The sequence below is a fragment of the Streptomyces sp. NPDC017940 genome, assembly GCF_044328435.1.
In the GTDB taxonomy this organism is placed as follows: domain Bacteria; phylum Actinomycetota; class Actinomycetes; order Streptomycetales; family Streptomycetaceae; genus Streptomyces.
The window spans coordinates 41,074-98,744 of the sequence record NZ_JBIRHJ010000012.1 but is presented as its reverse complement, the minus strand read 5'-3'; the positions used below and the strand labels follow the sequence as shown (position 1 = coordinate 98,744).

The following is a 57,671-nucleotide window of genomic DNA, read 5'->3' as shown; positions in this document are numbered from 1 at the left end:
CCGTACACCGCTGAACCCGCAGGACCACGACGACCTCGTGCTGCTGCTCGGCCGCGTCCACCGGCGGGCCGACGCCGCCGACTGGCTGCCGCGCGAGATACCGCTGCGCGAGAGCAAGGCCCTCGTGCTCGCCCCGCTCCTCGACGACCCGGCGACCCGGCCGCTCGTCGCACGGTACGCCGACAGCGCTACGGACGTGCTGCGCCTGCTCGTGGTGCGCTCGGGCGGCGACCCCGACCTGCTGGACCCACCCCGGCTGCGCTCGCTCCCCCGCGTGGTACGGCGCGAACTGCTCCTGCTGCTCGGCTCGTTCGGCGTCCCCCGGCTCAGCGAGGACCTCGCGCGGCACCCCGCAGCCTGGAAGCGCGCCGGGGAGGTCCTGCACCCCTTCGAAGGAGTCACCAGGGCGAATCGGTCCCGGCGGGACGGCGGCCACGCGCGCGTGGCCCTCGCCTTCGCCGTGCTGCGCGGCACCCGGCTCACCGACCCGGCGCTCACGGACGTGCTGCTCGCCGAGGCCGCGCACCACGACGCCATCCGCCTGGACGGCGACCGGCTGCGGCACGTCGGCCGGCAGAGCCGGGTCGAGGCCGCGCTCGCCGCCTGGGACACCACGACCGCCACCGCCCTGCTCCGCGACCACCCCGGCGAACTGCTGCGCCGCCTCGACGTGTTGCTGGCCCGCTCGGGCGGGACCATGGTGCCCGCAGCGATGGCCGAGGCGCTCGCGCACGCCCTGCCGCGTGCGGGCGTGGGGCCGCTGCTCGGAGCGTTCGGCCGGATGAAGGTCCGCGCGGAGCCCGGCGGTCGCCGCGTCTTCTTCCCCCGCGGCCGTGTGACCAAGGCCTTCGCCGTCGACGACCACCGTCCACCGCTGCCGCCGCGGGTGGCGTCCCGCGTGGCCGAACTCATCGAGGCGGAGGCGGTACGGAGGCTCGCCGTGGGCGTTGGTGCGGGTGCGGGTGCGGGTGCGGGTGCGGGTGCGGGTGCGGGTGCCGGTGCCGGTGCCGGTGCCGGTGGCGGTGGGCGGCCCGACAGCGCCGCCGGGAAGGTGGAGCGGGCCCGTCGCCGTCACGCGGGCGGTACGGGCGGCGGGGTCCGGGAGGACGGCGGTGCGGGGGCCGACGGGAGCCGGGGTCGAGGCGCCGGCGACGTCGGGCCGTACGGCGTCGCGGTGCTCGACGCCGGGCTCCGGGACCTGCCGGTGCCGTTCGCCGAGCGGGCCTCCGCCGCGGCGCTCGTCTCCGTGCCGCGCGGCAGTTCGCTGCCGATGCCGGGGGTCAGCGAGCGCGTACGCCTGTTCCTGCACTGGACGCAGCCCAAGGGCGTGCGGGTCGACCTCGATCTGTCCGTCGCGCTCTACGACGACGCGTGGCGGTTCGTCGGTCTGTGCGACTACACCCAGCTGGAGTACGCGGGCGGCGCCGCCCTGCACTCCGGGGACCTGACGGCGGCGCCCGCCCCGCACGGCGCCACCGAGTACCTGGACCTTGACCTGCCCCGGCTCGCCGCGGCGGGCGTGCGCTACGTCGTACCCGCTGTCCTGTCGTACAACGACGTGCCCTTCGACCGGCTGCCCGACGCCTTCGCCGGGTTCATGGCCGTGGACGGGACGAGCAGGCGACCCGCGGCCTTCGACCCGCGCACCGTCCGGCAGCGCTTCGACCTCGCGGGGGACGCCGCACTGCGCGTACCGATGATCGTGGACCTGCGCTCGCGCCGCGCCTGGTGGGCCGACCTCACGCTCGCCACGGGCGAGGGCACGCACGACGTCTGGCGCTACCGCGCGGTGCTCGGCCGTGCGGGGCACGACCTGCTCGACACCTTCGAGCCCGGCGGCCGGACCACGCTCTGGGACCTGGCGTGCTGGACGGCGGCGGCCCGCACCGACGGCGACGTCCTGGTGCGCGGGCGCGGCCACGTCCTGTGGGGCTACCGGCGCGAGCCCGGCGAACCCCGCGCCGACTTCGCCGTCCGCATCCGCGAGGCCTGGGACCCCGACGTGCTGTGCGCGGAGCCGGACCTCAGGGGCCGGAGGGTCTTCGTGGCGCTGGTGCGGGGCGAGCTGGCCGGTGCGGAACACGTGGCGTCGGGCCTGGCGTACCGCCTGTTCCCCGGCCCGTTGGACGCGGCGCCGCTGGAGCGCGTGACGGCTTCGGGCCTGGCGGGACTGCTCGTACCGGGCGACCCCGGCTCCTGATCTGGACAGGGCGTCCCGGCCCGTGATCCGAACAGGGCGTCCCCGGCCCGTGATCTGGACAGGGTGTCCCGGCTCGCGGACCGGCCACTCGACGCCTCGTCCATTGTTCCCGCGGGGTTGCCGGGGCATCCTGCCCAGGTGCCAGCCAACCGAGCCCCCTTCCGCCCCGCTCGCCGGACCCTCCTTCGCGCCCTGGGCGGAGCCGCCGCACTCGGCGGCCTCGCGGGCTGCGGGGTGCCCGCCGCCTATGTGCAGCCGGGCGACCGCGCGGCGGACGACCGCTCCGCCCGCGACCGGCGGCTCGTCTTCGCCAACTGGCCGCTGTACATCGACACCGACGACCGGAACAAGTCGCTGCGGCCCACGCTCGACGCCTTCGAGCAGCGCACCGGTATCGACGTGCGCTACACGGAGGAGATCAACGACAACGACGAGTTCTTCGGCAAGATCAGCCCGTCCCTGATGAACCACCAGGAGACGGGCCGCGACCTCGTCGTCATCAGCGACTGGATGTGCGCCCGCTTCGTCCGGCTCGGCTGGGTGCAGGAGATGGACCGCGCCCGCCAGCCCAACGTCGCCAAGTACCTCGACCCGCTGCTGCGCTCGCCCGGCTTCGACCCCGGCCGCGCCTGCACCGTCCCCTGGCAGTCGGGCATCACCGGCATCGCGTACAACAAGAAGCGGCTCGGCCGTGAGATCCGGCAGGTGTCGGAGCTGTGGGCGGACGACCTCAAGGGGCGCGTCACCCTGCTCTCCGGCCTCGACGAGGCGTTCGCGCTGCTCATGCAGGGCGACGGCGTCGACATCACCCGGTGGAGGGCCGACGACTTCCACCGCATGTGCGACCGGATCGAGAAGCTGGTCGACCGCCACCACATCCGCCGGTTCACCGGCAACGACTACATCAAGGACCTGGCCGGAGGCGACGTCCTCGCCTGCCAGGCCTACAGCGGCGACGTCATCCAGCTCAAGACCGACGACCCGGACATCGAGTTCGTCGTCCCCGAGGAGGGCGCGGAACTGTGGGCGGAGTCCCTGGTGATCCCCAATCTCGCCCGCCACAAGGCCAACGCGGAACGCCTCGTCGACCACTACTACCGGCCCGAGGTGGCCGCGGAGCTGGCCGCCTGGGTCAACTACGTGTGCCCGGTGCCCGCCGCCCGCGACATCCTCGGCTCGTCCAAGGACAAGGAACGCGCGGCGCTCGCCGAGGACCCGCTGATCTTCCCCGACGACGGGATGCGCGGACGGCTCGTGATCGCGAGGGACATCACGTCCAAGGAGCGCACGGAGTTCGCGAAGCGCTGGAACTCCATCGTCGGGTTGTGACCGCCGGGTCGCGCTCGGGGTGCGCCGCCGGAGTCACGCCGTGGACGCCCCCGCCACCGCGTCCCACGCCGCCATCGCCCGGTCCACCGTCCGGTCGAGGCACGCACGGCTCGCCCCGTCGCGGGCCTGTACCGACATGCCCTGGATGACGGTGGTGTAGAAGACCGCCATCGCCTCCGTGTCCGTACCCGCGGGGAGTTCGCCCTCGCGGACGGCCCGCTCCAGGCGGCGGGTCATCAGCTCGGTGCCCGCCCGCCGCCACGTCGCGAGGTGGTCCCGCACGGGGGCGTTCGCGGTCGAGCAGTTGGTCGCGGCAAGGACGATCATGCAGCCGCTCGGGCTGCCCTCCACGGCGTACGCGCGGGCGTTGTGGCGCAGTACCGACTCCACCGCGTCCTTGGCGGCGGGGAGTTCGGTGAGCGCGCGGGTCATCGGTGCGCCCTCCGTCGCGTTGTAGAGCTCCACGGCCTCCTTGAACAAGGCCTCCTTGCAGCCGAACGCCGCGTACAGGCTTGGTGAGGCGATGCCCATGGCGGAGGTGAGGTCCGTCATCGACGTGGCCTCGTACCCCTGCTGCCAGAAGACCTCCATGGCCCGGCGCAGCGCTGTGTCCCTGTCGAACGCCCTCGGCCGTCCGCGTCCCGCCACGCGTCTCACCTCCTTTTTCTGTGTCGACTGACAAATATAAGCCTTGACGTGTCGTTACGCGCGTGTGAGAGTTTCTGTGCCGATCGACACAGAAGTCGGCGCAAGAGCAGTGCGAAGTCAGGTACCGAGAGATGTGGGGCTGGGGATGACGGACGTCGTGGGCAAGGTCGCGCTGGTGACGGGCGGCAGCAGGGGCATCGGTGCGGCGATCGTGCGGCGCCTGGCGCGGGACGGGGCGGACGTGGCGTTCACCTATGTGAGTCCGGCGGGCAAGGCGAAGGCCGAGGAAGTCGTCGCCTATGTGGAGGCGCGGGGGCGGCGGGCGCTTGCCGTCCAGGCCGACGCGGAGGACCCGGAAGCGGTGCGCGCCGCCGTGGACCGGGCAGCCGCCGAGCTCGGCCGCCTCGACATCCTGGTCAACAACGCGGGCGTGTGGTCGCACGGGCCCTTCGAGGAGGTCACGCAGGCGGAGCTGGACCGCGTCCTCGCCATCCATGTCCGGGCCGCGTTCGTCGGTGCCCAGGCCGCGTCGGCGCACCTGCCGGAGGGCGGGCGCATCGTGAGCATCGGCAGCAACCTCGCGCTGCGGGCACCGTTCCCCGGCATCGTCCTGTACTCGATGACCAAGTCCGCCCTCAGCGGCTTCACCAGGGCCCTCGCCCGCGAGCTGGGCCCGCGCGGCATCACCGTCAACGTCGTGCACCCCGGCTCGACGGACACGGACATGAACCCGGCCGACGGCGAGGCCGCCGACCACCAGCGCGGTCTGTCCGCCATCGGCCGGTATTCGCACGCCGACGACATCGCCGCGACGGTGGCCCACCTGGCGGGGCCCGGCGGCGGGACCATCACGGGCGCGGAGTTCACGGTGGACGGCGGGGCGAACGCGTAGGGCCCGCGTGGCCGTGGCCGTGGCCGGGCCGGGGGCGGCCTGGGTCAGCGGAGCCGGTGGGGTTCCCGGGGGGGCCGGGGGGCTCGGGAACCCCGGGGGCTCCGGGACAGTTCGGCCGTGAGGGTGTCGAGGCGGTTGGTGGTGATCGAGTCCACGCCGTGGGCGAGGAGCCTGCGCATGGTGCGCCGGGTGTCGGCGGTCCACGCGGAGACCAGCAGGCCTTCGGCGTGCACCCGGTCGACGAGCTCCCGGCTCACCAGGCCGAAGCGGTAGTTCAGCCAGCGCGGGGCGATCGCGGCGAGCAGGGCGGGCCGGGGCGGGGCGAGGGTCTGCCACGTCAGGGCGATCTCGGCGTCCGGGTCCGCGGCGCGGAGCGCGAGCATCGCGGCGGGGCCCGCGCAGTAGTAGGCGCGGTCGGCGGCTCCGCAGTCGGCCACGACCCCGACGACGGTACGTGCCGTCTCGGGGGTGGCGTCCGGCAGGTCCACGAGGACGCGGTGCCCCGCGGTCTCCCCGAGGGCCTCTTCGAGCGTGGGCACCCCGCCGTCGGTCAGCCCGCGCACCTCGTCCGCGGACAGCGCGACCAGGGGCCGCCGGTGCTCCCAGAGCCGTTCCAGGCCCGCGTCGTGCAGCAGTACGGGGATGCCGTCCCGGGTCAGCCGGACGTCGATCTCCACCGCGTCCGCTCCCAGTTCGAGCGCCGCGCGCAGGGAGGGGAGGGTGTTCTCGCGGAGGCGGTAGGGGGCGCCTCGGTGGGCCACGGCAGTCACGGTGCGCATGGGGTCATTGTGGCGGGGGTGGGGTGGCGGGGCGGCCCGGTGCGGGGGAGGTTGTGGGCCGGGTGCTGCGTCGTCTGCGCCGGGCCGCAGGCTTTCGCGCTTGCGCGCTCGTCCTCAAGCGCCGGACGGGCTTGGGTGTTGGCCTGTGCCGCGTCGTCTGCGCTGGGCCGCAGGCTTTCGCGCTTGGGCGCTTGTCCTCAAGCGCCGGACGGGCTTGTATGTCGGCCCGTGCCGCGTCGTCGGCGCCGGGCCGCAGGCTTTCGCGCTTGCGCGCTCGTCCTCAAGCGCCGGACAGGCTTGTGCGTCGGCCCGTGCCGCGTCGTCCGCGCTGAGCCGCAGACCATCGCGCTGCGCGCTCGTCCTCCAACGCCGGACGGGCTTGGATGTGCGCCTCCGGGGGCCCGCCGCCGGGCCCCCGGCGGGGGTCAGGAGGTCAGCCAGGTTTCCGTGTACGTGTCGATCTCCGTCGTGATGCGGTCCTTGCCCGCCCGGTCGAGGAACGACGCCTCGACGGCGTTCTTCGCGAGGGCGGCGATGCCCCGCTCGTCCAGGCCGAGGAGGCGGGCGGCGACGGCGTACTCGGTGTTGAGGTCCGTGCCGAACATCGGCGGGTCGTCGGAGTTGACGGTGACGATGACGCCCGCGTCGACGAACTGCCTGATGGGGTGCTCGTCGAGGGTGGTGACGGCGCGGGTCGCGATGTTGGAGGTCGGGCAGACCTCCAGGGGGATGCGGTGCTCGGCGAGGTGCGCGAGGAGCTTCGGGTCCCGGGCGGAGCTGGTGCCGTGCCCGATGCGCTCGGCGCGCAGATGCGTGAGGGCGTCCCAGACCGTCTCGGGACCCGTGGTCTCACCCGCGTGCGGGACCGAGTGCAGGCCCGCGGCGATGGCCCGGTCGAAGTACGGCGCGAACTGCGGTCGCGGTACGCCGATCTCGGGGCCGCCGAGTCCGAAGGAGACCAGGCCGTCGGGGCGGATGCCGTCGGTGGTGGCGAGGCGCACGGTCTCCTCGGCCGCTTCGAGCCCCGCCTCGCCCGGGATGTCGAAGCACCAGCGCAGCGCCACGCCGAGCTCGGCCGCCGCGGCCTTGCGGGCGTCCTCGATGGCCGCCATGAAGGCGCGCTCCTCGATGCCGCGGCGGGTGGAGGAGTAGGGGGTGATGGTCAGCTCGGCATAGCGGACGTTCTGCCGGGCCAGCTCGCGGGCCACCTCGAAGGTGAGCAGCTGGACGTCGTCCGGAGTGCGGATCAGGTCCACCACGGAGAGGTAGACCTGGATGAAGTGGGCGAAGTCCGTGAACGTGAAGTAGTCCGCGAGGGCCTCGATGTCCGTGGGGACCTGGGAGTCCGGGTGCCGGGCGGCGAGGGCGGAGACGATGCGGGGGGAGGCGGAGCCGACGTGGTGGACGTGGAGTTCGGCCTTGGGCAGGCCTGCGATGAAGGCCTGCGCCTGCGCGGCGGGCGGCGGGGTCTCGGGCATGGGTTCCTCCCCGGAACATGACGTGATCGGCTGATCGGTGACCCCCTGGGGGGCCGGGGTCATCGTAGGACGCGGGGCGGACCTCCCTCGCCCCCGGCGGACCAGTCGCCCACAGAGGTGAGGGCGGACCGCCCTCGCCCCTGGCGGACCAGTCGCCCACAGGGCGGGCGGACGCTGTCCGCGGCGGCAGCGTGCTAGGGCTCAGCGCAGCCGCTCTCTGGTCTCCATCAGCGCGAACCCCAGCAGGTTCAGGCCCCGCCACGTCCCCGGGTCCTCGATGGCGGGGTCGTCCGCCGCCAGGCCCACGCCCCAGACGGGGTCGAGGGGGCTGGCCTCCACCAGGAGGCGCTCGCCGGTGCCGAGCAGATACGTGCGGAGCGCGTCGTCCGCGGTGAACTTCAGGAGCGAGCCCCCGACCACGATCCCGAACCGCTCCCGCGCCCAGAGCCTCTCGTCGAAGTCCCGCACCAGGCGCCCCGCCCGCTTCGCCTCGGCGGGGGTGCGGGCCGCGAGCACCGCGCGCTCGGCGTCCTCGTCGCCGAAGAGGCGTGCCTTCGCCGCCATCATCCAGTGCTCGGCCGTGGCGTAGGTGACACCGTCGGACGTGAAGGGGGAGGGCCACCACTGGCTGAGGCAGCTCGGTCCGAGCGTGCCGTCACGGCGCGGTGTGTGCCCCCAGAAATACAGCGGCTTCGGCCGCCGTCCCGCCTGCCGCGCGGCGAGCAGTGCCTCCACCGAGCGAATCCCCGCCGTGTCCGATGCCGAAGCAGGCGCCTTGTCGTTCATGCACGCCACCCTGGCACGCACCACTGACATTCCGTCCCTGCTTTTCCATGCCGACTCGACACCTGGTCGACAGATTCCGTCGCGTAACCAAATGGCAACTACGGAATCACTTGTTGGACTATTGGCCCTCTGTCAGGATCGGCACTCAAATCGATCTGGAACGACGCCGGTCCCCTCTGGACGGGGTGGTCGGCGGAGGAGAGCGTCATGCACACATTCCAGGCGCGGGACCGGTTCGCGGACGGCGCCCAGCACATCGCGGGACGCCTCACCCCCGGCACGTCGGGCCGCACCCACACGGTGGTCGACCCGGCCACGGGCGAAGAGGTCCTCACGTACGCCCTCGCGGGCCCCAAGGACGTGGACGCCGCCGTGGCAGCGGCCGCGCACGCCTACGACGGCTGGGCGGCGGCGGGCCCCGGCGAGCGCTCCGACGCCATGCACCGCTTCGCCGCCGAGCTGTCCGCGCGCGCCGAGGAACTGGCGCGGGCCGAGTCCCTCCAGTGCGGCAAGCCGATCAAGCTGAGCCGCGAGTTCGACGTGCCCGGGACCATCGACAACACCGCGTTCTTCGCGGGCGCGGCCCGGCATCTCCAGGGCCAGTCGGCGGGCGAGTACGACGGCGGCGACCACACCTCGTACGTCCGCAGGGAACCCATCGGCGTCGTCGGCTCCATCGCGCCCTGGAACTACCCCCTCCAGATGGCCGCCTGGAAGGTCCTGCCCGCCATCGCCGCGGGCAACACCATCGTCCTGAAGCCCTCCGAGCTGACCCCCCTCACCTCCCTCCTGTTCGCCGAGGCCGCCACCGCAGCCGGGATCCCCGACGGCGTCGTCAACGTCGTCACCGGGGCGGGCAGGGAAGCCGGTGAGCACCTCGTCGGGCACCCGGACGTCGTCATGACCTCCTTCACCGGGTCCACGGGCGTCGGCAAGCGCGTCGCCGAGATCGCCACGGCCACCGTCAAGCGGCTCCACCTTGAGCTCGGCGGCAAGGCGCCCTTCGTGGTCTTCGACGACGCCGACCTGGAGTCCGCCGTGCACGGCGCGGTCGCCGGTGCCCTCATCAACAGCGGCCAGGACTGCACGGCCGCCACGCGCGCGTACGTGCAGCGGCCGCTGTACGACGCCTTCGTGGCGGGCGTCGCCGACCTGATGGCGACGGTGCGGCTCGGCGACCCCTTCGACCCGGCGACCGACCTCGGCCCGCTCATCTCGCACGCGCACCGCGACCGCGTCGCCGGCTTCGTCGACCGGGCCCGCGGCTACGCGCGCGTACTCACCGGCGGCCGGGCGCCCGAGGGCCCCGGCGCGTACTACGAGCCCACGCTCATCGCGGGCGCCGCCCAGGACAGCGAGGTGGTGCAGGCGGAGATCTTCGGCCCGGTGCTCGTGGTGCTGCCCTTCGACTCCGACGAGGACGGCATCCGGCTCGCCAACGACACCCCCTACGGGCTCGCCGCGTCGGCGTGGACACGCGACGTGTTCCGCGCGAACCGCGCGACCCGGGAGATCAAGGCGGGCTGTGTGTGGGTCAACGACCACATCCCGATCCTCAGCGAGATGCCGCACGGCGGATACAAGGCCTCCGGTTACGGCAAGGACATGTCCGCCTACTCCTTCGAGGAGTACACGCAGATCAAGCACGTCATGTTCGACAACACCGCGGTGGCGAGGAAGGACTGGCACCGCACCGTCTTCGGGGACCGCTAGTCGGCCGATCGGCTGCGGAAGCGGGCGCCGCGCGACCGGCGGTGCCCGCCCGCTCACCCTCCCGGAAGGGCAACCAAGCGCATGGAGAGTCACGAGCCAGACAGCACCCACCCGGCCCGCGCGGCCGCCGCGCACCGGGGCCCGCACGGCGTCCGCGCCGCGCCCGGCCGCCGTGCGGTGCTGCGTACGGCGGGCGGCGGTCTGCTCGCCGCCGGCGGACTCGGGGCGCTGAGCGCCTGCGGGATCCCCGCCGCCGGAAAGGGCGCGGGCGGCATCGCCGCCGACGACCGCTCGGCCGAGGAGAAGCGCGTCACCTTCTCCAACTGGACCGAGTACATGGACGTCGACAAGAAGAAGCGGCGCCCCACCCTCGACGCGTTCACCCGGCGCACCGGCATCAAGGTCAAGTACACCGAGGACATCAACGACAACAACGAGTTCTTCGGGAAGGTCAAACCGCAGCTCGCCGCGGGCCAGGACACCGGACGCGACCTGATCTGCGTCACCGACTGGCTCGCCGCCCGCCTCATCCGCTTCGGCTGGGTGCAGAAACTGGACCCCGCCCGGCTGCCGCACGCCTACGCCAACCTGTCCGCCCAGTTCCGCTCCCCCGACTGGGACCCCGGGCGCGCCTACTCCTACCCCTGGACCGGCATCTCCGCGGTCATCGCCTACAACAAGAAGGCGACCGGCGGGGAGAGGATCACGTCGGTCTCGCAGCTCCTCGACGAGCCCGAGCTGAAGGGGCGCGTCGGCTTCCTCTCCGAGATGCGCGACACCATGGGGATGGTCCTGCTCGACCTCGGCAAGGACCCGGCGAAGTTCACCGACGACGACTTCGACGCGGCCGTCGCCCGGTTGCAGAAGGCCGTCGACAACAAGCAGATACGGCGTTTCACGGGCAACGACTACACCGCGGACCTCGACAAGGGCGACCTCGCCGCGTGCGTGGCCTGGGCCGGTGACGTCGTCCAGCTCAAGCTCGCCAACCCCGACATCGAGTTCGTCGTCCCGGAGAGCGGCTACATCACCTCCACGGACAACCTCCTGATCCCCAACAAGGCGCGCCACAAGCGCAACGCCGAGCGGCTCATCGACTACTACTACGAGCCGGGACCCGCCGCCCGCCTCGCCGCGTACATCAACTACGTGTGCCCCGTGGACGGCGTCCGGGGCGAGCTGGCGAAGCTCGACCCCGAGGCCGCCGCGAACCCGCTGATCCTGCCCGACAGGGCCATGGCCGCGCGGTCGCACGCGTTCCGTTCCCTCGCCCCCGAGGAAGAGGCCGCGTACGAGCGCAAGTTCGCCAGGCTGAGCGGCTCCTGAGCGGGTCCCTCGTCCTCGCCGTTCCCGCCGTCCCGTCCGCCACCACTTCTGGGAAGAACCTATGACCGACACCAACGGCGACGTCCGCCTGACCGGGATCAGCAAGACCTACGGCTCCTTCACCGCCGTCCACCCGCTCGACCTCACCGTGCCCCAAGGCTCGTTCTTCGCGCTGCTCGGCGCCTCCGGCTGCGGCAAGACCACCACCCTGCGCATGATCGCGGGCCTGGAGGAGCCGAGCACCGGCACCGTCCGCCTCGGCGAACAGGACGTCACCGCGCTGCCGCCCTACAAGCGGCCCGTGAACACGGTCTTCCAGTCGTACGCGCTCTTCCCGCACCTCGACATCTTCGAGAACGTCGCCTTCGGTCTGCGCCGGCGCGGCATCAAGTCGGTGAAGAAGCAGGTCGGCGAGATGCTCGACCTCGTACAGCTCGGCGAGCAGGCCAGGAAGAAGCCGCACCAGCTCTCCGGCGGCCAGCAGCAGCGCGTCGCCGTCGCCCGCGCCCTCATCAACCACCCCGAGGTGCTGCTCCTCGACGAGCCCCTCGGCGCCCTCGACCTGAAGCTGCGCCGCCAGATGCAGCTCGAACTCAAGCGCATCCAGACCGAGGTAGGCATCACCTTCGTGCACGTCACGCACGACCAGGAAGAAGCGATGACGATGGCCGACACCGTCGCCGTGATGAACGGCGGCCGCGTCGAGCAGCAGGGCGCGCCCGCCGACCTGTACGAGAACCCGCGCACCACCTTCGTCGCCAACTTCCTCGGCACCTCCAACTTCATCGAGGCCGAGGTGGCAGCGGTGCGCGGCGAGGACGTGGTCCTGACGGCGGGCTGCGGGAAGCTGACGCTGCCCAGGGCGCGCTGCACGGCGCCCGCCACCACCGGCGGCACCGTCCTGGCCGGTGTGCGCCCGGAGAAGATCTCGCTCACGCACGCCGACGAAGCGGGCGCGATCCCCGCGGGGCGCAACCGCATCGCCGGCCGCATCACCGACTCCAGCTTCATCGGCGTCTCCACCCAGTACGTCGTCGACAGCCCCGGCTGCGACGCCTTCGAGGTGTACGCGCAGAACATCGAACGCGACTCCCGGCTCGCCCCCGGCGCCGACGTCGTCCTGCACTGGAACCCCGCGCACACCTTCGGCCTCGACGCCGACCAGGACGCCGCGGCGGGCGTCGAGAAGGTCGAGGAGGACGCGTGACCGCGACCGACAGGGCACCGGCCCCCGCCGACGAGGCGGCGCCGCCCGCGGCCAGGACCCCGAGGCGCGGCCGTCTCGTCCCCTACTGGCTGCTGCTTCCCGGCATCCTCTGGCTGCTCGTGTTCTTCGCGCTGCCGCTCGTCTACCAGGCGTCGACGTCCGTGCAGACCGGCTCCCTCGAAGAGGGCTACAAGGTCACCTGGCACTTCGCCACCTACTGGGACGCGCTCGGCGACTACTGGCCGCAGTTCCTGCGCTCGGTGCTCTACGCGGGTGCCGCCACCGTCCTGTGCCTGCTGCTCGGCTACCCGCTGGCCTATCTGATCGCGTTCCGCGCGGGCCGCTGGCGCAATCTCATCCTCGTCCTCGTCATCGCGCCGTTCTTCACCAGCTTCCTCATCCGGACGCTCGCGTGGAAGACGATCCTCGCCGACGGCGGCCCGGTCGTCGGCGCCCTGAACAGCCTGCACGTCCTTGACGTCACCAGCTGGCTCGGCGCCACCGACGGGGACCGGGTCCTCGCCACCCCGCTCGCGGTGGTCTGCGGTCTGACGTACAACTTCCTGCCGTTCATGATCCTGCCGCTCTACACCTCCCTGGAGCGCGTCGACGGCAGGCTGCACGAGGCCGCGGGCGACCTGTACGCCCGTCCCTCCACCACCTTCCGCAAGGTGACGTTCCCGCTGTCCATGCCCGGCGTCGTCTCCGGCACCCTGCTCACGTTCATCCCGGCGGCGGGCGACTACGTCAACGCCGACCTGCTCGGCTCCACCGACACCCGCATGGTCGGCAACGTCATCCAGACGCAGTTCCTGCGCATCCTGGACTACCCGACGGCCGCCGCGCTCTCCTTCATCCTCATGGCCGCGATCCTGTTCATGGTGACCTTCTACATCCGCAAGTCGGGAACGGAGGATCTCGTCTGATGGCCGTTTTCTCGACACTGTTCCGCCTGCTCCGCAAGAACCTCGTCGTCCTCGCCGGGCTCGGCACGCTCGGCTACCTCCTGCTTCCCAACGTCGTCGTCACGGTCTTCTCCTTCAACAAGCCGAAGGGCCGTTTCAACTACTCCTGGCAGGAGTTCTCGACCGACGCCTGGAAGGATCCCTGCGGTGTCGCCGACATGTGCGGGTCGCTCTCGCTGAGCCTGCGGATCGCGTTCTGGGCGACGCTCGGCGCGACCGTGCTCGGCACGATGATCGCCTTCGCCCTGGTGCGCTACCGGTTCCGGGCGCGCGGCGCCGTGAACTCGCTGATCTTCCTGCCGATGGCGATGCCCGAGGTGGTCATGGCCGCATCGCTGCTCACGCTCTTCCTCAACATGGGCGCGCAGCTCGGCTTCTGGACCGTCCTGATAGCGCACATCATGTTCTGTCTGAGCTTCGTCGTGACGGCCGTCAAGGCACGCGTGATGTCCATGGACCCGCGCCTGGAACAGGCCGCCCAGGACCTCTACGCCGGGCCCGTGCAGACCTTCCTGCGCGTCACCCTGCCGATCGCCGCACCCGGCATCGCCGCGGGCGCGCTGCTCGCCTTCGCGCTCTCCTTCGACGACTTCATCATCACCAACTTCAACGCGGGCTCGACCGTGACGTTCCCCATGTTCGTCTGGGGATCCGCACAGCGGGGCACGCCCGTTCAGATCAATGTGATCGGTACGGCGATGTTCCTGATCGCTGTCCTGCTCGTGGTGACGGGAATGCTCGCCGGAAAGCGCCGCGCCAAGAAATCCCTTTGAGAAGCCGAAGGAGTTGGAAATCATGGCCCCTCGTGCCATGACCCACTGGGCCAGGTCTCTCTCCGAAGCCAAGCCGGTGCCCTACTGGCTGGACGACCCGGAGAAGCCCGCGCCCGAGCCCGCCCTCGTCGGCGACGAGTCCTGCGACCTGCTCGTCGTCGGCGGCGGCTACAGCGGCCTGTGGACCGCCCTCATCGCCAAGGAGCGCGACCCCGGCCGTGACGTCGTCCTCGTCGAGGGCCGCGAGATCGGCTGGGCCGCCTCCGGCCGCAACGGCGGCTTCTGCGCCGCCTCCCTCACGCACGGCGTCCCCAACGGCCTGGCGCGCTGGCCGAAGGAGATCGCGAAGCTGGAGGATCTCGGCGCCCGCAACCTCGACGGGATCGAGGCCGCCGTCGCCCGCTACGGCATCGACTGCGACTTCGAGCGCACCGGCGAGATCGACGTCGCCACCGAGCCGCACCAGCTCGACGAGCTCCACGAGATGTACGAGGAGATGGCCGCCCTCGGCCTCACCGGCACCGCCGAACTCCTCGACGAGGACGCCCTGCGGGCACAGGTGGACTCGCCGACGTTCCTCGGCGGCTTCCACGACCGCGACGGCGTCGCCCTGCTGCACCCGGCGAAGCTCGCCTGGGGCCTCAAGCGCGTCTGCCGCGACCTCGGCGTCCGCATCCACGAACACACCCCGGCCCTTCACCTCGCCTCGTCCGGCGCAGGGATGGCGGCCCGCACCCCGTACGGCAGGGTCTTCGCCCGCCAGGTCGCGCTCGGCACGAACGTCTTCCCGTCCCTGGTCAAGCGCGTACGCCCGTACACGATCCCGGTGTACGACTACGCCCTGATGACCGAGCCCCTGACCGCGGACCAGATGGCCGCCATCGGCTGGCGCAACCGCCAGGGCCTCGGTGACGCGGCCAACCAGTTCCACTACTTCCGGCTCTCGGCCGACAACCGCATCCTGTGGGGCGGCTACGACGCCGTCTATCCGTTCGGCGGCAAGGTGCGCGCCGAGTACGACCACCGCCCCGAGACCTACGCGAAGCTCGCAGGGCACTTCTTCACCTGCTTCCCGCAGCTGGAGGGGGTGCGCTTCACCCACGCGTGGGGCGGCGCGATCGACACCTGCTCGCGGTTCTCGGCGTTCTTCGGCACGGCGTACGGGGACAGGGTCGCGTACGCGGCGGGGTACACGGGTCTCGGTGTCGGGGCCACGCGGTTCGGGGCCGACGTGATGCTCGACCTGCTCGCGGGGGAGCGCACCGAGCGCACGGAGCTGGAGATGGTGCGCTCCAAGCCGCTGCCGTTCCCGCCGGAGCCGTTCGCCTGGGCCGGGGTGACCCTCACCAAGTGGGGCCTCGCGCGGGCCGACGAGAACGGCGGCCGGCGCAATGTGTGGCTGCGCGCGATGGACAGGATGGGACTCGGCTTCGACAGCTGATCTCGCGATGCGACTGGTCCCGGGGCGCGACGGCGCACGTTCGTCGGGCGCCGCGCCCCCCTTCACTACCGATCGGTAGCCGAACCCGCGTAATGCGGGCCGCACGGCCGCCTCTCTCTGGTGACACGCGTATCCGCGCGTACACGAGAGGGAGGTCCTGCCATGACGGGCTCGGGTGCCAAATCGGCGGTGGAGTGGCTGGTGTCGGTGGCGCCGGATCCGGACGCCTGCCGCTGGGAGTGGGAGCGCAACCCCCTGGGGGTCGCGCTGCTGCCGGCGGGCAGGCTCTGGGACGTGCTCATCCTGCCGGGCGATCTCGGCCATCCCACCCTGGACGTGCTGTCCCTCGTGGTGGACCGGCCGGGACCCGTGCTAGCCGACTCCGGTGACGCACGTCTCGGGTTCTTCGTGCCCGCGGGCACGGCCGCGCGCTGGGTGGGCACGGGGGTGCGCGGCGCGGGACAGGGCACCTGGATCGTCGTGCCCCACCCGGGGCGGACCACCGGCGGGGTGCGGTGGCTCGTGCCGCCCGACGGCTCCGGCATCCTCGTCGACCCGGCGGTGCTCGAACTGGCGATGCACGAGGCGGCGGCGTCCCTGGTGGGCGAGACGGGCGGCGGCGACACCGCCGACGACGGCACGGAGTGAGGGGGCCGCGAGGCGGGGACGGCCAGGCGCTGCCGGACCGGTGCTGCGAGGCGGGGTCGGCCAGGCGCTGCCGGACCGGTGCTGCGGGGCCAGTGCTGCCGGAAGCCTTGACAAGCGCATTGGTCTGGACCATCTTGAGCGCGTTCTGTTCGGCACCTCTCCGCCCCAATCCCCCCACCGCCGGAGGCAGTTGTGGACAGCTCACGATTCCGCGCACCCCTGCGCAGATCCCGACTCGGAGCCACCGCCGTGGCCGCGGCCCTCGCGCTGGCGGCCACCGGCCTGCTCGCAGCGCCCAGCTCCGCGGACCCGGCGCCCCGCGCGGAACCCGCCCGGGCCGCGGCCGGAGCCCTGCCCGCCCACGCCCTGGTCGGCTATCTGCACGCCAGCTTCGCCAACGGCTCCGGCTACACCCGGCTCGCGGACGTCCCGGCGAGCTGGGACGTGATCGACCTGGCCTTCGGCGAGCCCACGTCCGCCACGTCCGGCGACATCCGGTTCAGCCTCTGTCCGAAGACCGAGTGCCCCAACGTCGAGACCAAGGACGAGTTCAAGGCGGCCGTCAAGGCCAAGCAGGCCCAGGGCAAGAAGGTCCAGATCTCCATCGGCGGCCAGAACGGACAGGTGCAGCTCACCACCACCCAGGCCCGCGACAAGTTCGTCTCGTCGGTCTCCGCGATCATCGACGAGTACGGCCTGGACGGCCTCGACATCGACTTCGAGGGCCACTCCCTGTCGCTGAACGCCAACGACACCGACTTCAAGAACCCCAAGACCCCGGTGATCGTCAACCTGATCTCCGCGGTGAAGACCCTGAAGGCCAAGTACGGCCCGGGCTTCACCCTCACCATGGCCCCCGAGACGTTCTTCGTGCAGCTGGGCTACCAGCACTACGGCCCCGGCCAGTGGGGCGCGGACCCGCGCGCGGGCGCCTACCTGCCGGTCATCCACGCCCTGCGCGACGACCTCACCCTGCTGCACGTCCAGGACTACAACTCAGGGCCGATCATGGGCCTGGACAACCAGTACCACCAGATGGGCGGCGCCGACTTCCACATCGCGATGACCGACATGCTGCTCACCGGCTTCCCGGTCAAGGGCAACACCGCGAACGTGTTCCCGCCGCTGCCCCCGGAGAAGATCGCCATCGGCATGCCCGCATCCGTGAACGCCGGCAACGGCCACGTCTCCCCGAGCGAGGTCAACAAGGCACTGGACTGCCTGACCAAGGGCACCAGCTGCGGCTCCTACAAGACACACGGCAAGTGGCCCGCCCTGCGCGGCCTGATGTCCTGGTCCATCAACTGGGACCGCTTCAACAACTGGCAGTTCTCCAAGAACTTCGACAGCTACTTCGGTCGGTAGCCCGTCCGGTCCGTAGCCCCGCCCTCGACCGGAGTTGAGCGCCGCTCCGGGTCCTGGCCCCGACCGTACCGCGCCTGACAGGCCGTCAGCCCCCAGAGCAGGATGCCGCACAGACACCAGCTCGCGGCGACGTCGAGTGGCCAGTGGTAGCCGCTGCGGACCAGGCCGAGGCCCACGCCCGCGTTCACCAGGGCGCAACCGGTGACCAGGGTGCGGCGGGCCCCGGCCGACAGGAGGGGGAGCAGGAGGAGGGCGGCCGCGCCGTAGGCGACCGTGGCGGTGGCCGTGTGTCCCGAGGGGTAGTAGCCGCTGCCGTCGGCGCCGGGCGGGCCCGCGCGGTCCACGGCGAGCTTCAGCGGGATCACGAGGAGCGGTACGGCCGCCATCGCGACCACGGCCGCCAGCGGCGCGAGCCACCAGCGGAACGCACCGGCTCGCAGGGCGCGCAGGGCGGTGAACGCCACGGCCGCGGCGAGTACGGGAACGGCGACCGGCATGTTGCCCAGGTCGGCGAAGAACTCGGCGGCGGGACCGGGCAGTCGGCTGCCGGCGATGGCGCGGCCCGCCCGTTCGTCGAGGCGGCGCAGCGGGCCCTCGGCGGCCACCTGCCAAGTGCACAGCGCGAAGAGGACACCGAGGGTGAGAGGAAGCCAAGTGGTCGGCCACCTCGGGGCAGGGGGGGGTAGCTCCGAGGTGGCCGAGAGGACCGGGTTGCCGCGCGCCCCGGGGGGTTTGGGGCGGACGGCCATCCGATCGGTGAGGAGTTCCGGAGCCATCGGCTCCAGGTGTGTGCGCGAAGGCACGTCCAGGGCGGGGCTGGGGAGGCTCCGTCCCGGTGTCGCTCACGGTCCCCCGTGAGCGGGGTGTTTCTCTCATCTGTCAAAACCGTACGTCAGGAGGAAGGGGGGCCGACAGGAGGAACGACATCCCGACATGGGGCTCCCACACGTTCTTCACAGGCCCTGACCGTCACCCCAGGTCATGCCTTCCGCACAGCGTGCGGTCCACCCACGTCAGAGGGATGATCCGGGCCCGTGGTGGCGTGAAAGCGCCGGGTACGCGGATCACGTACCCGGCGGGCTCCGGCGCCGTGGGGTGCGGCGCGCACGGCTCGCGGTGCGCGAGCCGTCCGCGCCCCAGAGCTCCGCCCGAGGCTCCGCCCGAGGCTTTGCTCGGGGCTCTGCTCGGGGTTTCGCTCCGGGCTCTGCCCGGACTCCGCTCAGAGTTCCGCGAACGCGGCCTCGATGATGTCCAGGCCCTCGTTCAGGAGCTCGTCGCCGATCACCAGCGGCGGCAGGAAGCGCAGCACGTTGCCGTACGTGCCGCAGGTCAGGACGAGCAGGCCCGCAGCGTGGCAGGCCTTGGCGAGCGCGCCGGTGGCCTCGGGGTTCGGCTCCTTGGTCGCCCTGTCCTTGACCAGCTCGATCGCGATCATCGCGCCGCGGCCGCGGATGTCGCCGACGATGTCGTACTTCTCCGCCATCGCGGCCAGGCGGGCCTTCATGACGGCCTCGATGTTCTTCGCCCTGGCGTTGAGGTCCAGCTCCTTCATGGTCTCGATGGAGCCGAGCGCCGCGGCGCAGGCCACCGGGTTGCCGCCGTAGGTGCCGCCGAGGCCGCCCGCGTGCGCCGCGTCCATGATCTCGGCGCGGCCCGTGACAGCGGCGAGCGGCAGGCCGCCCGCGATGCCCTTGGCCGTCGTGATCAGGTCGGGGACGACACCCTCGTCCTCGCACGCGAACCACTGGCCGGTGCGGCAGAAACCGGACTGGATCTCGTCGGCGACGAAGACGATGCCGTTGTCCGTGGCGAACCGGGACAGGGCGGGCAGGAAGCCCTTCGCGGGCTCGATGAAGCCGCCCTCGCCGAGCACCGGCTCGATGATGATCGCGGCGACGTTCTCGGCACCGACCTGCTTGGAGATCTGGTCGATCGCCTGCGCGGCGGCCTCGGGACCCGCGTTCTCGGCGCCGGTCGGCCAGCGGTAGCCGTACGCCACCGGGACGCGGTAGACCTCCGGCGCGAACGGGCCGAAGCCGTGCTTGTACGGCATGTTCTTCGCCGTCAGGGCCATCGTGAGGTTGGTGCGGCCGTGGTAGCCGTGGTCGAAGACCACGACGGCCTGGCGCCCGGTGTACGCACGGGCGATCTTGACGGCGTTCTCGACGGCCTCGGCGCCGCTGTTGAACAGGGCCGACTTCTTGGCGTGGTCGCCGGGGGTCAGCTCCGCGAGCGCCTCGGCGACGGCCACGTAGCCCTCGTACGGCGTCACCATGAAACAGGTGTGGGTGAAGTCCCGCAGCTGGGCCGAGGCCCGCCGGACGACGGCCTCGGCGGAGGCGCCGACGCTGGTCACGGCGATGCCGGAGCCGAAGTCGATGAGGCGGTTGCCGTCCACGTCCTCGATGACGCCGCCACCGGCGCGCGCCGCGAACACGGGGAGCACGGAGCCCACGCCGCCGGCGACCGCGGCGGTACGGCGGGCTTGCAGCTCCTGCGACTTGGGCCCGGGGATGGCGGTGACGACGCGGCGCTCCTGGGGAAGGTCGGTCATGAGGGCTCCTGGGGGTGGGGTGTTGCGGACGTTCGGCTGCTTTCCTCGCAGGTTAGGGGCGGGGTGGGGGAGCGGGCATGCTCCATGGGGGAGATGTTGGGGAAGGGCGTTGTCCGTGGTGGACATAGCGCCCCTTTGGCGTGATCGGCGCGGGCCCGGCCCCCGGGCGGCGTACGGGCACTAGATTGAGCCGCGCAGCAGCGAACCAGGTAGAACATCGAGCCGCGCATCGGCGAACCGGCAAGACCCGGTGGAACCCGGTAAGCACGGCCAGGACAGGGCAGGTCAGGGGGCAAGGGCCATGACTTCCGACGGTATGTACGACGCTCGCGGTACGCACGCCACGCCGGTGCCGCGGCCGGCGTCGCCGCGCGGTGACGCGGGCGCGCGGCCCGTGCCCCTGCCGCCGCGCCCGGCCCGGGCGCCCGGCACCGCGCCCGGCACCGACGGAGAGGCGTTCCTCGCCTGGCTGCGCACCCCGCGCCCGAAGGCCGCGCCCGGCGTCTGGCGGTTCGGGCACGTGCCGCGGCCCGCGCAGGAGCCGGAGACGGTGCCGACCCGGCAGCTCCTGAGCGGTGCCGTGATCGCCTTCCTGGTCGGCTGGCTCCTGTGGTCGCTCCTGTGGAACGACTACCTCGGCGGCTGGTGGGTGGTGCCGCTCGAACTGTTCCTGCCCGACGCGTGGGTCTACACCGGCGACAGGTTCGGCAACGCCGTCGTCTGGAACACGTACTACACGGCCATCGCCCTCGGCATCATGGTCACCGTGGGCCGCCTCGGCCGCTGGGGCGAGGTCTGGCGCCGCTTCGTCGCCCCGCGCCTCAAGCGCCCCGCGCCGGCCGCGCCGCCGCCCCCGCCCGACGAGGACCCCGCGCAGTGGCCCAAGCTGCGCGCCGCGGGGGCCGGGCCCGCGGCGGACCGCCTGGTCGCCGACGCCCGCGCGGGCCTCATGCGGGACATCGACGTCGCCCGCATCGCCCGCGCCTGGCGCTCGGTGCGCTCCGGCAACAGCCCGCTCGCCGCGTTCACCGAAGCCGTCGTCCGCGACGGCGCCACCGCCTGCCCGCACCCCTCCGGCGACCGGGACCTGCCCGCGCGGGCCGCCCGCCACGACCTCGCCACCGCCCAGGTCAGGATCGGCACCACCGTGGACGATCCGCGCAACCCGTACGCCTACCGCGGCACCGGACTCGCGCTCGGCCCCGACCTCATCGGCACCTCCCTGCTCGCCGTCGGCCCCGCGGGCTCCGGCAAGACCGGCACCGTGGTGTGGCCGCTCGCCGAGTCGCTGTGCCTCCAGGCCCTCGCGGGGCGGGCCGCGGTCGTCGTGGTGGGGGCGGCGGGCGCGGGACTCGGCCCCGGCGACGACTACGACGTGGTGGTACGGGTCGGCCACCCCGACTCCGTGTACGACCTCGACCTCTACGGCGGCACGTCCGACCCCGACGAGGCCGCGGGCATGCTCGCGGAGGCCCTCGTCGGCGACCTCGTCGACCCGCACATCGGCGGCGACCACCGCCGCTCGACGACCGTGCTCGCCCAGCTGCTCGGCCCCTTCCACGCCGTCAACGGCCGCTTCCCCGCCGTGCCGGAGCTGCGCGCCCTGCTCGACGGCGCGCCGGGCCCGCTCGGCGCGCTGCGCACCGCCCTGCAACAGGCGGGGCAGGACGTCATGCTGCGGGAACTCGACGCCCGCGAACGCCAGGCGGGACACCCCGGCGACCCGGGGGCGGTCCTCGCCGACCGCATCGCGCTGCTCGACCGGCCCGCGTTCGCCGCGTTCTTCGACACCTCGGGCCGGTCCACGCCGTTCTCGCTGCGGGCCCTCGACCACCCCGTACGGGTCCGCATCGACCTGCCCGAGCGCGGCCACGCGGACGCGTCCCGCATCCTGGCGCGCCTGGTGCTCGCCCAGTTCACCGCCTCCGCCGCCGTGCGCGAGGACCGTTCGCTCTTCGCCTGCCTCGTCCTCGACGACGCCACCGGCACGGTGACCCCGGAGGCGGTGCGGCGCCTCCAGCGGCTGCGGTCCGCGAACGCGGGCGTCGTCATGACCCTGCGGACCCTCGACGACGCCCCGCGGCCCCTGCGCACACCGCTGCTCGGCGCGGTCGGCTGCCGCATGGCCCTGTCCGGGCTCACACCGTGGGACGGCCAGGACTTCGCGGAGGTCTGGGGCAAGGAGTGGACCGAGGCACGGGACGTCACCGACCGCCAGATCATCGCCGAGACCCCGGCGGGCAAGGCCGTGCACGTACTGCGCCGCGTCATCACCGGGCACGCGCCCACCGCCCGCGCGGTGACCGTCCGCCAGGTCGAGCGGGAGCGCTGGTCCGCGTCGGAGCTGGCCCACGCGGTACCGCCCGGGCACGCGGTCCTCTCCCTGACGGACGTGCGGGGGGAGCACGCGCCACCGCTGCTCGTGGATCTGCGGGGGTGAGGGCGGGGGCGCCCCCGGGGGCGTGTGCCGCACGCGCGCTGCGCCCGCGAGGGGGCGGCGCGGGGAAAAGGCTGCCGTACGTACCCCGCAAGCCGCCCGTGGCGACCGTACGGTGAGGCAGAATCGACCGTAGCCGTCATACGTGGCGGCCAAAAGATCAACAGGTGGGTGCCCGCCGGTCGCAACGGGGCCTCCGGGCGCCCGCCGGCCACGCCCGCAGCACCCGCATCCCACCCCGCACCTCACCCCCGCGCCCGCCCAGGCTCCCGCCCGAGGTCCCCCAGCCGACCGGCCCCGCCGCCGTAGCCCTGAAGGTCCCATGCCCCCCACGCTCGCCTCGCTCGTCCACCACTCCGCGCTCAAGCTGACCGTGCGCGCGGGCGAGGACCGCCTGGACGTCCCCGTGCGCTGGGCGCACGTCAGCGAGCTCGCCGACCCCGTGCCGTACATGGAGGGCGGTGAGCTGCTCCTGATCACCGCCCTGAAGCTGGACGCCGAGGACCCGCAGACCATGGCGCGCTATGTGAAGCGGCTCGTGGGCGCGGGCGTCGTGGGGCTCGGCTTCGCGGTCGGGGTGAACTACCCGGACATCCCCGACGCCCTGGTCGAGGCCGCCGCGGCGGAGGGCCTCCCGCTCATCGAGGTGCCGCGCCGCACCCCCTTCCTCGCCATCAGCAAGGCCGTGTCCGCGGCCATCGCCGCCGACCAGTACCGCGCGGTGACCGCGGGCTTCGCCGCCCAGCGCGAGCTGACCAAGCAGGCACTCGGCGAGGGTGCCCAGGGCCTGCTCGGCGCCCTCGCCGCGCAGGTCGACGGCTGGTCCGCCCTGTACGACGCCTCCGGAGCCGTCGTCGCCACCGCGCCCGAGTGGGCCGCCCGCCGCGCCGCACGGCTCACGCCCGACGTCGAGCGCCTGCGCGAGCGCCCCGCCCCGGCCAGCCTCGTCGTCGCCGGGACCGACGACCGCGTCGAACTGCACAGCCTCGGCACCGGCCGCGGCCCGCGCGCCGCCCTCGCCGTCGGCACCGCGTCCACCCTCGGCACCGCCGACCGGTACGCCGTGCACTCCGCGATCGCCCTGCTCACCCTCACCACCGAGCGGTCCCGCTCGCTCCAGGCCGCGGAGGCCAGGATCGGGGCCGCGGTCCTTCGCATGCTCCTCGCCGGGGAACCGGACCACGCGCGCGCCGTCGCGGGGGACCTGTACGGCGGACTGCTCGACGCCCCCTTCCGGCTGGTCGTCGCGGAGGCCGTGGGAACGCAGGAAGCCGCGGGCGACGCGGCGGGGGCGGGCGGGCGCGGCTGGTCGGGGGGGCTCGTCGACGCCGTCGAGGCGGCCGCGGCGCGCCTGGGCGAGGCGCTGCTCGTAGTGCCGTATGGCGACCGGCTCGTGCTGCTCGTCGCGGACGGCGGGGCGGCGCAGGCGGCCGCCGTCGGGTACGCCGCGACGGTCGACGCGGAGCGGGCCGACGGGCGGGAGCCCGCGGAGGAGCCCGGGCCGCTCATGGGGCTGTCCGCACCGGCCGGGCCCATCGCCGCGGCTTCCGCCTACAAGCAGGCCGAGCAGGCGCTGTCCGTGGCGCGGCGGCGCGGGCGGTGCCTCGTGGAGCACGAGGAGCTGGCCGCGGGGTCGGTGCTTCCGCTGCTCGCGGACGACGCGGTGCGGGCGTTCGCGGACGGGTTGCTGCGGGCCCTGCGGGAGCACGACGCCACCGGGCGCGGGGATCTCGTCGCCTCGCTGCGGGCATGGCTCTCGCGGCACGGGCAGTGGGATGCCGCTGCCGCGGATCTGGGGGTGCACCGGCACACCCTGCGCTACCGGATGCGGCGCGTCGAGGAGATCCTCGGGCGCTCCCTCGACGATCCCGATGTCCGGATGGAGCTGTGGCTGTCCTTGAAGGCGACGGCGGCGGCGGGGGAGTGAGGGGGGCGGGCCCTCGCGGGGCGCCCCTGTCCCGCCCCTTCCCGAACCAAGGGGCTTCGCCCCCTGGGACCCCCTTTGTCGGCGCTGCGCGCCTCGTCCTCGAACGCCGGACGGGCTTCAGTCGCGCTGCGCGCTCGTCCTCAAACGCCGGACGGGCTGGAACTGCCCAGGCTGGAGGATGCGAGGTTCCGACATTCCGGTGCGCCGGAGCGCACGACTACGCCGAGTCGGACAAACCATCGCCGAAACCTCCACCCCTACGGTGGTCCCGTAACCCCCGAAGACGAATGAACCTCCGCGGAAGGGCCGGGAACGACATGACTTCCATCCACGCCTTCTGGCTCGCCGGTCGCCAGACCACCGGTGAGACCACGCTCGACGTCACCTCGCCCTGGGACGGGCGCCTCGTCGCCAAGGCGGCCGTACCCACCGACGCACAGGTGGAGGAGGCCGTGGCCGCCGCCCACGCCGTGCGCGACGAGTTCGCGGCCACCCCGGCGCACGTACGCGCCGCCGCCCTCGACCACGTGAGCCGCAGGCTCGCCGAGCGCACGGAGGAGATCGCGCAGCTCATCTCCGCCGAGAACGGCAAGCCGGTCAAGTGGGCGCGCGGCGAGGTAGGCCGCGCCGTCTCGGTGTTCCGGTTCGCCGCCGAGGAGGCCCGCCGCTTCAACGGCGGCGAGGCCCAGCGCCTGGACACCGACGCGGGCGGCCAGGGCCGGCTCGCCCTCACGCGCCGCTTCCCCAAGGGCGTCGTCCTCGGCATCGCGCCGTTCAACTTCCCGCTGAACCTGTGCGCCCACAAGGTCGCCCCGGCCATCGCCGTCGGTACGCCGATCATCCTCAAGCCGGCTCCGGCGACCCCGCTCTCGGGCCTCGTCATCGGTGAACTGCTCGCCGAGACCGACCTGCCCGCGGGCTCCTGGTCGGTGCTGCCGGTCGCCAACGACAAGATGCCCGCCCTGGTCCAGGACGAGCGCCTGCCCGTGGTGTCCTTCACCGGCTCCGAGAAGGTCGGCTACGCGATCATGGACTCGGTGCCGCGCAAGCACTGCACCCTGGAGCTCGGCGGCAACGGCGCCGCCGTCGTCCTCGGCGACTTCTCCACCGAGGCCGACCTCGACTGGGTCGCCGCCCGCGTCGCGACGTTCTCCAACTACCAGGGCGGCCAGTCCTGCATCTCGGTGCAGCGCGTCATCGCCGACGCGGCCGTGTACGACCGGCTCCTGCCGAAGATCGTCGAAGCGGTGGAGGGCCAGGTCACCGGCGACCCGTCCGACCCCAGGACCGACGTCGGCCCGCTCGTCAGCGAGGACGCCGCCAAGCGGGTGGAGTCCTGGGTCGACGAGGCCGTCCGGGCCGGTGCCCACCTCCTGACGGGCGGCAAGCGCGACGGCGCCACGTACGCGCCGACCGTCCTCACCGACGTGCCCGCGGACACCACCCTCGCCCGCGAGGAGGTCTTCGGCCCGGTCATGACGGTGACGAAGGCCGACGGCGAGCAGGCCGCGTACGACGCCGTCAACGACTCCAAGTACGGCCTCCAGGCAGGCGTGTTCACCCACGACCTCCAGGCCGCCTTCCGGGCCCACCGCGCCCTGGAGGTCGGCGGTGTCGTCATCGGCGACGCGCCCTCCTACCGCGCCGACCAGATGCCGTACGGCGGTGTGAAGCAGTCCGGTGTGGGCCGTGAGGGCGTGCGCTCCGCCATGGAGGACTACACCTACGAGCGCGTCATGGTGCTCACGGGGATCGAGCTGTAACCCCTCCCCGGACCGCGGGGGCGACCCCTCGCACCCCACGGAGAACGGCCGGAGCCCGCTGTGCGGGGGCTCCGGCCGTTCTCGCGCATTCGCCGCACGAGGGCTGGTGACCATGCCGGGAATCGGGTACCAACGATCCAGTAGCACCGGTGAGTAACCAGACGGTCCCCCGATCCCGACTCGCGGCGAGGTGAGCCTCTTGTCCGCACCACACTCCGCACGGCCCAAGGTTTCCGAACACGAGGCCCGGCAGGTCGCCGAGGCCGCCCGCGAGCAGGACTGGCGCAAGCCGAGCTTCGCCAAGGAACTGTTCCTCGGGCGCTTCCGCCTCGATCTGATCCACCCGCACCCGATGCCGTCCGACGAGGCGGCCGAGCGCGGGGAGGAGTTCCTGGCCAAGCTGCGCGACTTCTGCGAGACGAAGATCGACGGAGCGCGCATCGAACGCGAGGCCCGGATCCCCGACGAGGTCATCGACGGCCTCAAGGAAATCGGCGCGCTCGGCATGAAGATCGACACGAAGTACGGCGGGCTCGGCCTCACGCAGGTGTACTACAACAAGGCGCTCGCCCTCGTCGGCTCCGCCAGCCCCGCCGTCGGCGCCCTCCTCTCGGCGCACCAGTCGATCGGCGTACCGCAGCCCTTGAAGCAGTTCGGCACCCAGGAGCAGCGGGACGAATTCCTGCCCCGGTGCGCCCGCACGGACATCTCCGCGTTCCTGCTCACCGAGCCCGACGTGGGCTCCGACCCGGCCCGCCTCGCGACGACCGCCGTGCCGGACGGCGACTCCTACGTCCTCGACGGCGTGAAGCTGTGGACCACCAACGGCGTGGTGGCGGACCTGCTCGTCGTCATGGCGCGGGTGCCGAGGTCCGAAGGGCACAGGGGCGGCATCACCGCGTTCGTCGTCGAGGCGGCGTCCGAGGGCGTCACGGTGGAGCACCGCAACGCCTTCATGGGCCTGCGCGGCCTGGAGAACGGCGTGACCCGCTTCCACCGGGTGCGGGTGCCGGCCGCCCACCGCATCGGCCCCGAGGGCGCGGGCCTGAAGATCGCGCTGACCACCCTGAACACCGGCCGCCTCTCGCTGCCCGCCATGTGCGTCGGCGCGGGCAAGTGGTGCCTGAAGATCGCCCGGGAGTGGTCGGGGGCCCGCGAGCAGTGGGGCAAGCCCGTCGCCCTGCACGAGGCGGTCGGCTCGAAGATCTCCTTCATCGCCGCGACCACCTTCGCCCTGGAGGCGGTCCTCGACCTGTCGTCGCAGATGGCCGACGAGGACCGCAACGACATCCGCATCGAGGCCGCGCTCGCCAAGCTCTACGGCTCCGAGATGGCCTGGCTGATGGCCGACGAACTGGTGCAGATCCGCGGCGGCCGCGGCTTCGAGACCGCGGAGTCCCTGGCCGCCCGCGGCGAGCGCGCCGTGCCCGCCGAGCAGATCCTGCGCGACCTGCGCATCAACCGCATCTTCGAGGGCTCGACGGAGATCATGCACCTGCTGATCGCCCGGGAGGCCGTGGACGCCCATCTGAAGGTCGCGGGGGACCTGATCGACCCGGGGAAGTCCCTGTCCGACAAGGCACGGGCCGGGGCCGCAGCGGGTGCCTTCTACGCCCGCTGGCTGCCCAAGCTGGTCACCGGCCCCGGTCAGCTCCCGCGCAGCTACGCCGACTTCCACCCCGCGGGCCACCCGGACCTCTCCGGCCATCTGCGCTACGTCGAGCGCACGGCCCGCAAGCTGGCCCGCTCCACGTTCTACGCGATGTCGCGCTGGCAGGGCCGCATGGAGACCAAGCAGGGCTTCCTCGGCCGCATCGTCGACATAGGAGCGGAGCTCTTCGCGATGAGCGCGGCCTGCGTACGCGCCGAACTGCTGCGCACCACCGAGGAGTACGGCCGCGAGGCCTACCAGCTCGCCGACGTCTTCTGCAAGCAGTCCCGCATCCGCGTCGAGGAACTCTTCGGCCGCCTGTGGACCAACACCGACGACCTGGACCGCAAGGTCGTCAAGGGCGTCCTCGCGGGCACCTACACCTGGCTGGAGCAGGGTGTCGTCGACCCCAGCGGGGACGGTCCCTGGATCGCGGACGCGACCCCGGGACCCGCGCGAGGGGAGAACGTCCACCGCCCGATCCGCTGAGCCATCGGCCGCCCGGCACGTTTGGGCCCGTCCGGCGTTCGAGGACGAGGCACGAAACGGCGGAGCACCTCGGTGAAGCCACCGGGCGAAGCCGAGAGGCGCTGTCGGAAGCGGGCCCCGCTGCGGCCACAATGGGGGCATGAGCGAAAGCCCCGCACCCCTCGCCGACCCGCACCTCGTCTTCGACCCGGTCGGCACCGACGCCCCGCGGAACATCGTCGTCCTCGGCTCGACGGGCTCGATCGGCACGCAGGCCGTCGACCTCGTGCTGCGCAACCCCGGCCGCTTCCGCGTCACGGCCCTGTCCGCCGCGGGCGGCCGGGTGGCGCTCCTCGCCGAGCAGGCCAGGCGGCTGCGGGTGCGGACCGTCGCGGTGGCCCGCGAGGACGCGGTGCCCGCGTTGCGGGAGGCGCTGCGGGCGGAGTACGGCGCGGGGGAGCCGCTGCCCGAGATCCTCGCGGGACCCGACGCGGCCACCCAACTGGCCGCCTCCCCCTGCCACACGGTGCTCAACGGCATCACCGGCTCCATCGGGCTCGCCCCCACGCTCGCCGCCCTCAAGGCCGGGCGCACGCTCGCCCTCGCCAACAAGGAGTCGCTGATCGTCGGCGGCCCCCTGGTCAAGGCCCTGGCCGCGCCCGGGCAGATCATCCCGGTGGACTCCGAGCACGCCGCGCTCTTCCAGGCCCTCGCGGCCGGCACGCGCGCGGACGTGCGCAAGCTCGTCGTCACCGCGTCCGGCGGCCCCTTCCGCGGGCGCACCAAGGCCGACCTCGCGCACGTCACCCCCGAGGACGCGCTCGCGCACCCCACCTGGGCGATGGGCCCGGTCATCACGGTCAACTCCGCGACGCTCGTCAACAAGGGCCTGGAGGTCATCGAGGCCCACCTCCTCTACGACATCCCCTTCGACCGCATCGAGGTGGTCGTGCACCCGCAGTCGTACGTGCACTCCATGGTCGAGTTCGCCGACGGCTCCACCCTGGCCCAGGCCACCCCGCCGGACATGAGCGGCCCCATCGCCATCGGCATCGGCTGGCCCGAGCGGGTGCCGGACGCGGCCCCCGCGTTCGACTGGACCAAGGCCTCGACCTGGGAGTTCTTCCCGCTCGACGAGGACGCGTTTCCGTCGGTCGGGCTCGCCCGGCACGTCGGGGAGCTCGCGGGCACGGCTCCGGCGGTGTTCAATGCCGCCAACGAGGAATGCGTGGACGCCTTCCTGGCGGGCGCGCTGCCCTTCAACGGCATCATGGAGACCGTGACCCGGGTCGTCGCCGAACACGGCACGCCGAGCGCGGGAACCTCCCTGACCGTGGCGGACGTCCTCGAAGCGGAGACCTGGGCGCGCGCCCGGGCCCGTGAACTGACGGCCACGACCACCTCGCCGGCGACGGCGGGGAACCACACGACCGCGGAGGCTCGTGCATGACGACCCTGATGATGATCCTCGGCATAGTCGTCTTCGTGGTCGGGCTGTTGTTCTCGATCGCCTGGCACGAGCTCGGCCACCTCTCGACCGCGAAGATGTTCGGCATCCGCGTGCCGCAGTACATGGTGGGCTTCGGGCCGACCCTGTTCTCGCGCAGGAGAGGCGACACCGAGTACGGCGTCAAGGCCATCCCGCTCGGCGGCTACATCCGCATGATCGGCATGTTCCCGCCCGGCCCGGACGGGAAGATAGAGGCACGCTCCACCTCGCCCTGGCGCGGCATGATCGAGGACGCCCGCTCGGCGGCGTTCGAGGAACTCAAGCCGGGTGACGAGAGCCGCCTCTTCTACACGCGCAAGCCCTGGAAGCGCGTGATCGTGATGTTCGCCGGTCCCTTCATGAACCTGGTCCTGGCCGTCGTGATCTTCCTCGGTGTGATGATGACCTTCGGCATCAGCACCCAGACGACGTCCGTCGGCAAGGTCTCGGACTGCGTCATCGAGGCCGGCCAGAACCGCAGCACCTGCGAGAAGGGCGACAAGCCCGCCCCGGCCAAGGCCGCGGGCCTGCGGGCGGGTGACAAGATCGTCGCCTTCCAGGGCGAGCCCGTCGACGACTGGTCGGCGCTCCAGACGAAGATCCGCGAGACCGTCGGCCCCGCGACCATCACCGTGGAGCGCGACGGCGAGCGCACCGACCTGCACGCGAACCTGATCAGGAACCAGGTCAGCAAGACCGACGGCGAGGGCGGCTACGTCGAGGGCAGCTACGTCTACGCCGGCTTCCTCGGCTTCACCCCGGCGTCCGGCATCGTCCAGCAGTCCTTCGGCCAGTCCGTGGACCGCATGGGCAGCATGATGGAGAACGGCGTCGAGTCCATCGTCGCGCTGCCCTCCAAGGTCCCCGACCTGTGGAACGCGGCCTTCGGCGACGGCGACCGCAAGCAGGACTCGCCGATGGGCGTCGTCGGCGCGGCCCGGGTCGGCGGCGAGGTGTTCACCCTGGACATCCCGCCGGAGAACCAGGTCGCGATGATGCTGTTCCTGCTCGCCGGGTTCAACCTGTCGCTGTTCCTGTTCAACATGCTGCCCCTGCTGCCGCTCGACGGCGGGCACATCGCGGGGGCCCTGTGGGAGTCGCTGCGCCGCAACGCGGCGAAGGTGCTGCGCCGTCCCGACCCCGGCCCCTTCGACGTGGCGAAGCTGATGCCGGTCGCCTACGTCGTCGCCGGGATCTTCATCTGCTTCACGATCCTGGTGCTCATCGCGGATGTGGTCAACCCGGTGAGAATCTCCTAGACGCGCGAGGTTTGCGGCGGTCGGGCACCGTGTGTGGCCGACCGCCGCAGTGTGTGCGAGCACACCCGCCAACGGGTGGACATCGGGGCGGGATGTGCCGCGGCCCGCCGGGGTGTCGTAACCTCGAACCCGCGCATGAGCGATGTGGCAGCGAAGCTGCGACGTACCAGCGAACCCGTGGAGCCCGGTGCCCGCCGGACTCGGGACCTCGATCCGGACCTTGACCCACACCTTGGGGATGCACGCCAGATGACTGCCGTTTCTCTCGGAATCCCGTCCGTTCCGACCAAGCTCGCCGACCGCAGGGTCAGCCGCAGGATCCAGGTCGGTCCGGTGGCCGTAGGCGGGGACGCGCCGGTCTCGGTGCAGTCGATGACGACGACGCGCACCTCCGACATCGGGGCGACGTTGCAGCAGATCGCGGAGCTGACGGCGTCGGGGTGCCAGATCGTGCGGGTGGCGTGCCCGACGCAGGACGACGCGGACGCCCTCGCGACGATCGCGCGGAAGTCGCAGATCCCGGTGATCGCCGACATCCACTTCCAGCCGAAGTACGTGTTCGCCGCGATCGAGGCCGGGTGCGCCGCGGTCCGCGTGAACCCGGGCAACATCAAGCAGTTCGACGACAAGGTCAAGGAGATCGCGCGGGCGGCGAAGGACCACGGCACACCGATCCGGATCGGCGTGAACGCGGGATCCCTCGACGCGCGGCTCCTGAAGAAGTACGGCAAGGCGACGCCGGAGGCCCTCGTGGAGTCGGCGCTGTGGGAGGCGTCGCTGTTCGAGGAGCACGACTTCCGGGACATCAAGATCTCGGTGAAGCACAACGACCCGGTCGTCATGGTCAACGCCTACCGGCAGCTGGCCGCGCAGTGCGACTACCCCCTGCACCTGGGCGTCACGGAAGCGGGCCCGGCCTTCCAGGGGACGATCAAGTCGGCGGTGGCGTTCGGCGCGCTCCTGAGCGAGGGCATCGGCGACACCATCCGCGTCTCGCTCTCCGCACCGCCCGCGGAGGAGGTCAAGGTCGGCATCCAGATCCTGGAGTCGCTGAACCTGCGCCAGCGCCGCCTGGAGATCGTGTCCTGCCCCTCCTGCGGTCGCGCCCAGGTGGATGTGTACAAGCTGGCGGACGAGGTGACGGCGGGCCTCGAGGGCATGGAGGTGCCGTTGCGGGTCGCGGTCATGGGCTGTGTCGTCAACGGCCCCGGCGAGGCGCGCGAGGCGGACCTCGGCGTCGCCTCCGGCAACGGCAAGGGGCAGATCTTCGTCAAGGGCGAGGTCATCAAGACCGTGCCGGAGTCGAAGATCGTGGAGACCCTGATCGACGAGGCCATGAAGATCGCCGAACAGATGGAGAAGGACGGCGTGATGTCGGGCGAGCCCGAGGTCACGATCAGCTAGTCCCGGCCCCGGCGCATGCGGCAGGGGCCCCGCGGGCAACCGGGCGGCAGCAGACAATCCCGCCAGGTACAGTGCGGAGATCAGCAGACCGTATGGTGAGGCCCCCGCACGTGTTGACCCAGACCACCACCAGGGTCCTCGAACCGAGTGACCTGGACGCGGCGCTCGCGGTACTCGACCGCGAGCCGGTCGCCAATGCCTTCGTCACCGCCCGGGTGCGCGTCGCGGGCCTCGACCCGTGGCGCCTCGGCGGCGAGATGTGGGGCTGGTACGAGGACGGCATGCTGGAGTCCCTGTGCTACGCGGGCGCCAACCTCGTCCCGATCTGCGCGACCCCCCGCGCCGTGCGCGGCTTCGCCGACCGGGCCCGCAGGGCGGGGCGCCGCTGCTCCTCCATCGTCGGCCCCGCCGAGGCCACCGCCCGGCTGTGGCGGCTGCTCGAACCGTCCTGGGGCCCGGCCCGCGAGGTCCGCTCCCAGCAGCCGCTGATGGTCGCCGAACGGCTCCCCGATGACATCGCGCCCGACCCGTACGTCCGCCGCGTCCGCAAGGACGAGATGGAGACGATCATGCCGGCGTGCGTGGCGATGTTCACCGAGGAGGTCGGCATCTCCCCGCTCGCCGGTGACGGCGGACTGCTCTACCAGGCCCGGGTCGCCGAACTCGTCGGCTCAGGACGCTCCTTCGCCCGCCTCGACGCCGACGGCCGTGTCGTCTTCAAGGCCGAGATCGGCGCCGCGACGGACCTGGCGTGCCAGGTGCAGGGCGTGTGGGTGGCGCCCGAGTACCGGGGGCAGGGGTACGCGGCCCCCGGCATGGCCGCCGTCCTGCGGTACGCCCTCGCGGACGTGGCGCCCCTCGTCAGCCTCTACGTCAACGACTTCAACACGGCGGCACGCGCCACCTACCGCCGGGTCGGCTTCAAGGAAGTCGGCGCCTTCATGAGCGTCCTGTTCTGAACCTCGCGGCCATCGGACACTTCCGGTCGGGGGAGCCCCGTCGGGGGCGCGGGGAACCGCGCGCTCAGCGCGCGACAAGCCGCAGACGCGTCTGCGCAGTTGCCCGGCAGACGCGCCTGCGGCTTTCTCGTGGCTGGTCGCGCCCACGCGGCGGAGCCGCACATCGATACAGCCCCGCGCCCCCGACGGGGCACCGGCGAAGTAGGGTGCCCGCATGACGGACGAAGTCGTGATCGGGCCCCTGGACCTCGCCGAGCGAGTGGACGACGCGCTGCGCGTGCAGGCCCTCGCCTTCGGGCTCAGCGACGACGAGATCGCGGTACGCCACCAGATCGTCCTGCGCCACCTCACCTACCCCGGGGCGCGGGCGTACGGCGCGACCACCGGCGACGGGCGGCTCGTCGGCTTCGTCTACGGCATGCCCAACGACCGCGGACACTGGTGGTCCACGGTCGTCGAGCCCTACCTCCGCGGCTGGGGCCTCGACGACTGGCTCGACGACTCCTTCGTGATCACCGAGCTGCACGTACACCCCGGCCACCAGGGCCGCGGCATCGGCCGCGCCCTGATCACCACCATCACGGACACCGCCGCCGAGCCCCGCTCGATCCTCTCCGCCATCGACACCGAGAGCCCCGCCCGCGGCCTGTACCGCGCGCTCGGCTACACCGACCTGGCGTGCAACGTCCTCTTCCCGAGCGCACCCAAGCCGTACGCCGTGATGGGCGCCCCGCTGCCGCTCGCGCGCCCCGCGCGGGACTGACGGCCGGGAAACGGATTTCCGGGTGCGCGCTCACCGGGGCTAACCTGCGCGCACCACACTTTTCGTAGCAGGAGTTCATCATGGCCCAGGTCCAGCGCATGTCCCGTTTGATGGTCAAGACACTGCGCGACGACCCGGCGGACGCGGAGACGCTCAACCACAAGCTGCTCGTGCGCGCCGGCTACGTACGCCGCACCGCCGCGGGCATCTGGACCTGGCTGCCGCTCGGCAAGAAGGTCTACGAGAACGTCGCCCGCGTCGTGCGCGAGGAGATGGACGCCATCGGCGGCCAGGAGGTCCTGCTCCCCGCCCTGCTGCCCAAGGAGCCCTACGAGGCGAGCGGGCGCTACGAGGAGTACGGCGACCTGCTGTTCCGCCTCAAGGACCGCAAGGGCTCCGACTACGTCCTCGGCCCCACCCACGAGGAGATCTTCACCCAGGTCGTCAAGGACCAGTGCTCGTCCTACAAGGACCTGCCGGTGATCCTCTACCAGATCCAGACCAAGTACCGCGACGAGGCCCGCCCCCGCGCCGGTGTGCTGCGCGGCCGCGAGTTCCAGATGAAGGACTCGTACTCCTTCGACACCTCCGACGAGGGCCTCGCCGAGGCGTACGCCCTGCACCGCGGCGCCTACCAGCGCATCTTCGAGCGCCTCGGCCTGGACTACCGCATCGTGTCCGCCGTGTCCGGCGCCATGGGCGGCTCGGCGTCCGAGGAGTTCCTCGCGCCCGCGCCCGCCGGTGAGGACACCTTCGTGGACTGTCCCGAGTGCGACTACGCGGCGAACACCGAGGCCGTGACCTTCGCCCTGAAGCCGGTGCCCGTCGAAGGGCACGCCGCCGCCGAGGAACTCGACACCCCCGACACCCCCACCATCGAGACCCTCGCCGAGCACCTGGGCGTCCCGGCCTCCGCCACCCTCAAGAACCTCCTCGTCAAGGTCGACGGCGAGATCGTCGCCGTCGGCGTGCCCGGCGACCGCGAGGTCGACCTCGGCAAGCTCGCCGAGCACCTCGCCCCCGCCGCGGTCGAGCTGGTCACCGCCGAGGACTTCGAGGGCCGCGACGACCTGGTACGCGGCTACGTCGGCCCCCAGGGCCTCGGCAAGGTCCGCTACATCGCCGACCCGCGCGTCGCCCCCGGCACCTCCTGGATCACCGGTGCCAACAAGCCCGACACCCACGCCCGCAACGTCGTCTGCGGCCGTGACTTCGAGGTCGACGACTACCTGGACGTCGTCGTGGTCGAGGCCGGCGACCCCTGCCCCGCCTGCGGCGCGGGCCTGAAGCTGGGCCGCGCGATCGAGATCGGCCACATCTTCCAGCTCGGCCGCAAGTACGCCGACACCTTCCAGCTCGACGTCCTCGGCCAGAACGGCAAGCCCGTCCGCGTCACCATGGGCTCCTACGGCATCGGTGTCTCCCGCGCCGTCGCCGCGCTCGTCGAGCAGACCGCCGACGAGCAGGGGCTCTGCTGGTCCAAGGAGGTCGCTCCCGCCGACGTGCACGTCGTCGCCGCGGGCAAGGCCGTGCAGACCGAGCTGGCCCTCGACGTGGCCGCGCAGCTCGGGGCCGCCGGGGTGCGGGTGCTCGTCGACGACCGGGCCGGTGTCTCGCCCGGCGTCAAGTTCACCGACGCCGAGCTGATCGGTGTCCCGCAGATCCTGGTCGCGGGGCGCCGCTCCGCGGAGGGGGTCTTGGAGCTCAAGAACCGGCGCACCGGTGAGCGGGAGGAACTCACCGTGGCGGAGGCCATCGCCCGCCTGTCGGCGTAGGACCTGGGGCTCCGCCCCAGACCCCGTATCGGCGCTCCGCGCCTCGTCCTCAATCGCCGGACGGGCTCTCAACAGCCCCTCCGGCGATTGAGGAGCGGGGTCTGGGGCGGAGCCCCGGTTTCGGGAAGGGGCGGGCCTGGGGCGTCCCACGCGGGCTCACAGCCAGCCGGCGAACTCCAGGAGCAGCTCCGCGTCCTGGGCGCGCCCCACGCGCAGCGCGCGCACGCCGGACTCGACGGCCCGGAAGAGGGTCCACCCCCGCAGCCGCTCGGCGTCCACCTCCAGGGACTCGGCGAGCCGTTTGACGCGCCGCCGCGTCACCCCCGCCCCGGACGGCGTGGCGATCAGGTCCTCCACCCGGTCCCGCACCAGGCGCGCCAGGTCGAAGGCGGGCTCACCCACCACGGGATCGGGCCCCACGGCCAGCCACGGCACCCGCTCGGCGGCGAGCACCTTGCTCTGCCGGAACGTCCCGTGCAGCAGCACCCCGCCCCCGGGCCCCGCGGGCACCGAGCCGAGCAGCTCATCGCGGGCGGCGAGCGCGGCGGTCACCAGCGGCCGGACGTCGGGGTCCGCGCACGCGGCCATCACCTCGGCCTGCCGCCCCGTCCGCTCCGCGACGCTCTCGAACCGGTGCCCCGCGGGCGGCGGCACCCACAGCCGCCGCAGCGTCCCCGCGGCCTCCAGCATCGACTTGGCCTCGGGCAGCGACCGTACGGACACATCCCGGTGCAGCCGCTCCACGAGGAGCGCTCCGTCGGCCTCGGCACCCGCACCGTCGTCGAGGAGCCGCGCGGCCCCCAGACCGCCCCAGTGCGCCATGGCGGCCCGCTCGCTGTCCGGCCGCGACCGCGGCGGCACCAGCTTGAGCACGGCGGGCGTGTCCTCGCGGGTCCTCACGAGCACGACGAGGCTGCTGCGACCGCCCGGCACCTGGACCCGCTCGACCGCGAGATCCCGGCGCGCCACCGCGTCCCGTACCAGGTCGGGCAGGCGGTGGAGCCAGTCGTCGGTGGCGGTGTCGCGCGGCGTCTCGCCGAGCGCACGGACGAGGCGCGGCGGCGGTTCGAAAGCCATGCGCGAGGTGTTCCCTTCCCGGCCGCCCGAAGGCGTTCGTGTCCCGGCTGCCCGAGGGCATGCGTACGTGGTGGCGCCGTCACGCCGACGGGCCCGGCCACCCCCGGGGGCGTCCGTGCACCGGGCCCGCGCGGCGACACCGGGGCGTCATCCGGACGCGCCCGACCGCTCCGCGAGCCCTGGGAAGGCTACGCTCCCGCCACGCCACCGCGCCGCCCGCACCGCCGCCTCCCGCAGCGACTCGGCCGCCGCCGAGCGCCGCGTACCGCCCGCCGCCCGCACCAGGTCGGCGTAGACCCCGGCCACGCGCTCCTCCAGCTCGGCCGCGAGCCGCGCGGCGGCGGCCGCGTCCGGCACCGGGAAGGGCAGCGCGTACGCGGCCGCCGAGGACTCGGGCTCGCCGCCGAGATCGCGCACCGCCCGCCGCAGCTCGTCCCTGCGCGCCCGGTGCGCGTCGTAGGCCGTACGGGCCTCCGCCCTGCGCCCCGCGCCGATACGGCCGCCGACGACCCCGTACCCGTACACGGCCGCGTGCTCGGCCCGCAGCGCCGCCTGCACGGCCTTCAGCTCGGCCTGCACGCCCCCGCCCTCGGCGTCGTCCCGCTCCTCGGCCCGCGCCGCGTCCCGCGCGGCTCGGCTCACTCGGCTCACTTGTCGTCCTCCGTCAGCAGGTAGGCGTGCGCCGCGCCCGCCGCCGCCACGGACGCGAGCAGCCGGGCGAGTTCGGCGGGCGCGTCCTTGAGCTGCCTGCCGCGGCGGTCGGCGAGGTCCCGCTCCGCCGTGGCGAGGAACCGCAGCGCGCTCCTCCTGCCGTCCGGCACGTCGACGGGCCGCGCCGACGGCGATGAGGGGGCGGGGGCGGCGCTGCTCGCGGGCGGACGGGTGCCGCCGAACGCCTTCTCGTGCCGTGCCACTTCCGCCCGCAGCGGCCGGACGCGGTCCGCCAGGGAGGCGTGTGCCGCGAGCACGGCGTCGTACCGGCGCAGCAGCTCGGCGCTGTCCCGCGCCGCACGCGCGCGTACCCGCCTCTCGGCGGACGCGCGTCCGTCGCTCGCGGTGTCGGAGCCCGAGCACCCGGCGAGCAGCAGCGTGCTCCCGGCCGCGGCCGCCGTGGCGGCGCCGGTGAGCAGGCTCCGTCTGCGCGGGCCGGGGCGGGACCTCGAAGGGGTGACATACGACGGCACGGCAGACGTCCTCGGAAAGGTGGGCCGCGAGGGCACGAGGGGCGGAGGCGGGCGACAGGCCCTGTGTCGGTGATCACCGTACCTGCGCTCTGTCCTCGTACGCGCGATCGGCTCGATGTCTGTGCGACCCGCTCGATCCCGGGGCGTTCCGCGGTCCGGCGGGTGACGGCAACACCCTCCGGGACCGGATACCCTTTGACCTGACACGCGACAATCCCACAACAGCACACGCGGCCGAGGAGTCACCCGGATGAGCACCACCCAGAGCGAGAGGCTGCGAGAACTTCTTGAACCGCTCGTCAGCTCCCAGGGTCTGGATCTCGAAGAGATCGAAGTGGCCCCGGTCGGACGCAAGCGAGTGCTGCGAGTCGTCATCGACTCCGAGGACGGCGTGGACCTCGACACGATCGCGGAAGTCAGCCGCCTGCTCTCCGCGCGGCTCGACGAGAGCGACGCCATGGGCGAGGGGGAGTACGACCTGGAGGTCGGGTCCCCCGGCGCCGAGCGCGCCCTGACCGAGCACCGCCACTACGTGCGCGCCGTGGACCGCCTGGTGAAGTTCCAGCTGAAGGAGGGCGGCGAGCTCGTCGCCCGCATCCTCACCGTGGACGACGACGGCCTCGACCTGGAGGTGCCCGGCGTGAAGGGCCGCAAGCCCACGTCCCGCCGCCTCGCCTTCGACGGGATCGACAAGGCGCGTGTGCAGGTCGAGTTCAACCGCAAGGACAAGAAGGACATGAAGGAAGAGGAGGAGGCGTAGCCGTGGACATCGACATGAGTGCCCTGCGGGGTCTGGTACGGGAGAAGGAGATCTCCTTCGACCTCCTCGTCGAGGCGATCGAGTCGGCCCTCCTCATCGCCTACCACCGCACCGACGGCAGCTTCCGTCGCGCCCGCGTGAAGCTGGACCGCGACAGCGGCCATGTGACGGTGTGGGCGACGGAGGACCCGGCGGACCTGGAGGAGGGCCAGGAGCCGAAGGAGTTCGACGACACCCCGTCCGACTTCGGCCGCATCGCCGCCACCACCGCCAAGCAGGTCATCCTGCAACGGCTGCGCGACGCCGAGGACGACGCGACGCTCGGTGAGTACGCGGGCCGCGAGGGCGACATCGTCACCGGTGTCGTCCAGCAGGGCCGCGACCCGAAGAACGTCCTGGTCGACATCGGCAAGCTGGAGGCCATCCTGCCCGTGCAGGAGCAGGTCCCCGGCGAGGAGTACCGGCACGGCATGCGCCTGCGCTCCTACGTCGTCCGGGTCGCCAAGGGCGTCCGCGGCCCGTCCGTGACCCTGTCGCGCACCCACCCGAACCTGGTCAAGAAGCTGTTCGCCCTCGAGGTGCCGGAGATCGCCGACGGTTCGGTGGAGATCGCCGCCATCGCCCGCGAGGCCGGACACCGCACCAAGATCGCGGTCCGTTCGACCCGCTCGGGCCTGAACCCCAAGGGCGCCTGCATCGGCCCCATGGGCAGCCGGGTGCGCAACGTCATGGGCGAGCTCAACGGCGAGAAGATCGACATCGTGGACTGGTCGGAGGACCCGGGCGACATGGTCGCCCACGCGCTCTCCCCGGCCCGCGTCAGCAAGGTCGAGATCGTGGACCTGGCCGCCCGCTCCGCCCGCGTGACCGTGCCCGACTACCAGCTCTCGCTGGCGATCGGCAAGGAGGGCCAGAACGCCCGTCTCGCCGCCCGGCTCACCGGCTGGCGCATCGACATCCGTCCGGACACCGAGGTGCCCGAGGGACCGGCGCGATCCGGCCGCTCCGGGGACTCCGGGCCCGACGCGGAGCACTGATCGCGGGACGGGTCGCGGGACCGCTCGCGGAACGGATCGCGGCGCGGCCCCGCCCCGGAGTGCCATGGCCGGCCGCACCCGGCCAGGTACTGATCAAGACAACAGTCGTTCGATTTCTGCCCCAAAGGGGTGAGGTCGGTGCGGGGAGGTAGACTTAAGCGTGTCTGGCCGGACGCATGCCCGCGCATGCCCTGAACGCACGTGTGTGGGATGCCGGGAGCGAGCGGCCAAGAGCGAGCTGCTGCGCATCGTGGCGGTCGAGGGCGCCTGCGTCCCCGATCCAAGCGGTACGCTGCCCGGCCGGGGTGCCTATGTGCACCCCGCCCTGGTCTGTCTCGACCTGGCGCTCCGGCGCCGGGCGTTCCCCCGGGCCCTGAGGGCCCAGGGAGCGCTCGACACCGCGGAACTGCGCGGGAATGTCGAGGCAGCCGAGACCGTTGCCCAGCAGGCAACACCGTAAGACGTGTCGTACGGAACCCCGTGCGGCCCTGGTACCCCGCGAGTTGGAAGTAGGTCGAGATTGCGATGAGCACTCGATGAGCACGCGATGAGTACGCCCATGAAGTAGCGACGGTCCGGCGTAACCCGGACCTAAAAGGAGCGAAGTGGCTAAGGTCCGGGTATACGAACTCGCCAAGGAGTTCGGAGTGGAGAGCAAGGCCGTCATGGCCAAGCTCCAGGAACTCGGTGAATTCGTACGTTCGGCGTCCTCGACGATCGAGGCGCCCGTGGTACGCAAACTGACTGACGCATTCCAGCAGGGCAACGGCTCCGGCAAGTCCGCCAAGCCCGCCCCGCGCAAGGCTGCCGCCAAGCCGGCCGCCCCCTCCCCGGCGCAGGCGGCCCCGCGGCCCGCCGCGCCCAGGCCGCCGGCCCCCAAGCCGGCTGCCGCCGACAAGCCGGCCGCTGCCGAGCCGGCCGCCGCCGACAGGCCGGCCGCCCCGGCTGCCCCGGGCCCGCGCCCGGGTCCGAAGCCGCCGGCGCCCAAGCCGGCCCCCGCGGCTCCGGCCGCGCCGGCCCCGGCCGCGCCCGAGTTCACCGCCCCGCCCGCCGCTCCCGCGGCGTCGTCCGGCGGCGGCTCGCAGGCCCCCTCGGCCCCGCGCCCCGGCGCCCGTCCGGGTGCCCCGAAGCCCGGTGCCCGTCCGGCACCCGGCCAGGGCCAGCGCGGCGGCGACCGCGGTGAGCGCGGCGACCGCGGTGACCGTCAGGGCGCGCCGCGCCCCGGCGGCCAGGGTGGCGCCCCCCGTCCCGGTGGCCGTCCCGCGGGACCGCGCCCGGGCAACAACCCCTTCACCTCCGGCGGCTCCACCGGCATGGCGCGCCCGCAGGCGCCCCGTTCCGGCGGCGCCCCGCGCCCCGGTGGCCAGGGCGGCCCCGGCGCGCCCGGCGGCGGCCCGCGTCCGCAGGGCGGTCAGGGCGGCGGCCAGGGGGCTCCCCGTCCGCAGGGCCAGGGCGGCGCCCGTCCGTCCCCCGGCGGCATGCCGCGCCCGCAGGCGCCGCGTCCCGGCGGCGGTCCCGCGGGTAACCGTCCCAACCCGGGCATGATGCCGCAGCGTCCCGCCGCGGGCCCGCGTCCCGGTGGTGGCCCCGGCGGTGGCCGTGGTCCCGGCGGCGGCGGTCGTCCCGGCGGCGGTGGCGGCGGTGGCCGTCCCGGCTTCGCCGGTCGTCCCGGCGGTCCCGGTGGTGGCGGCGGCGGCTTCGCCGGCCGTCCCGGTGGTCCGGGCGGTGGCGGCGGTGCCGGTCGTCCCGGCGGCGGCGGTGGCTTCGGCGGCCGTCCCGGCTTCGGTGGCCGTCCCGGCGGTCCCGGTGCCCGCGGTGGCACGCAGGGCGCCTTCGGCCGTCCCGGCGGTCCCGCGCGTCGCGGTCGCAAGTCGAAGCGGCAGAGGCGCCAGGAGTACGAGGCCATGCAGGCCCCGTCGGTCGGCGGCGTGATGCTGCCTCGCGGCAACGGCGAGACCGTTCGCCTGTCGCGCGGTGCCTCCCTCACCGACTTCGCCGAGAAGATCAACGCCAACCCGGCGTCGCTCGTCGCGGTGATGATGAACCTCGGCGAGATGGTCACGGCCACGCAGTCCGTCTCCGACGAGACGCTCCAGCTCCTCGGCGACGAGATGAACTACACGGTTCAGATCGTCAGCCCCGAGGAGGAGGACCGCGAGCTGCTCGAGTCGTTCTCCATCGAGTTCGGCGAGGACGAGGGCGGCGAAGAGGCGCTCATGTCCCGTCCGCCGGTCGTGACCGTCATGGGTCACGTCGACCACGGCAAGACCAGGCTCCTCGACGCGATCCGCAAGACCAACGTGGTCGCGGGCGAGGCCGGTGGCATCACCCAGCACATCGGTGCCTACCAGGTCGCGACCGAGGTCAACGGCGAAGAGCGTCCGATCACCTTCATCGACACCCCCGGTCACGAGGCGTTCACCGCCATGCGTGCCCGTGGTGCGAAGTCCACCGACATCGCGATCCTCGTGGTCGCGGCCAACGACGGTGTGATGCCGCAGACGATCGAAGCGCTGAACCACGCCAAGGCGGCCGACGTGCCGATCGTGGTCGCGGTCAACAAGATCGACGTCGAGGGCGCCGACCCGACCAAGGTGCGCGGTCAGCTCACCGAGTTCGGTCTGGTGGCCGAGGAGTACGGCGGCGACACGATGTTCGTCGACATCTCCGCGCGCCAGGGCCTCAACATCGAGCAGCTGCTCGAAGCCGTGGTCCTGACCGCGGACGCCTCGCTCGACCTGCGGGCCAACCCGGAGCAGGACGCGCAGGGCATCGCGATCGAGGCCCACCTGGACAAGGGCCGCGGCGCCGTCGCGACCGTCCTCGTCCAGCGCGGAACGCTCCGCGTCGGTGACACGATGGTCGCCGGTGACGCCTACGGCCGAGTCCGCGCGATGCTCGACGACAAGGGCGAGAACGTGGAGGAGGCGGGTCCCTCGACCCCGGTCCTCGTCCTCGGTCTCACCAACGTCCCGGGCGCCGGCGACAACTTCCTGGTCGTCGACGAGGACCGTACGGCCCGTCAGATCGCCGAGAAGCGTGCCGCCCGTGAGCGCAACGCCGCGTTCGCCAAGCGCGTGCGCCGTGTCTCGCTCGAGGACCTGGACAAGGTGCTCAAGGCCGGCGAGATCCAGCAGCTCAACCTCATCATCAAGGGTGACGCTTCTGGTTCCGTCGAGGCCCTGGAGTCCTCCCTGCTCCAGCTGGACGTCGGCGAAGAGGTCGACATCCGCGTCCTGCACCGCGGTGTGGGTGCGGTCACCGAGTCGGACATCGACCTGGCGATGGGCTCCGACGCCATCGTCATCGGCTTCAACGTCCGCGCGGCAGGCCGTGCCGCGCAGATGGCGGAGCGCGAGGGCGTCGACGTCCGCTACTACTCGGTGATCTACCAGGCCATCGAGGAGATCGAGGCAGCCCTCAAGGGCATGCTCAAGCCGGAGTACGAAGAGGTCGAGCTCGGCACGGCGGAGATCCGCGAGGTCTTCCGCTCGTCCAAGCTGGGCAACATCGCGGGTGTGCTCATCCGCTCCGGCGAGGTCAAGCGGAACACCAAGGCCCGGCTCCTGCGCGATGGCAAGGTCATCGCCGAGAGCCTCAACATCGAGGGTCTGCGTCGCTTCAAGGACGACGTCACCGAGATCCGCGAAGGGTTCGAGGGCGGTATCAACCTCGGCAACTTCAACGACATCAAGGTCGACGACGTCATCGCCACCTACGAGATGCGTGAGAAGCCGCGGGGCTAGCGTGTGCGGGGTCGGGGGGCGCCCGGGGTTTTCCCCGGGTGGCCCCCGACCCCCGTTTAGGAGGCTTCGCCCCTTGCCCCCTTGTCGGCGCTTCGCGCCTCGTCCTCAAACGCCGGACGGGCTCTTCCTGCGGCGAAACTCCGTCGAGCGGGAGTGCTCGCTCGTTGTACGGTTCAGGTGACCCTGCCAACCGTGCGCAGGGCGCGATCCCGCACCGGCGGGTCATCCGGCACACATATGTATGTGGGGACTCTGTCCTTCGACCTGCTCCTCGGCGACGTACATTCGCTGAAGGAGAAACGCTCCCTCGTCCGCCCGATCGTGGCGGAACTCCAGCGGAAGTACGCGGTGAGCGCGGCGGAGGTGGGCCATCAGGAACTGCACCGCAGGAGCGAGATCGGCCTCGCGCTGGTCTCCGGGGACGCGGGGCACGTCACGGACGTACTGGACCGGTGTGAACGGCTCGTCGCCGCCCGGCCCGAAGTGGAGCTGCTCTCGGTACGGCGGCGGTTCCACGGCGAAGATGACGACTGAACGACCTGCACGACGACCGGAACGACCTGCACGACCTGTACGACCCGAACGACTCGCACGACCTGTACAACTGCACGACTTGAACGACCAGCGGCGAGCACAGCACAGAAGGAGACGGAGCAGTGGCCGACAACGCGCGGGCGAAGAGGCTGGCGGACCTCATCCGAGAGGTGGTGGCCCAGAAGTTGCAGCGCGGGATCAAGGACCCGCGGCTCGGCTCACATGTCACCATCACGGACACCCGGGTCACGGGTGACCTGCGGGAGGCGACCGTCTTCTACACGGTCTACGGGGACGACGAGGAGCGCGCGGCGGCCGCCGCGGGCCTGGAGAGCGCCAAGGGCGTACTCCGCTCCGAGGTCGGCCGCGCGGCGGGCGTGAAGTTCACGCCGACGCTGACCTTCGTGGCGGACGCCCTCCCGGACAACGCACGAGCCATCGAGGACCTCCTCGACCGGGCCCGCGCCTCCGACGCGAAGGTCCGTGAGGCCTCCGCGGGCGCGGACTTCGCGGGCGGCGCCGACCCGTACCGCAAGCCGGAGGACGCCGACGAGGACGCCGCCGAGACGGCGGACGGCGCGGCGGGGACCGCGGACGGCGCCGGTCAGGACAAGGACGGCGACGCTTCCCGATGAGCACACGCAGTACCGGTGGGACCACGCCGGACGGCCTTGTCATCGTCGACAAGCCGTCCGGCTTCACTTCGCACGACGTGGTCGCCAAGATGCGGGGCATCGCGAGGACCCGCCGCGTCGGGCACGCGGGCACCCTCGACCCGATGGCGACCGGGGTCCTCGTGCTCGGCGTCGAGCGCGCCACCAAGCTGCTCGGCCACCTCGCCCTCACCGAGAAGGAGTACCTCGGCACGATCCGCCTCGGCCAGTCCACCGTGACGGACGACGCCGAGGGCGAGACCACGGGGTCGGCCGACGCCTCCGGCGTCAAGCGGGACGCCATCGACGCGGGCATCGCCAAGCTGTCCGGCGACATCATGCAGGTCCCGTCGAAGGTCAGCGCCATCAAGATCGACGGCAAGCGGTCCTACGCGCGGGCCCGGCAGGGCGAGGACTTCGAGATCCCGGCCCGCCCGGTCAGGGTCTCCTCGTTCCAGGTGTACGACATCCGGGACGCGGTCGCCGACGACGGCACCCCCGTCCTCGACCTCGTCGTGTCCGTCGTCTGCTCATCGGGTACGTACATCAGGGCCCTGGCCCGCGACCTCGGCGCGGATCTGGGTGTCGGCGGCCACCTCACGGCGCTGCGGCGCACCCGCGTCGGCCCGTACAAGCTGGATATCGCCCGCACCATCGACCAGCTCCAGGAGGAGCTGACGGTGATGCCGGTCGCCGATGCCGCCGCCGCGGCGTTCCCCCGCTGGGACGTGGACGAGCGGCGCGCGCGGCTGCTCGGCAACGGCGTACGGATCGAGATGCCGGACGAGTACGCGGGCGCGGGGCCCGTGGCCGTCTACGGCCCTGAAGGGCGCTTCCTGGTCCTGGCCGAGGAGTCCAAGGGCAAGGCGAAGAGCCTCGCCACCTTCTGACGGCCGCCCACCTCACTCGCCGTGCCCTGCTGCCCGCCGCCCTGCCTGCCCCGTCCTGCCCTGCTCGCAGTGCGGTGGGCGGTGCGTGGAGCGGCGGGCGGTGGTCCGCCGCTCCACAGTCCCCCACTTGGCTCCCCCGCCGGCCCCCACCGGCTTCCCCCACTGAAGGTCTATCCACCCCCGTCTGCGGATTCACCCCTTCGGACCAGCGCTCGGAGTGAACCGAGGGAGTGGAAGGGGGCGCGTTCGGCTCGTGTTCTGTCCAGCTGATCATCCCCGACCTACGGTCGAAGAACGGGGCGCGGCTGGGAGGTTCGAGCATGGCGGGACGGGGCCCGCGGATCCGGGGCGACCGGGAGGCCCGGGACACCTGGGGCGACCGAGATGTCCGGGGTGACCGGGATACCCGGGGCGACCGGGTCGGCCAGGGAGGTCCGGGCGACCGGGGAGGTCCGGGCGACCGGGGTGACGTGCGTGCCCGGGGTGAGGTGGGGGCCTTGCGGGACGTGAGCGTTCGGGGCGACCGCGACAGGGGCCGCGGCGAGCGGGGCGGGTCCGGTGAGCGGGGCGGTCTTGGTGATCGTGTTGTCGGTGTCGGCGTCGGTATTGGTCTCAGTGCTGGTGCTGGTGCTGGTGCTGGTGCTGGTTCTGGTGCTAATTCCGGTTCCGGGGCGTGGGCGGTGGGGCCGGGGGGCTGGCGGGAGCCCGAGCGGGCCCTGGTGCGGATCTGCGATCCGGCGGGGCGCCCGCGCGGTCACGGCTTCGCCGCCGACGAGCACGGCACGGTGATCACCAGCCACGAAGCGGTCGACGGACTCGCCCGCATGGTGCTGCACGCGGCGGGCGAGCGCACCTGCCTCGTCGCCGACGACGCCGTCACCCCGCTGCCGGAGTCCGACCTCGCCCTCGTCCGCACCGAAGGACTCGGCCTGCGCCCGCTGCCCGTCACCGCCCGCGGTGCGGTGGCCGTCGGCGCGTACGTACGCGTCGCGGCCTGCGGCTGGCGGCAGGCCAGGGTCCTCGCCCCGGCCGCCGTCACGTACACCGCGACCGACCGCTTCCACCTCCTGGACGACGCCCTGGAGCTGGCCATCGGCACGGACGGCGCGGACGCGCTGCGGCTCGGCGGCGGCGCCGCTGGCGGGCCCGTCGTGGACACCGCCACGGGCGCCGTCGTGGCCGTCGTCGCCACCGCCCTACAGGCGTCGCACCGCGCCGCGGGCTTCGCCGTGCCGCTGGCCCCCGCGGCCGCCGCCTATCCGGACGGGCCGCTCGCCCGCCTCCTGGAACGCAACGCCGCCACCGTCCCCGGCTACGGCCGTGACCTGAACCTGGCGGGTGCCCTGCACCTCACGGCCACCTCCGTCGGCTCCGACGGCCCCGGCGCCCTGGACCCCGGCCCCGTCGAACGACCCGACACGGCACGGGAGTTCGCCCGCTTCACCGCGGGGCCCGCACAGGTACTCGGCCTCGTCGGCGACCCCGGCACCGGCCGCACCACGGAACTCACCGCGCTCGCCGCCCGCCGCGCCCGTGGCGCCGAGCCCGCACCCACCCTGTGGCTGCGCGGCGCCGACCTGCGGGACGCCGACACGTCCGTGGCCGACGCCGTCGCCCGCGCCCTGGAGCGGGCCGGGCGCATCCTCGCCGCATCGGACACCACGGCGGGCGGTGACGAGGGCCTCGGGGACATCTCGGCGGGCCGCGTCGCCCGGCTGCTGCGGGACGCGGGGCGGCCCCTGATGCTGCTGCTCGACGGCCCCGAGGAGATGCCGCCCGTGCTCGCGCACCGCCTCGCCGCCTGGAGCACGGGGACGGCCGGCTGGCTGCGCGACACCGGCGCCAGGCTCGTGGTGGCGTGCCGGGCCGAGTACTGGGAGGAGGCGGGCGCCCACTTCCCGCCCGCCCTTCTCCACCCGCCGCGCCCCGACGGCGGCACGGCCAGTGGCGCGGACGGCGGCACGGCCAGTGGCCCCGACGGCGGCACGGCCAGTGGCGCGGACGGCGGGGCGGCCAGCGACGCGGGCGGCGGGGCGGACGCCGGGCTCGTCGGCTGTGTGCGCCTCGGTGAGCTGCCGGAAGCGCAGGCGCGGCGGGCCCGTGCCCGGTTCGGCATCCCGGACGGCGTGCTCGCCGACGCCGACGCCCGCCACCCACTGGTGCTGCGGCTGCTCTCGGAGGTGGCGTCGGCGCTCCCCGACGGCCCCACGGGGCAGCCCACCCGGCAGGACGTGTTCGCCGCCTACCTCGACCTGCTCGGCCTGCGGGTCGCCGTCCGCCTCGCCGCCGAGAGCGGGCTGCGCGGGCGTGCCGTGCGGCGGCTCGCGGCGAAGGTGTCCGGGCAGGTCCACGAGGCGGCCAGACGCTGCCTCGGCCCCGGCCAGGGCCAGCTCGACCGCGCCGCCTTCGAGGAGGTCTTCCCGTGGGGCGCCCTGCCCGGCATGGGCTTCGACACCTGTACCGGCTGGGCCTCCGCGGTCCTCAGCGAGGGCCTCCTCGTCCCGGCCGGAGGCGGCTACCGCTTCGCGCACGAGGAGGTGGGGGACTGGGTCCAGGGCCTCCACCTGGACGTGGACGGGGCCCTGACGTCCCTGGTCCTGCGGTACGCGCAGCCCGGCACCGCCGTCCCCGCGCCGAGACCGCTCCCGGTGCCGCGCCACCGGGCGGGGCCGGTCCTCCAGGCACTCCTCCAACTGGAACGACAGCGCGGGGCTGCCGAGCTGGGGGTACGGCTGGGGGATCTCCTGTCGGCGCTGGTGGCGCTGTCGGCGCTGTCGGCGTCCGAGCCACCGTCCGATACCTCCCCCGAGTCCACGCCGGGCCCCCCATCCACACCCCGTCCCACCCCCTCGTCCGGCGCGGAGGACGCCACGTGGTGGGCCCGGTACCTGCTGCGGGAGACGCTGCTCCGAGTGCCCGACGCGTCCCCGTACGGCGACCTGTTGCAACGGATCGCCCCCCGCAGGGAGTTCGGCCCCGACTTCTGGCTCGCGCTGCGGCTGCCCGAGGCGGTGCGGTACGAGCTGCTGCGGGCCGTCGTGGTGCACGACGGCCCGCCCGGCACCGGACGCCGCTGCCTGGACGCCGTCGCCGAGCGCCTCGCCGCCGACCCCGCCGCCGTACAGCGCCACCTCACCCGCTGGTTCGCCGACGAGCGGCCCCTGCGCGCCGCGCCCGAGGCGACCGTCGCCTCCGCCGCCCAGGCCCTGCTCCACACCCACCGGCACCACGCCGTCGACGACCTGACCGAGGCCCTGATCGACTGCGCCCACCCGCGCGCCGACGAGCTGCTCGGCGCGCTCACCGAGGACGAGCCGTCCGCGCTCTGCCGCGCCGTCGACCGCTGGGCCCACGACGCGCGCCCCGCCCGCCGCATCGCCGCCGCCGTGTACGCGCCGCGCACCGCCCCGCACATCACGGGCGAGGCCGACCGCCGCCTCCTGCGGTACGCCGCCCAGGCCCTGCTCTCCCACTCCGCCGACGACGCCCTGCACGGCGTCGCCCTCGCCCTCCTCGTACGCGACCCGTACTCCCGCGCCCGCCATCTGCCGCGCGCCCTGAAGCGCTTCGCCGACGGCGACCCCAGCCTGCCCGCGAGCGCACTCGCCGTGGCGCTCGCCGGCGACCCCGAGCCCGTGCTCGCCGCCTTCCGGACCCGCCTGCGCACCCGGGACACCGGCACCGGCGACATCCTGCGCAGCCTCGCCCACGTGACGTCGCCCGCCCTCGCGCGGCGCGTCGCGGAGCTCGTACAGGACCAGGTGGAGCGGTGCCCGCGTGCCGCAGCCGACGCCGCGGCGTACGTGGACCTGCGCCTCGAACGGGGCGCCGCCGTGCGGGACGAACTCTTCCCGCTGGTCGCGGGGTTGCTGCGGGGCCGGGGCGTGGACGTGCGGGTTGCGCTCGCGCCCGTCCTCGCCGCGCCGGGCATCCCCGTCTCGCGGCCCCTGCGGGGCGAACTGCTCGACCTGCTGCTCGCCGGTGAGCGGGAGCACCCCGTCTTCGAGGCACTCCTCCGCGCGGTCGGCGGCCGGGGCGGCGGGGCCGAGGGCGACCGGGACCTGGTGCGCCGCGCCGTCCTGCTGTTCGGCCGCACCCCGGACGGAGCCACCCGTTCCGACCGCGTCCTCATCGACCTCGCGCAGCGCGTGCCGGGCTTCGCGGCCCGCCTGACCACATGGCTCACCGACGCCCCGGACGACTGGGCCGCCCTGGTGGGGCCGAGCGCCCGGCGTACCGTGGCGCGGTCGGCGGGAGCCGTGCCGGTGTCGGCGTGAGGTCCGCCACCCCGGCCGATGCGGTCGACAATCTGTCGGCATGGCAGTCTTAGACCTGCGCAATCGACAGTGAACGTACAGACGTACGCGCGTACGGATACACGGATACCTACACGGGTTCGGCGAGGAGCGAAGACAGTGCAGCGCTGGCGTGGCTTGGAGGACATCCCCCAGGACTGGGGGCGCAGCGTCGTCACCATCGGTTCCTACGACGGCGTGCACCGCGGTCACCAGCTGATCATCGGCCGCGCGGTGGCCCGCGCCCGCGAGCTCGGCGTGCCCGCGGTGGTCGTCACCTTCGACCCGCACCCCAGCGAGGTCGTGCGGCCCGGCAGCCACCCGCCGCTGCTCGCGCCGCACCACCGGCGCGCGGAGCTGATGGCGGAGCTCGGGGTGGACGCCGTCCTCATCCTGCCCTTCACCACCGAGTTCTCGAAGCTGTCGCCCGCCGACTTCGTGGTGAAGGTCCTCGTCGACAAGCTGCACGCCCAGGTCGTCGTGGAGGGCCCCAACTTCCGCTTCGGCCACCGCGCCGCGGGCAACGTCGAGGTCCTCGCCGAGCTCGGCCGCACCTACGACTACGCGGTCGAGGTCATCGACCTGTACGTGAGCGGCAACGCGGGCGGGGGACAGCCGTTCTCGTCCACGCTCACCCGCCGCCTCATCGCCGAGGGCGACGTCGCGGGCGCCCACGAGATCCTCGGCCGCCCGCACCGCGTGGAGGGCGTGGTGGTGCGCGGCGCCCAGCGCGGCCGTGAACTGGGCTTCCCCACGGCCAACGTCGAGACCCTGCCGCACACCGCGATTCCCGCCGACGGTGTGTACGCGGGGTGGCTGCACGCCGACGGCGAGGCGATGCCCGCGGCCATCTCCGTGGGCACCAACCCCACGTTCGACGGCACCGAGCGCACGGTCGAGGCCTACGCCATCGACCGCGTCGGCCTCGACCTCTACGGCCTGCACGTGGCCGTCGACTTCCTCGCCTTCGTCCGCGGGCAGGCGAAGTTCGACTCCATCGACCAGCTCCTGGTCGCGATGGCGGACGACGTGAAGAAGTCCCGCGAACTGATCGACGCGACGCACGCCTGAGCCTCCCGGGGGTGGGGCTGTGCCCTCGCGGGGCGCCCCAGGCCCGCCCCTTTCCCGTAACCAGGGGCGCTGCGCCCCCTGGACCCCAGCCCTTCGTCGGCGCTCCGCGCCTCGTCCTCAAACGCCGGACGGGCTGAAATCGGCCGTCCACCGGCGGGCTCGATCAGCACGTCCGGCGATCGAGAACGAGCCCGAAGGGCGATCGACGCTCAGCCGACCCCCAGGTCACCCCGGGCACGCGCCCAGTGGCAGGCGACCTGCGCCCCGGCGGAGCCGGAGAGCACCGGAAGGTCCCGCGTGCGGCAGTCCTCCGCGACCCCGGCGCGCTCCGCCTCGCCCCCGGCGAGCACCTGGCACCGCGCGTGGAACCGGCACCCGGCCGGCACCCGGGACGGATCCGGCGGCTCCCCGGTGAGCACCACCGGCTCCCCCTCGGCCTCCGGCAACACGGACAACAGGGCCTGCGTATAGGGGTGCTGAGGGTCCGTGAGGACCCGCTCGACCGCTCCGGTCTCCACGATCCTGCCCAGGTACATCACCGCCACCCGGTCGGCGATGTTCCAGGCCAGACCCAGGTCGTGGGTCACCACGAGCGCGGAGAGGCCGAGTTCCCCGCGCAGCCGCAGCAGCAGCGCGAGGATCTCGCCGCGCACGGACGCGTCCAGCGAGGCCACCGGCTCGTCCGCGACGATCAGCTCCGGCTCCAGGACCAGGGCGCCCGCGATGACCACGCGCTGGCGCTGCCCGCCGGACAGCTCGTGCGGGTAGCGCAGGAAGAACCGCTCCGGCGGCCGCAGCCCGGCCCGGGAGAGCGCCGCACCGACCGCGGCCCGCTCGTCACCGCCGTAGCGATGGATGCGCAGCCCCTCGGCGACGGCCTCGTACACCGTGTGCCGGGGGTTGAGCGAACCGCTCGGATCCTGGAGCACGAGCTGGACCCGCTTGCGGTACGCCTTCAGGGCCCGGCTGCGGTAGTCCAGCGGCTCGCCCCCGAACCTGACCCGCCCGGACGTGGGCGGGACGAGCCCGAGCAGGGACCGTGCGAGCGTCGTCTTGCCGCAGCCCGACTCGCCGACGAGCGCGACGATCTCGCCCGGGCGGATGTCCAGGTCCACGCCGTCCACCGCGCGCGCCGGGTCGGCCCCCCGGCGCCCCGGGAACGTGATGTGCAGGTCGGAGGCCGAGAGCAGGGGCGTGCCCGCGCCCGGCTCCGCGGCGGTCCCTGCGGTCGCTTCGGTCGTCATGCGCTGCTCCTCGCGGCCGGGGACCCGGGCGGCTGGTTCGCGGTGTGCGCCGGGGCGTGTGCGGCGCGGGACGGTGGCGGTACGGCGTACGCGGGTCCCGGCGCGCGGGGCGCGTGGGCGCGGGCGCCGGTCATCGTGCTGCCTCCGCTGCCGGGTCCGGCCGCTCCGGCGCACCCACGTGCACGCACGCCGCCCGGCGCGCGGGACCCGCGACCCGCAGCACCTGGTCCTGCGTGGCGCAGATGTCCAGGGCCACGGCACACCGCGGATGGAACGTGCAGCCGGACGGGAGCGCCGACGGGTCGGGCGGGTCGCCGGGCAGGCCGCGCGGCGCGAACCGGGACGACAGGTCCCCGATGCGCGGGAACGCCGCCGAAAGGGCCTTGCCGTAGGGATGCCGCGCCCTTTCGTACACCTCCCGCGCCGGGCCCTCCTCCACCACCCGGCCCGCGTACATCACCGCGAGCCGGTCGCAGGTGTCGGAGAGCACCGCCAGATCGTGGCTGATCATGACAAGGCCCAGGTCCTGGTCGGCGACGAGCTGTTCGATGAGGCGCAGGATCTGCGCCTGGATCATGACGTCCAGGGCCGTCGTGGGCTCGTCCGCGATGATCAGCCGCGGGTCGCAGGCGAGGGCCATCGCGATCATCACGCGCTGGCGCTGCCCGCCGGACAGCTCGTGCGGATAGGCGTCCGCGCGGGCCCCGGGAAGGCCCACGTGTTCGAGGAGCTCGCGGGCCTTCTTCCTCGCGCCCGCGGGCGTCGCCTTCTTGTGCAGCACGATCGGCTCGGCGATCTGGTCGCCGACGCGGTGCACCGCGTTCAGCGAGTGCATCGCGCCCTGGAACACGATGGACGCCCCCGCCCAGCGCACCGCGCGCACCCGCCCCCACTTCATCGCGAGCACGTCCTCACCGTCGAGCAGGATCTCGCCGGTCACCTCCGTCCCCGCGGGCAGCAGCCGCAGCAGCGCGAGGGCCAGCGTGGACTTGCCGCAGCCCGACTCGCCCGCCACGCCCAGCTTCTGCCCCGCGGCCACGGAGAGGTCGACGCCGCGGACGGCGGCGGCACCCGTCGCGTACGTCACGGTGAGGTTCCGTACGTCCAGCAGTCCGGCAGCGGTCACCGGGACACCCCCAGCCTCGGGTTGAGCACGGACTCCACGGCACGCCCGCACAGCGTGAACGCGAGCGCGACCACGGCGATCGCGATGCCGGGCGGCGCCAGATACCACCAGTCGCCCGCGCTCACCGCGCCCGCCTCACGGGCGTCCTGGAGCAGTCCGCCCCACGACACCACCGTCGGGTCGCCGAGCCCGAGGAACGCGAGCGTCGCCTCGGTCAGGATCGCGCTGGAGATGACGAGCGTGGTCTGCGCGAGCACCAGCGGCATCACGTTCGGCAGCACGTGCCGGGCCATGATGTGCCCGTGCCCGCCGCCGAGCGCCCGCGCCCGCTCGATGTACGGCCGGGACTCCACCGCGAGGGTCTGCGCGCGCACCAGACGGGCCGTCGTCGGCCACGTCGTCACCCCGATCGCCAGGATGATCGTCCAGACGGAACGGTCCAGCACGGACGCGAGCGCGATCGCGAGGACCAGCGTCGGCATCACCAGGAACCAGTCCGTGATCCGCATGATCACCGTCGCGTACCAGCCCCGGAAGTGGCCCGCCGTGATCCCCACGACCGTACCGATGGCCACCGACAGGAACGCCGCGAGCAGCCCCACCGTCAGGGAGATCCGCGCGCCCCACACGAGCAGCGCGAGCAGATCCCGCCCGAACTGGTCCGTGCCGAGCGGGAACTCGCCGCTCGGCGCCCGCATGGCCTCGCCCGGGGCCCGCGTCACGCTCTGCGCGTCCGCACCCACGAGCAGCGGCGCGCCCAGCGCCGCGAGCGCGATCAGCACGAGCGCCGCGAGCCCGATCACTCCCGCCCGGTGCGTGCGGTACTCCCGCCAGAACCGGGCCGCCGAGTGGCGTCTGCGGGCCCGGGCCAGGGCCCGTGGGCTCCTCTCCTCCTGCGGTGGCTCCTTCTGACGCGTGTCGTCCGGCTCCTGCGGCGCCGGAACTGATGCCGCCTCGGTCGTCATCGGCCCACCCTGGGATCGAGCAGCGGATAGATCACGTCGGCCACCGTGTTCATGAGGATCACCGCGGTCGCGAAGACGAAGAAGAGCCCCTGCACCAGCGGCAGGTCCGGCACGCTCAGTGCCTGGTAGAACAGCCCGCCGAGCCCCGGCCAGGAGAACACCGTCTCGACCAGGATCGCGCCCGCGACCACCGTGCCCAGGTTCACGAACATCAGCGTGACCGTCGGCAGGAGCGCGTTCGGCACCGCGTGCCTGCGCCGCACCAGGTCGTCCCTGAGCCCCTTCGCCCGAGCCGTCGTCAGATAGTCGCTGCCCATCTCGTCGAGCAGCGACGACCGCATCACCAGGAGCGTCTGCGCGTACCCCACCGCGACCAGGGTCAGCACCGGCAGGACCATGTGGTGCGCCACGTCCACCACGTACGCGAACCCGCTCTCGTCGCCGCTCTCCATCCCGCCCGTCGGGAACAGGCCCGGCAGCGGGCCCATCCCCACCGAGAACGTGATGATGAGCAGCAGGCCGAGCCAGAACGACGGCACCGAGTACAGGGTGAGCGCCAGGCCCGTGTGGAAGCGGTCGCCCAGGCGGCCGTTGCGCCAGGCCGTGCGCGTTCCCAGCCAGATGCCGATCAGCGTGTAGAGGACGTACGCCGTTCCGGTGAGCCACAGCGTCGCGGGCAGCGCCTCCGTGATCTTGTCCAGCACCGGTGCGCGGAACTGGTACGACGTGCCGAAGTCGCCGGTCAGGACGTTGCCGCAGTAGTCCGTGAACTGCTGCCACACCGGCTGGTCGAGGCCGAACTCCGTCCGCATCGCCGCCAGTTGCTCACTCGACACGCGGCGGCCGCCCGTCATCTGCTTCACCGGGTCGCCGGGGATCAGCCGGAACAGGAAGAAGCTCGTCACGAGCACCGCGAACATCGACACCAGGGCGCCGCCCAGCTTGCCCGCCGCATACTGGAGGTAGGCCCTCGTGTCGCGCGTCCGCGGGCCGCGGCGCCCTCGCGGTCCCGCCTGCTCGGCCGGGCCGCCGGGCGCCTCCCGGTCCGTCCGTGCCGCTTCGGCCTCGGCGGCCAGGATCGCCGCCGGGTTGTTGTCCGCGGCTGTCACGGCGCACTCGTGGTGGGGTTGTGCCGGGTGCTGTGCCTGGGTGCGGTGGTGTGGTCACTCGTGCTTGTACGCGGCATGGTCGGTCACCCGTCACTCACGGTCGTCTGCTGTCGAACGGCGGCGCATGGCGAACAGGGCTCCGCCGCCTGCCAGCACCACCGCGGCTACGGCGATACCGATGATGACACCGGTCGAGCTCCCACCGTCGGAGGAACCCTTCCCACTCGCCGGTTCCGCCGACCACCAACTCCAATAGCCGTCCTGGCCGTAGATGTTGCCCGCCGCCGACGGCATGGTTTCGATGGACTCGATCTGGTCCGTGCGGTACGCCTCGACGGCGTTCGGGTACGCCATGACGTTCATGTAGCCCGAGTCGTACAGCCACGACTGCATCTGCTTGACCAGCGCGGCACGCTTGGCCGGGTCGTACTCGGCGAGCTGCTTCTCGTACAGCTCGTCATACTTCTTGTCGCACAGGAAGTTGTCCGTCGCCGCGCTCTCCTTCGCCTTCTCCGGCAGCGCCGCGCAGGTGTGGATGCCGAGGACGAAGTCGGGGTCGGGGTTGACCGACCATCCGTCGAAGGCCAGGTCGTACTCACCCGCGTACCAGGGCACCGACACGTCGTCGAGGCAGTTCACCTTGAGTCCGATGCCGAGGTCGCCCCACCACTCCTTCAGGTACTTCCCGACCGCCTTGTCGTTCGGGTCGGTCGCGTGGCACAGGATCCGGAAGTCCAGCGGCCTGCCGTCCTTGCCCACGCGCTTGCCGCCCTTCTTCTCGTACCCGGCCTCGTCGAGGAGCCTCGCCGCCCGCTGCGGGTCGTAGCCGAGTTCCTGGTCCGCCGCGGGCTTCCAGGAGTACTCCGAGAAGCGCGGCGGGATGTACCCGGCGCCCTCCACCGCGTTGCCCTGGAACACCTTGTCGACGATCGCCTTCCTGTCCACGGAGAGGAAGAGTGCCTGGCGCACCCGCTTGTCGAGCAGCGCGGGGTGGCCGTCGCCGAACTTCCTGCCGTCCTGCGTGCGTGCGCCCGGGTTCGTCGCCAGGGCGAAGAAGCGGCGGCCCGGGCCGTTGTTCACCTTGACGTCCGGCTCGCCCTTCAGGCCGTTCGCCTGCGCGGGCGTCAGGGCCGGCTGGCCCGCCACGAAGGACACCTCGCCCTTCTTGAGCGCCGCGACGGCGGCATCCTGGTCCTTGTACGTCTTGAAGACCAGCTCGTCGAACTTCGGCGCGCCCCGCCAGAAGTTCTTGTTGGCCCTGAGCTTCACGTACTGGTCGACCTTGAAGTCGGACAGCACGAACGGGCCGTTCCCGACCACCGGGAAATCCTTGTCATTGTTGAACTTCGAGATGTCGTCGACCTTCTCCCAGACATGCCGGGGAACGATCGGGACATCCAGGGCCGCCATGGTCGACTGCGGCTTCTTGAGTTCGATGACCAGTTTGGTGGGGGTGGGGGCCGTCACCTTCTTGAAATTGGTGACGAAGTTGGAGTTGGCTGTGGCTGTGCCTTCCTTGGACATGATTTTGTTGAATGTCCAGGCGGCGTCCTCCGCGGTGGCCTTCTTCCCGTCCGACCACTTGGAATTCGACCGAATGGTGTACGTCCAGGTGAGCTTGTCCGCCGACGGCTCCCATTTCGTGGCGAACGCCGGGACCGCGTGGTTGTCCTTGAGGTCGTAGTTCGTCAGATACTCGTACGTCAGCCGGTGAACACTGGTGCTGAGCAGACGCTGCGCGATGAACGGGCTGAGCGAGTCGACGCTCTGCGCCACCGCGACGGTGAGGGTCTTCTTGCCGTCGTCCTTGGCCTCGGCCTGTTGGGGGGCCGGGTTGAGGGGGGTGGCCAGGCCGGCCGTGAGGGTGAGCGCGGCGGCCGCGGCGGCTGCCCCCCGGAGCGGCCGCCCGGGGCGGGGGGGGGGGGGGGGGGTTTGTGTTATTGCCAGGTGATAATTTGTATAACAGGAGGGTGTCCACGCG

43 protein-coding genes and 1 pseudogene (1 of these 44 running past the window's edge) are annotated in these 57,671 nt (G+C 72.8%); 30 read left to right on the top strand and 14 right to left on the bottom strand.

The features are described 5' to 3' along the window. A protein-coding gene (locus tag ACH4DX_RS32495; protein WP_398157722.1) for a hypothetical protein crosses the window boundary here: on the top strand, positions 1-2,200 show its 3' portion. It extends 668 nt beyond the left edge of the window; 2,200 of the gene's 2,868 nt are visible here — the last part of the coding sequence; the start codon falls outside the window, past its left edge; the stop codon is at positions 2,198-2,200. Between the two features lie 138 nt (positions 2,201-2,338). Beyond that, on the top strand, positions 2,339-3,529 hold the full coding sequence (locus ACH4DX_RS32490) for a spermidine/putrescine ABC transporter substrate-binding protein (RefSeq protein WP_398157721.1): 1,191 nt from the start codon (positions 2,339-2,341) through the stop codon (positions 3,527-3,529). A 33-nt stretch (positions 3,530-3,562) separates the two neighbouring features. Here the strand turns inward: ACH4DX_RS32490 and ACH4DX_RS32485 are convergent, their stop codons facing one another. Next, entirely contained in the window at positions 3,563-4,177 is a 615-nt protein-coding gene (locus ACH4DX_RS32485) for a TetR/AcrR family transcriptional regulator (RefSeq protein ID WP_398157720.1), read from the bottom strand. A 145-nt stretch (positions 4,178-4,322) separates the two neighbouring features. Between ACH4DX_RS32485 and ACH4DX_RS32480 the strand changes: the two genes are divergently transcribed. Beyond that, positions 4,323-5,069, top strand: coding sequence for an SDR family NAD(P)-dependent oxidoreductase (locus tag ACH4DX_RS32480; RefSeq protein WP_398157719.1), 747 nt, complete (start codon positions 4,323-4,325; stop codon positions 5,067-5,069). A gap of 44 nt (positions 5,070-5,113) precedes the next feature. Here ACH4DX_RS32480 and ACH4DX_RS32475 read toward each other — a convergent pair whose 3' ends face one another. The 3 genes from ACH4DX_RS32475 to ACH4DX_RS32465 all read right to left on the bottom strand — a co-directional run bounded on the left by ACH4DX_RS32475 (position 5,114) and on the right by ACH4DX_RS32465 (position 8,112). Beyond that, positions 5,114-5,848 carry a glycerophosphodiester phosphodiesterase gene (locus ACH4DX_RS32475; RefSeq protein ID WP_398157718.1) on the bottom strand — a complete coding sequence of 245 codons (735 nt, stop codon included), beginning with the start codon at positions 5,846-5,848 and terminating at the stop codon, positions 5,114-5,116. Positions 5,849-6,273: 425 nt separating this feature from the next. Continuing rightward, positions 6,274-7,326, bottom strand: coding sequence for an adenosine deaminase (locus ACH4DX_RS32470; protein ID WP_398123063.1), 1,053 nt, complete (start codon positions 7,324-7,326; stop codon positions 6,274-6,276). A gap of 201 nt (positions 7,327-7,527) precedes the next feature. After that, the gene (locus tag ACH4DX_RS32465; protein WP_398123064.1) at positions 7,528-8,112 is read right to left on the bottom strand and encodes an NADAR family protein; all 585 of its coding nucleotides are present in this window, start codon (positions 8,110-8,112) and stop codon (positions 7,528-7,530) included. A 207-nt stretch (positions 8,113-8,319) separates the two neighbouring features. Between ACH4DX_RS32465 and ACH4DX_RS32460 the strand changes: the two genes are divergently transcribed. The 8 genes and pseudogenes from ACH4DX_RS32460 to ACH4DX_RS32425 all read left to right on the top strand — a co-directional run. Next, on the top strand, positions 8,320-9,825 hold the full coding sequence (locus tag ACH4DX_RS32460) for a gamma-aminobutyraldehyde dehydrogenase (protein WP_398157717.1): 1,506 nt from the start codon (positions 8,320-8,322) through the stop codon (positions 9,823-9,825). A gap of 81 nt (positions 9,826-9,906) precedes the next feature. Next, complete coding sequence (locus ACH4DX_RS32455; RefSeq protein WP_398157716.1) at positions 9,907-11,151, top strand: spermidine/putrescine ABC transporter substrate-binding protein; 1,245 nt, start codon at positions 9,907-9,909, stop codon at positions 11,149-11,151. Positions 11,152-11,212: 61 nt separating this feature from the next. After that, the gene (locus ACH4DX_RS32450) at positions 11,213-12,358 is read left to right on the top strand and encodes an ABC transporter ATP-binding protein (RefSeq protein ID WP_398157715.1); all 1,146 of its coding nucleotides are present in this window, start codon (positions 11,213-11,215) and stop codon (positions 12,356-12,358) included. Then, positions 12,355-13,284, top strand: coding sequence for an ABC transporter permease (locus ACH4DX_RS32445; protein WP_398157714.1), 930 nt, complete (start codon positions 12,355-12,357; stop codon positions 13,282-13,284). Before ACH4DX_RS32450 ends, ACH4DX_RS32445 begins: the two co-directional genes overlap by 4 nt. Then, positions 13,284-14,096, top strand: a complete 813-nt coding sequence (locus ACH4DX_RS32440; RefSeq protein WP_398157713.1) for an ABC transporter permease — start codon at positions 13,284-13,286, stop codon at positions 14,094-14,096. Before ACH4DX_RS32445 ends, ACH4DX_RS32440 begins: the two co-directional genes overlap by 1 nt. A gap of 22 nt (positions 14,097-14,118) precedes the next feature. Beyond that, a complete protein-coding gene (locus ACH4DX_RS32435) occupies positions 14,119-15,537 on the top strand; it encodes an NAD(P)/FAD-dependent oxidoreductase (protein ID WP_398157712.1) in 1,419 nt (472 codons plus the stop codon). A 162-nt stretch (positions 15,538-15,699) separates the two neighbouring features. Then, positions 15,700-16,185 (top strand): hypothetical protein, encoded by a 486-nt coding sequence (locus ACH4DX_RS32430; RefSeq protein WP_398157711.1) that lies wholly within the window; start codon positions 15,700-15,702, stop codon positions 16,183-16,185. Between the two features lie 351 nt (positions 16,186-16,536). Beyond that, positions 16,537-17,550: pseudogene (locus ACH4DX_RS32425) on the top strand (chitinase); the annotation flags it as partial. Here the strand turns inward: ACH4DX_RS32425 and ACH4DX_RS32420 are convergent. After that, positions 17,535-18,155: a phosphatase PAP2 family protein gene (locus ACH4DX_RS32420; protein ID WP_398157710.1), complete on the bottom strand. Its 621-nt coding sequence runs from the start codon at positions 18,153-18,155 to the stop codon at positions 17,535-17,537. The pseudogene ACH4DX_RS32425 and the gene ACH4DX_RS32420 sit on opposite strands and share 16 nt — an antisense overlap. Positions 18,156-18,769: 614 nt before the next feature. Continuing rightward, a complete protein-coding gene (gabT, locus tag ACH4DX_RS32415; RefSeq protein ID WP_398123073.1) occupies positions 18,770-20,104 on the bottom strand; it encodes a 4-aminobutyrate--2-oxoglutarate transaminase in 1,335 nt (444 codons plus the stop codon). A 301-nt stretch (positions 20,105-20,405) separates the two neighbouring features. Between gabT and ACH4DX_RS32410 the strand changes: the two genes are divergently transcribed. The 10 genes from ACH4DX_RS32410 (at position 20,406) to ACH4DX_RS32365 (ending at position 35,999) form a co-directional block, all read left to right on the top strand. Then, entirely contained in the window at positions 20,406-22,544 is a 2,139-nt protein-coding gene (locus ACH4DX_RS32410; RefSeq protein WP_398157709.1) for an ATP-binding protein, read from the top strand. Positions 22,545-22,863: 319 nt separating this feature from the next. Beyond that, positions 22,864-24,468 (top strand): PucR family transcriptional regulator, encoded by a 1,605-nt coding sequence (locus tag ACH4DX_RS32405; protein WP_398157708.1) that lies wholly within the window; start codon positions 22,864-22,866, stop codon positions 24,466-24,468. Positions 24,469-24,785: 317 nt separating this feature from the next. Next, positions 24,786-26,231: an aldehyde dehydrogenase family protein gene (locus ACH4DX_RS32400; protein WP_398157707.1), complete on the top strand. Its 1,446-nt coding sequence runs from the start codon at positions 24,786-24,788 to the stop codon at positions 26,229-26,231. 190 nt (positions 26,232-26,421) lie between these two features. Continuing rightward, on the top strand, positions 26,422-28,371 hold the full coding sequence (locus ACH4DX_RS32395) for an acyl-CoA dehydrogenase family protein (protein WP_398157706.1): 1,950 nt from the start codon (positions 26,422-26,424) through the stop codon (positions 28,369-28,371). A gap of 139 nt (positions 28,372-28,510) precedes the next feature. Further along, on the top strand, positions 28,511-29,800 hold the full coding sequence (dxr, locus tag ACH4DX_RS32390; RefSeq protein WP_398123078.1) for a 1-deoxy-D-xylulose-5-phosphate reductoisomerase: 1,290 nt from the start codon (positions 28,511-28,513) through the stop codon (positions 29,798-29,800). Then, positions 29,797-31,098 (top strand): M50 family metallopeptidase, encoded by a 1,302-nt coding sequence (locus ACH4DX_RS32385; RefSeq protein WP_398157705.1) that lies wholly within the window; start codon positions 29,797-29,799, stop codon positions 31,096-31,098. Before dxr ends, ACH4DX_RS32385 begins: the two co-directional genes overlap by 4 nt. Before the next feature lie 249 nt (positions 31,099-31,347). Beyond that, on the top strand, positions 31,348-32,502 hold the full coding sequence (gene ispG / locus ACH4DX_RS32380) for a flavodoxin-dependent (E)-4-hydroxy-3-methylbut-2-enyl-diphosphate synthase (protein ID WP_398123080.1): 1,155 nt from the start codon (positions 31,348-31,350) through the stop codon (positions 32,500-32,502). 110 nt (positions 32,503-32,612) lie between these two features. After that, positions 32,613-33,461 carry a GNAT family N-acetyltransferase gene (locus ACH4DX_RS32375; RefSeq protein ID WP_398123081.1) on the top strand — a complete coding sequence of 283 codons (849 nt, stop codon included), beginning with the start codon at positions 32,613-32,615 and terminating at the stop codon, positions 33,459-33,461. A gap of 214 nt (positions 33,462-33,675) precedes the next feature. After that, positions 33,676-34,224, top strand: a complete 549-nt coding sequence (locus tag ACH4DX_RS32370) for a GNAT family N-acetyltransferase (RefSeq protein ID WP_398123082.1) — start codon at positions 33,676-33,678, stop codon at positions 34,222-34,224. 80 nt (positions 34,225-34,304) lie between these two features. Then, on the top strand, positions 34,305-35,999 hold the full coding sequence (locus ACH4DX_RS32365; RefSeq protein WP_398123083.1) for a proline--tRNA ligase: 1,695 nt from the start codon (positions 34,305-34,307) through the stop codon (positions 35,997-35,999). Between the two features lie 156 nt (positions 36,000-36,155). Here ACH4DX_RS32365 and ACH4DX_RS32360 read toward each other — a convergent pair whose 3' ends face one another. From ACH4DX_RS32360 to ACH4DX_RS32350, 3 genes are all read right to left on the bottom strand, one after another. Beyond that, positions 36,156-37,076: an aminoglycoside phosphotransferase family protein gene (locus ACH4DX_RS32360; RefSeq protein WP_398157704.1), complete on the bottom strand. Its 921-nt coding sequence runs from the start codon at positions 37,074-37,076 to the stop codon at positions 36,156-36,158. Positions 37,077-37,223: 147 nt separating this feature from the next. Then, positions 37,224-37,655, bottom strand: a complete 432-nt coding sequence (locus ACH4DX_RS32355) for a ferritin-like domain-containing protein (protein ID WP_398157749.1) — start codon at positions 37,653-37,655, stop codon at positions 37,224-37,226. 68 nt (positions 37,656-37,723) lie between these two features. Beyond that, positions 37,724-38,260, bottom strand: coding sequence for a hypothetical protein (locus ACH4DX_RS32350; protein ID WP_398157703.1), 537 nt, complete (start codon positions 38,258-38,260; stop codon positions 37,724-37,726). 250 nt (positions 38,261-38,510) lie between these two features. On the opposite strand from ACH4DX_RS32350, the gene rimP reads away from it, so the two are divergent. The 9 genes from rimP to ACH4DX_RS32305 all read left to right on the top strand — a co-directional run bounded on the left by rimP (position 38,511) and on the right by ACH4DX_RS32305 (position 51,246). Next, positions 38,511-39,020 (top strand): ribosome maturation factor RimP, encoded by a 510-nt coding sequence (gene rimP / locus ACH4DX_RS32345; protein ID WP_398157702.1) that lies wholly within the window; start codon positions 38,511-38,513, stop codon positions 39,018-39,020. 2 nt (positions 39,021-39,022) lie between these two features. After that, entirely contained in the window at positions 39,023-40,057 is a 1,035-nt protein-coding gene (gene nusA, locus ACH4DX_RS32340; protein ID WP_398157701.1) for a transcription termination factor NusA, read from the top strand. A gap of 160 nt (positions 40,058-40,217) precedes the next feature. Then, positions 40,218-40,517 carry a YlxR family protein gene (locus tag ACH4DX_RS32335; RefSeq protein WP_398123088.1) on the top strand — a complete coding sequence of 100 codons (300 nt, stop codon included), beginning with the start codon at positions 40,218-40,220 and terminating at the stop codon, positions 40,515-40,517. Between the two features lie 145 nt (positions 40,518-40,662). Beyond that, positions 40,663-43,803, top strand: a complete 3,141-nt coding sequence (gene infB / locus ACH4DX_RS32330; RefSeq protein WP_398157700.1) for a translation initiation factor IF-2 — start codon at positions 40,663-40,665, stop codon at positions 43,801-43,803. A gap of 237 nt (positions 43,804-44,040) precedes the next feature. Then, positions 44,041-44,337 carry a DUF503 domain-containing protein gene (locus ACH4DX_RS32325; RefSeq protein WP_058845524.1) on the top strand — a complete coding sequence of 99 codons (297 nt, stop codon included), beginning with the start codon at positions 44,041-44,043 and terminating at the stop codon, positions 44,335-44,337. 122 nt (positions 44,338-44,459) lie between these two features. After that, the gene (rbfA, locus tag ACH4DX_RS32320; protein ID WP_398123090.1) at positions 44,460-44,972 is read left to right on the top strand and encodes a 30S ribosome-binding factor RbfA; all 513 of its coding nucleotides are present in this window, start codon (positions 44,460-44,462) and stop codon (positions 44,970-44,972) included. Next, a complete protein-coding gene (gene truB, locus ACH4DX_RS32315) occupies positions 44,969-45,880 on the top strand; it encodes a tRNA pseudouridine(55) synthase TruB (RefSeq protein WP_398157699.1) in 912 nt (303 codons plus the stop codon). Before rbfA ends, truB begins: the two co-directional genes overlap by 4 nt. Before the next feature lie 680 nt (positions 45,881-46,560). Further along, positions 46,561-50,157, top strand: coding sequence for a serine protease (locus tag ACH4DX_RS32310; RefSeq protein ID WP_398157698.1), 3,597 nt, complete (start codon positions 46,561-46,563; stop codon positions 50,155-50,157). Between the two features lie 138 nt (positions 50,158-50,295). Next, complete coding sequence (locus ACH4DX_RS32305; protein ID WP_398123092.1) at positions 50,296-51,246, top strand: bifunctional riboflavin kinase/FAD synthetase; 951 nt, start codon at positions 50,296-50,298, stop codon at positions 51,244-51,246. Between the two features lie 209 nt (positions 51,247-51,455). On the opposite strand, the gene ACH4DX_RS32300 is transcribed toward ACH4DX_RS32305, so the two are convergent. The 5 genes from ACH4DX_RS32300 to ACH4DX_RS32280 form a co-directional block, all read right to left on the bottom strand. Then, the gene (locus ACH4DX_RS32300) at positions 51,456-52,490 is read right to left on the bottom strand and encodes an ABC transporter ATP-binding protein (RefSeq protein WP_398157697.1); all 1,035 of its coding nucleotides are present in this window, start codon (positions 52,488-52,490) and stop codon (positions 51,456-51,458) included. Positions 52,491-52,620: 130 nt separating this feature from the next. Next, positions 52,621-53,616, bottom strand: coding sequence for an ABC transporter ATP-binding protein (locus ACH4DX_RS32295; protein ID WP_398157696.1), 996 nt, complete (start codon positions 53,614-53,616; stop codon positions 52,621-52,623). Beyond that, the gene (locus ACH4DX_RS32290) at positions 53,613-54,581 is read right to left on the bottom strand and encodes an ABC transporter permease (RefSeq protein WP_398157695.1); all 969 of its coding nucleotides are present in this window, start codon (positions 54,579-54,581) and stop codon (positions 53,613-53,615) included. Before ACH4DX_RS32290 ends, ACH4DX_RS32295 begins: the two co-directional genes overlap by 4 nt. After that, positions 54,578-55,657, bottom strand: a complete 1,080-nt coding sequence (locus tag ACH4DX_RS32285) for an ABC transporter permease (protein ID WP_398157748.1) — start codon at positions 55,655-55,657, stop codon at positions 54,578-54,580. The genes ACH4DX_RS32290 and ACH4DX_RS32285 overlap by 4 nt, the downstream gene beginning before the upstream one ends. 123 nt (positions 55,658-55,780) lie before the next feature. Then, on the bottom strand, positions 55,781-57,631 hold the full coding sequence (locus ACH4DX_RS32280) for an ABC transporter substrate-binding protein (RefSeq protein ID WP_398157747.1): 1,851 nt from the start codon (positions 57,629-57,631) through the stop codon (positions 55,781-55,783). Positions 57,632-57,671 lie beyond the last annotated feature (40 nt).

Coding starts and splice junctions, on each gene's coding strand:
- ACH4DX_RS32480 (WP_398157719.1), top strand. CDS start 4,323: ATGACGGACGTCGTGGGCAAGGTCGCGCTGGTGACGGGCGGCAGCAGG.
- ACH4DX_RS32475 (WP_398157718.1), bottom strand. CDS start 5,848: ATGCGCACCGTGACTGCCGTGGCCCACCGAGGCGCCCCCTACCGCCTC.
- ACH4DX_RS32470 (WP_398123063.1), bottom strand. CDS start 7,326: ATGCCCGAGACCCCGCCGCCCGCCGCGCAGGCGCAGGCCTTCATCGCA.
- ACH4DX_RS32465 (WP_398123064.1), bottom strand. CDS start 8,112: ATGAACGACAAGGCGCCTGCTTCGGCATCGGACACGGCGGGGATTCGC.
- ACH4DX_RS32460 (WP_398157717.1), top strand. CDS start 8,320: ATGCACACATTCCAGGCGCGGGACCGGTTCGCGGACGGCGCCCAGCAC.
- ACH4DX_RS32455 (WP_398157716.1), top strand. CDS start 9,907: ATGGAGAGTCACGAGCCAGACAGCACCCACCCGGCCCGCGCGGCCGCC.
- ACH4DX_RS32450 (WP_398157715.1), top strand. CDS start 11,213: ATGACCGACACCAACGGCGACGTCCGCCTGACCGGGATCAGCAAGACC.
- ACH4DX_RS32440 (WP_398157713.1), top strand. CDS start 13,284: ATGGCCGTTTTCTCGACACTGTTCCGCCTGCTCCGCAAGAACCTCGTC.
- ACH4DX_RS32435 (WP_398157712.1), top strand. CDS start 14,119: ATGGCCCCTCGTGCCATGACCCACTGGGCCAGGTCTCTCTCCGAAGCC.
- ACH4DX_RS32430 (WP_398157711.1), top strand. CDS start 15,700: ATGACGGGCTCGGGTGCCAAATCGGCGGTGGAGTGGCTGGTGTCGGTG.
- gabT (WP_398123073.1), bottom strand. CDS start 20,104: ATGACCGACCTTCCCCAGGAGCGCCGCGTCGTCACCGCCATCCCCGGG.
- ACH4DX_RS32410 (WP_398157709.1), top strand. CDS start 20,406: ATGACTTCCGACGGTATGTACGACGCTCGCGGTACGCACGCCACGCCG.
- ACH4DX_RS32405 (WP_398157708.1), top strand. CDS start 22,864: ATGCCCCCCACGCTCGCCTCGCTCGTCCACCACTCCGCGCTCAAGCTG.
- ACH4DX_RS32400 (WP_398157707.1), top strand. CDS start 24,786: ATGACTTCCATCCACGCCTTCTGGCTCGCCGGTCGCCAGACCACCGGT.
- dxr (WP_398123078.1), top strand. CDS start 28,511: ATGAGCGAAAGCCCCGCACCCCTCGCCGACCCGCACCTCGTCTTCGAC.
- ACH4DX_RS32385 (WP_398157705.1), top strand. CDS start 29,797: ATGACGACCCTGATGATGATCCTCGGCATAGTCGTCTTCGTGGTCGGG.
- ispG (WP_398123080.1), top strand. CDS start 31,348: ATGACTGCCGTTTCTCTCGGAATCCCGTCCGTTCCGACCAAGCTCGCC.
- ACH4DX_RS32370 (WP_398123082.1), top strand. CDS start 33,676: ATGACGGACGAAGTCGTGATCGGGCCCCTGGACCTCGCCGAGCGAGTG.
- ACH4DX_RS32365 (WP_398123083.1), top strand. CDS start 34,305: ATGGCCCAGGTCCAGCGCATGTCCCGTTTGATGGTCAAGACACTGCGC.
- ACH4DX_RS32360 (WP_398157704.1), bottom strand. CDS start 37,076: ATGGCTTTCGAACCGCCGCCGCGCCTCGTCCGTGCGCTCGGCGAGACG.
- rimP (WP_398157702.1), top strand. CDS start 38,511: ATGAGCACCACCCAGAGCGAGAGGCTGCGAGAACTTCTTGAACCGCTC.
- ACH4DX_RS32325 (WP_058845524.1), top strand. CDS start 44,041: ATGTATGTGGGGACTCTGTCCTTCGACCTGCTCCTCGGCGACGTACAT.
- truB (WP_398157699.1), top strand. CDS start 44,969: ATGAGCACACGCAGTACCGGTGGGACCACGCCGGACGGCCTTGTCATC.
- ACH4DX_RS32300 (WP_398157697.1), bottom strand. CDS start 52,490: ATGACGACCGAAGCGACCGCAGGGACCGCCGCGGAGCCGGGCGCGGGC.
- ACH4DX_RS32290 (WP_398157695.1), bottom strand. CDS start 54,581: ATGACGACCGAGGCGGCATCAGTTCCGGCGCCGCAGGAGCCGGACGAC.